Here is a 56,735-nt window from a genome sequence, read left to right on the forward strand (position 1 = left end):
GTCCGGCACGTCTCGCTACCCCGGTACGTACACGTTCTGTTGGTCGAAGGTGCCATGTGGTGCCACGTCGACACGTCCGCCGACATTGCCGCTCCTGCCCCGACATGGCGGGAAACCGGGGGTGGACAGGGGTCGTGATGCGGCTTACAGTGTGGAAACTCATACCAATGATAATCATCATTTTGGCTCGTGCTGGGAGTGTTCATGAAGGTGCGCAAGAGATGGTGGCGTACTGCTGCCTTTGCCGGTGCGGCGACGCTGGTGGTGGGTTTGGCCGGGTGTGGTGGCTCTTCCGGAGCGAGCAACGCCGGTGGTGGTCTGCCGGAGACCGTGAAGATCATGTCCATCAAGGAGATGACCGGGCCGGTTTCCTTCGCCGGGATCCATGCCACCAGGGGAATCAAGCTGGCTGTCGAGCAGATCAACCAGCAGGACTTCCTCGGTGAGACCGACCTGAAGATCGAGGTCAAGGACAGTGCCGCAAGCGCTCAGAAGGCGGCCAGTTTCACGACCCAGGCGATTGCGGACGAGTCCTACGCCGCCATCCTCGGGCCTGCCTCCAGTTCGCAGGCTGCTGCGATGTCTCCGATCGCGCAGAAGTCGCGGATGCCGGTGATCTACACCCAGGCGGGCAGCGAGGGTGTGCTGGTCGGCGACTACACATACCGACTTACACCACCTGCGAGTTCCTATTTCGGGGTGGCCGGCGACTACCTCGCGAGCAAGAACATCCGGACCGCTGCCGTGCTCTACAACAGCGGGAATCCGACGTTGTCCGAGCTGGGCAAGAAGACGGTTCCCGGTTTGGCCGAGGAGCACGGTTTCTCGATGCAAAGCTCCAACGGTGTTCCGCGTGACGCGCTGGACTTCACCGCCGTGGGATCGGAGATCGCCGAGGCGGCTCCGGGTGCGGTGTTCGTCTTGCTGGAAGGGCCGCAGAATCCCCGGGCGATCAGCCAGCTTCGGCGGAACGGCTATCAGGGCGAGATCGTGGGCATGACTTCCATGGGAGCAGGCAACCTGGAAACGGCAGGCGAGACCGCGGCGGGTGCGGTCTGGCCCGGCAACTTCAGCGCGCTGAGCAAGAAGCCGAGCGTGCAGAAATTCGTCGAGGCCTACAAAGCCGAGTACGACGGCGAGATCCCCAACAACTACGCGGCCGAGGGCTATGATGCCGCGTGGTTCCTGGCCCGGGGGATCGAGCAGGCAGGCAGTGTGTCGCGTACCGCGATCCAGGACGGGCTGGCCGGAGTTGCCAAGGCCGGGTTCAAAGGCGCCCAGGGCGAACTGAGATTCCAGGGCAACGACGTACGTGTCGAAGGTGTGCTGGCCGGCTGGAACGGCAGCAAGGAAGTCCTCGTGATGCCGAGCGGATCATGATCGTGCGATGAAGCGCCGACCACGATTGGTTCGGTTTGGGTGCGGAGTGTTCATGAAGGTGCGCAAGAGATGGTGGCGTGTCGTTGCCCTTGCTGGTGCGGCGACGCTTGTGGTGGGTTTGGCCGGGTGTGGTGGTTCTTCGAGAACGAGTGATGCCGGTGGTGGTCTGCCGGAGACCGTGAAGATCATGTCCATCAAGGAGATGACCGGGCCACTTGCCTATGCCGGGATTCATACCACGAAAGGGATCAAGCTGGCTGTCGAGCAGATCAACCAGCAGGACTTCCTCGGTGAGACCGACCTGAAGATCGAGGTCAAGGACAGTGGTACGAGCGCTCGGAAGGCGGCCAGTTTCACGACCCAGGCGATTGCGGACGAGTCCTACGCCGCCATCCTCGGGCCGGGCACGAGCTCGCAGGCTGCTGCGATGTCTCCGATCGCGCAGAAGTCGCGGATGCCGGTGATCTACACCCAGGCGGGCAGCGAGGGTGTGCTGGTCGGCGACTACACCTATCGGGTGACGCCGCCTGCGAGTTCCTATTTCGGGGTGGCCGGCGACTACCTCGCGAGCAAGAACATCCGGACCGCTGCCGTGCTCTACAACAGCGGTATCCCGACGTTGTCCGAGCTGGGCAAGAAGACGGTTCCCGGTTTGGCCGAGGAGCACGGTTTCTCGATACAAAGCTCCAACGGTGTTCCGCGTGACGCGCTGGACTTCACCGCCGTGGGATCGGAGATCGCCGAGGCGGCTCCGGGTGCGGTGTTCGTTCTGCTCACCGGACCGCAGAATCCCCGGGCGATCAGCCAGCTTCGGCGGAACGGCTATCAGGGCGAGATCGTGGGCATGTTGTCCATGGGAGCAGGCAACCTGGAGACGGCCGGTGAGGTCGCGGCGGGTGCGGTCTGGCCCGGCAACTTCAGCGCGCTGAGCAACAAACCGAGCACCAAGGCTTTCATCGAGGCCTACAAGGCCAAATATGGCGGCGAGATTCCCAACAATTTTGCGGCCGAGGGCTATGATGCCGCGTGGTTCCTGGCCCGGGGCATCGAGCAGGCAGGCAGTTCCTCGCGGAGTGCCATCCAGGACGGGCTGGCCGAAGTTGCCAAGGCCGGGTTCAAAGGCGCCCAGGGCGAACTGAGATTCCAGGGCAACGACGTACGTGTCGAAGGTGTGCTGGCCGGCTGGAACGGCAGCAAGGAAGTCCTCGTGATGCCGAGCGGATCATGACCGTACCGAAGTCGACTTCCATGGTGATGCAAGGGAGTGCGGACACGTGCTGAGCGTAAGGGGCAAGCCTGTGAGGCAGGGACCAGCGGCGAGGAAAGCAGGTGAGCCGAGATGGCGCAGATACTGATCAATGCGGTCACACTCGGATCGCTGTATCTGTTGTTCGCGCTCGGCATGAGCGTGGCGTGGGGAACGATCGGGATATTGAACTTCGCCCATGGCTCGTTTTTCATGTTCGCCGCATTGAGCGCCCACTTCATCGTCCAGAAGGTAGCTTTGCCCATGCCGATCATGGTCCTGCTCGGCATGGTGGTGGGAGCCGTGCTTTCGGTGCTGACTCAGATGCTGGTCTTCGACCCGATTCAGCGCCGCAGTACCGACCATCACAGAGCGGAGCTGCAAATCCTGGTCGGTGGAATCGGCATTTCCAGTATTCTGCTGGCGATTGCGCAGCATGTGACCAGGAGCGTTCCGTTCGGATTTTCGAATAGTACTTTTCACATCGAGGTATACGAGTTGGGGCCGCTACAGGTATCGAACATACAGTTCGTGATTCTGAGCGTGGCCGTCGGCATGTCGGCATTGACCGCATGGTGGTTGCGGTCGGCTCGTGCCGGTCTGGCACTGCGCGCTATCGGAGTCGATTCCGAGGTTGCCACGCTCATGGGGGTGGACCGCCGTAGGTTGGCTTTCGGCACGATGGCGGTTTCCGGAGGATTGGCCGGTATGGCAGGAATCCTGCTGACGTACTACTTGGGATCGATTGCTGCGGAAACCGGAGACAGTTTTCTGATCAAGGCGTTCGCGGCGATCATTCTCGGTGGCATCGGATCGGTCACGGGAGTGATCACCGGTGCGATGGTGCTCGCTCTGGCCGAGACCATCGTGCTGACCCAGATGTCGGGTATGTGGGCCAGCGCGGTCGCTTTCGGCCTCATTTTCGTGGTGCTTCTCCTCCGGCCTCGTGGTCTCTTCGGCCGTAAGGAGGTGCGGCGCACATGATCGAATGGTATGATGCCCACCTTGTTCTGATCCAGTCCACCTTTGTGAACCTTCTGCTCGTGCTGAGTATTCAGGTGCCCCTGCGGATGGGTGTTTTCTCGTTCGCCGGGGTGGGAAGTTACGGGCTCGGTGCCTATGTGTCGGCGATCCTGACCATCCGCTACGAGATTCCTGCCTATGTGGCGATCGGTGTCGGGATTCTGCTTGCCGCCTCGATCGGCTACTTGCTCGCGTTGGTGGTCTCGCGCTTGAAAGGGCTGTATCTCGCGATGGCCACGATCGCGTTCGTGCTGATCCTGTCGGTAATCGCCACGAACGGTGGTGAACTGACCGGCGGTGCGCAGGGACTGTACGGGGCCATCAGCGACCTGAACACCCTCGAGGTGATCATGGTCAGTGTCGTGGTGATCGTGCTTCTGGCACTGTCCGAACGCGGCGCCACCAAGCGCCGTATCGATGCGGTTCGCGAGGATCCGGAGCTCGCGATGTCCGTGGGCATTCCGGTGGTACGCCTGCAAAGGCTGTCCTTTGTGATCAGCGGCGCGCTCGGGGCGTGCGCCGGCGGGATGAACGCCTTGCTGCGCACTACGGTTTCTCCGCAGGCCCTCAGCTTTCACCTGGTCGTACTCGCGTTGACCATGATCATTGTCGGTGGGCTGAGGTCGTGGATCGGTGCGCTTATCGGTGCTGTGGTCTTCACCTGGCTGCCGAGCATGCTGCAGCTCGCGGGGGAATGGCAGAGCGTGGTTTACGGTCTGATCGTTGTGCTGGCCGCGATCTTCGTACCGACAGGGCTGCTCGGACTGGTGCAGGACACTTACCGGAAGCTGCGTCGACGAAGCAGTCGAGTGGTGGCACGGGATTCCGTGTCCGGAACCGATGACACCGATACCGAGCGCGCCCTGTTCGCATCGCTCGGTGGCGACAACAGGACCGGAGGTTCTCGATGAATGCATTCGATGCTGAACCGGCTGTCCTCGCCGCGGAGGATGTGGCGGTGCACTTCGGCGGGATCAAGGCCGTCGACGGCTTCGGCCTGAATCTCCCCGCAGGAAGGATCTGCGGCATCCTGGGGCCGAATGGCTCCGGTAAGAGCACATTTCTTGCGGCCGTGACGCGATTGGTGTCGCTCACCCGTGGTCGGCTGCTGCTCGACGGTGCGGAATACCAAAATGCTCCCCCGGAGACTCTCGCTCGCCGTGGCCTGTCTCGGACTTTTCAGACCGTGCGGCTACTGCCCGATCTGACCGTGCTGGAGAACGTCCGGCTCGGAGCGGACCTCCACGCGCGAGGAAGGGGCGTGCGGAGCTGGTTCCGGCCGGACACGACGCCGGAAGTGGTCGACGAGGCGATCGAACGGACCGGTCTGGGCACTGCCCGCTCCTGGCGGCCGGGGGAATTGTCCTACGGAATGGCACGGCGAGTGGAGATCGCCCGAGCACTGGCGGCCAAGCCGCGGGTGCTGCTGCTCGACGAGCCCACCGCCGGGATGAACCAGCGGGAGCGTGGAGAAATTTCCGAACTGCTGCGCACACTGCGTGGTGACGGCCTCGCTCAGCTTCTCGTCGAGCACGACGTGCAGATGATGGTCGACACCTGCGACCACCTCGTGGCGATGAACTTCGGCGCGCTCGCGGCCGAAGGCACCCCCGCCGACGTGGTCGTTCATCCAGCTGTGCAGGAGGCCTACTTGGGAAAGCGGGGGCGGTCCCATGCTTGAAATCCATGATTTGCACGTCAGTTACGGCAGGGTCGAGGCGGTGCGTGGGTTGAGTGCCTCGGTGGTTCCCGGGCGCGTCACTCTGGTGCTCGGAGCCAATGGAGCAGGCAAAAGCACGACACTGCGAGCAGCCACCGGTCTCGTTCCGGCCGACTCCGGTGAGGTGGTGCTCGATGGCCAACCGATCACAGGCATGGCCACGCACAAGATTGTGCGCAATGGGCTGGTGCTCGTTCCGGAGGGGCGACAGGTGTTCGCTCCCCTGACCGTGGAGGAGAACCTGGTCCTGGGGGGCTACGTCGCGAAGAAGGAACAATCCTCCAAGGAGCTGGATCGGGTTTACGAGATGTTCCCGGTGTTGCGTGAACGTCGGCGAGGTCCTGCCGGGTTGCTCAGCGGTGGGGAGCAGCAGATGCTCGCTTTCGGCCGGGCGCTGATGTCCGCACCGCGCGCGATGATGATGGACGAGCCGTCGATGGGGCTGGCCCCGGCGATGGTGGAGTCCGTACTCGGAACGGTTCGCGATATCGCCAATTCGGGGATCGCCTTGCTCGTGGTGGAGCAAAATGCGGACATGGGGCTTGAGATCGCTGACGATGTCGTGGTCGTGGCGCGCGGGGAAGTAGTGTTCAGCGGTCCGGCCGAGCAGGCTCGCTCGGACACCTCGGTGGTACGCGCATTCCTCGGCGAGGCCGCACTCGGAGCATGAAAAGGCAGTGGCGGCCGATGTGGTAATCAGCTTAATTTTCGGCCTCGTTGATAATAAGTTGAAATTACTGCACTGAGAACCGAGAGGGCTGTGCTTTGAATATTGGTAGTATACCCGCCAAGTGGGCGGCGCTCACTCCGAATGCCGATGCAATATTCGATGCTGAGAAGAACCGGCGCCTCACCTGGGCTCAACTCGACGAGCGAATTCGCCGGCTGGCGAACGGGCTCCGAGATGAGCTGGGACTGGGATACGGCGACCGTGTGAGTATCCTGGCCAAGAACAGTATCGAGTATCAGGAGCTGTATTATGCCGCCGGCCGAGCCGGCTTGGTCGTACAGCCACTCAACTGGCGGCAGGGGGTGGAAGAGCTCCGCAGGGTCGTACTGGATGCCGCCCCCAAAGCAATCATCATCTCCGATGAATGGCTCGAAGTCGGTGAGCAGCTGCAGTCGCTGCTGGATGTGGAACATTGGCTGCAGTACGGTCCGGGCGGTGACGGCTCCTATGAGGACTTGCTCGCCCGGGCGTCCGCCGACGAACCGCGGTGGTCGGAATCCGTAGGCGGCGACGACCCCTTCTTCATCCTGTACACCGGGGGAACGACCGGCGAGTCGAAGGGTGCGCTGCACTCGCATCGCAGCGTTGCCAACGGCATGCTGAATCAAACGGTCGCCGAACGGATCGTTCCGACCGACGTGTACCTGATGACCGGGCAGATGTACCACATCCCCGTGGTACTTGCCATGAACTACATGCGGCACGGGTGTCCCCTGGTGCTTACCACCTTCGACCCCAGAACCTCGCTGGAGCTCATCGAATCGGAGCGGGTGTCGGCGTTTCTCGGTATCACTACGATGCTGAACTGGATGATGGCCGTACCCGGATTCTCCTCCTACGACCTGTCGAGCCTGCGCAACATCCAGTACGGTGGGGGACCGATGCCCTCCAGCGTGGTCAAGGCGGCGCTGGACTCCTTCCCCTGCACGTTGATCCAGGGCTATGGCCAGACCGAAGGTTCGACGATGTGCTTCCTGTCGCAGGAGGACCACCTCGAAGCGATACGTGGCATCGATCCCGATCGGCTGAAGTCCTGCGGCCGGGAGGGGTTTGTGACGACGGTGCGGGTGGTCGACCCCGATGGTCGGCCGGTGCCCAAGGACGGCAGGACATTCGGACAGATCGTCGTTCGCTCCGGTGCGAACATGGTCGGTTATTGGAACCGTCCGGAGCTCACGGCGGAGACCATCCGCGATGGCTGGATGTGGACCGGGGATGTGGCTGTGTGGGACGCGAACAGTTACGTCTACATCGTCGACCGGGCAAAAGACATGATCATCAGTGGTGGGGAGAACATTTACTCCATCCAGGTGGAGGAGGCGATCAATCAGCATCCCGCGGTGCTCGAATGCGCCGTGGTGGGTGTTCCCGACGACCAGTGGGGCGAGTCGGTCAAGGCATTCGTGGTGCGGAAGCCATCGATGAAGGTGACTGAGCCCGACATCATCGACACGGCGAAAGTACACCTGGCCTCCTACCAGAAACCTCGCTCGGTGGAATTCGTTTCCGAACTTCCGAAGGCGCCGACCGGAAAGATCCTGAAGCGCGAGCTACGTGAGCCGCACTGGGCAGCGCAGGACCGCAGGGTGTGATCGATGAAGCGGGCGGGGCCGAAGTGGGGTTCCCGGCTTGTTGGAGGGGTTGGAGCGTTGGCTCACGAGCTGGTCGAAAAGTACTTCGAAGCGGTCAACACCGAGGACTGGGATCTGATGGGGCGACTCTGGCACCACGATGCGGAACTGATCGCGGTCGGCCAGGAACCCGTGCACGGAGTCAGCGCTATTTTGGACTATTTTCCGAGAATCCTCAGTGGGTACTCCGAGCACACTGACACGCCGACGCGACACCTGGTTTCGGACAGCTCGGTGGTGGTCGAGATCCGGTTCACCGGGTGTACGACCTCCGGGCGTGTCGTCACGTTCGACGCACTCGACGTGTTCGAGTTCCAGGACGGGCTCATCAGGCGACTGCAAACCTGGTACGACACCGCGAAGGTCGCCAAGCTGGTGCGGGGGCCCGAGCCTGGATATCGTGCGGACTGACGTGCTGATCAAGCGGAAAACAACCGTACCTCATGTGGGTACTCTCCGTGTGGATCCAGTTCCGAGGGAGGCAAACAGGTGGGCGAGGTAGGTATTGATGACCTGGAAGACTTGCACACACTCAATCTGGATCGGGCCGATCGCAACGAGCTCATCGAGACTCAAACCGAATGCACGTTCGTTTTCGGGAACTCATCCGGCTGGCCGAGTGGTGTGGTGATGAGTTTCCTGCATCACGAGGGAACCTTCTGGCTGACCGCCGTGGAGGATCGCGCGCATGCTCGCGCCGTGCTGGATGATCCCCGTGTGACCCTGGTGATCTCGAACGCGGGCACCGGCCTGCCCGGACGTCGTATGCTCGCGGTTCGGGGAGTGGCCACCGTACACCGGGACGAGGCCGTCAAGCAGTGGTTCTTCGAACGCTTCTGCCCCCGGTTCGCCCCCGCTGATTCCACGGCTTTCAAGAGACTCCTCGATAGTCCGAAGAGAGTGGTGTTCCAGGTTCGTCCGGTTGCGATCCCGGCAAGCCACGACTCGCGCAAGATCGGCGGAGACGGGCGCGGCGGTGGTCAAACGGTTCGAACGGACCGGTGAACTCACTCGGGGTCAGCACTTGTAGGAGTCCCATGTCGGCAACGCCTCGGGGAGGTCCGCTTCGGCGTACGGGGTCTCCGGCCAGCGAATTCGTTTGCTGTCGCCGAAGCTCGTCGGCATCTGTTCGATCGGCACCACGTACATGAACTTCAGGGTACGGGCGGCGAAAACCCAGCGGCCGTCCTGCCGTGCGTAGCGGTCGTCGTAGCGGTAGGCCGCCATCATGAGTGTGCCGTTCAACGACAGTTCGGCCTGTCCGGTCAGGATTCCCGTTGCCGTGTCGTCGTCGACCGTGATCACGTGGGAGTTCGGGATGTGCAGGGTCGTGACATAGCGATCCATCATGCCGATGTAGAAGTCTCGCAGGGCAGTGTGCCCCTGGACGGTGTGGCCGGCCCGGGTGAAGCTGCCGTCCTCGGCGAACATCGCGACGACGGTGTCGATGTCGTGGTCGTCGACAGCCATGGAATACAGGGCTCCGAGGTTGCGCAGGGCGCTCTCGTCGGCCAGGGACCGGAGTTGTCGGTAAGCCTCTTCCGGTGTCTGAGCCGGTGCCGTGGTGGTCGGTCTGCGGAAGTCCATCGTGTATCTCCAGCCGATGGTGATCAAATCAAGCACCATGAAGAATAATCTTTATCATCGATCTGCTCCAGGGTCGTCTGGTCGATCCTGGTGGGGGCCGCTGGGGAAGGCATGGTTGCCGTTGGGCGGCGTCCGGGAGCGGGCCAATGCTCCGAAGGCGCGTGGTCACTGTTCCGCACGAGCATGAATTCATGCTAATCCTTGACATGGATTGTTGATGACATCACACTCATGACGTGTGATCCACTTCTCGGTTGGTTGATCCCCGGTGGTTACTCCGACGAGGGATCCGAGCACGAAGCACTCCGGATCGTCCTGCTTTCCGTCCTTTATCGGAGGTGTTCGCCGGTCTCGCGCGCCCTCTTTTCGCGCCGTATCGACTCCGGGGGCTACTCGTCATGGCAGTTGTACGGAAGTCAGCCGGCCGGTTTCGAAGGATTGGTGGCGTGTAATGAGTGCGTTTGTCGAGAACGACTCCGTGATTCAGTCGGCCGACATCGCGGTGCGGATCGAGAGGATCGAAGCTCAAGAGGCGATCCGGCGCTTGGTGTACGAGTACAGCCACGGATTCGACAAGCGTGAGCCGGACCGTTTCGTTGCCGTGTGGACGGAGAACGCGTTTTGGTCGGCCGGGCCTGGACACGAAGCGTCCGGGCGCACGGCCATTCGTGAAGCGGCCGAGGCGATGTGGGAGCAGTTGGGGCCGACGCATCACTGGTCGTGCAATCCGGTGGTCGACATTCATGGCGCCGAGGCAACCGCCGTGACCAATGTCCACGCGGTGGCGCAGGGATCTGACGGAGCGTGGACGCAGACCGCGGCGACCTACCGGGATCGCTTCGAAAGGGTCGATGGCGTCTGGCTGCTCGCTCGCCGATCGACCGAGACCCACCACACGTTTTCCATCGCGGCAGTGCCGGCCTGAGTGCGGCGCTTGTCAGGAGAGGACCGAACGAACACATGAAGGACACTTCCGGCGAGTCGGAATATGATGTCGTCGTCCTGGGGACGGGAGCAGCGGGACTCACCGCCGCACTTGCCGCCGCGGATGCCGGAGCGAGCGTGGGACTGTTCGAAAAGGCGGATTTGGTCGGCGGGACGACTTGTTTGTCCAGCGGAGTGGCATGGCTTCCTGCCAACAGGTACGCCTCGGAAGCCGGAGAACAGGATTCGCGCGAGGAAGCTATCGCGTATCTGTCCTCCCTGTCCCACGGGATGATCATCCCGGAACTGGCGGAGGCGTTCGTCGACACGGTCCCCGAGCTCATCGACTGGTTGGGTACCTCGACTCCGCTGCGACTCTCGTTGGTGGAGGGCTTTCCGGACTACCATCCCGAGAACCCGGGAGGTAGACCGAAGGGAGGTCGATCCCTTGAGCCGCAGCTGTATTCCATGCACGGCATCGGGAGCTGGAGCGGGCAACTGGTGGGGCAGTCTCGCCGGTTGACGGTCGGCGAGACGCCCGTCGGTGGCGGATCCGGTGTCCTGAACCCGCAGGTCCAGCAGCAGCGAGAGACCGATGACCTCGAGGGCCTCGGCAGGGCGTTGATCGGTGCACTGCTGGAGGGGTGTCTGAGCCATGGAGTGACGCCACGGCCGGGTGAACGTGCGGTGCGGCTGCTCCGCGCGGGAGGCCGAGTCACGGGCGTGGCTCTGGATGGCCCGAACGGGCAACACGAGGTTCGGGCTCGCGGGGGAGTCGTTCTGGCCACCGGAGGATTCGAGTGGGATCAGGAGTTCCCACGTGAGTTTCTGCGCGGCCCGGTCGACCATCCGGCAACGGTTCCGTGGAACACCGGTGACGGACTGCGGATGGCCATGCGGGAGGGGGCCATGCTCGGGGCCATGCGCGAGGCCTGGTGGGCACCGGTTTGTGTGCTACCGGACAAGCAGACCTATGGTGCGCAGGCCGTCTACTTGGTCCACCGCGAACGCACGGCGCCGCACTCCATCATGGTGAACAGGAAGGGGCGGCGCTTCACCAACGAGGCGGCCAACTACAACGCCATGGGCGGTGCCTTTCACCAACTCGATCCCGGAAGCTTCGACTACAACAACCAGCCTTGCTGGCTGGTGTTCGATGACAACCATGTTCGTCGATACGGCTGCTTCGGCACACCACCCGGGGGTCCGGCACCGGACTGGGTCGTCCGTTCGGGGACGATCCGCGAGCTGGCGGAAACCATCGACATCCCGGCACGTGTACTCCAGCAGACCGTGCAGCGGTGGAACGAGCAGGTCGCCGAGGGGGCGGACCCAGACTTCCACCGCGGGGAGAGTTTGTACGACGGATATGTCGGTGACCGGTCCGGTTATCCGGGGCCGGCTTCCACGCTCGGGCCACTGAACTCCCCGCCCTACTACGCGGTCCGGTTGCACAGCAGCACGCTGGGGACGAAGGGCGGTCCGCGAACGAACAGCGACGCCGTCGTCCTGGATGTCGATGGCAACGAGATGTTCGGGCTCTACGCCGCGGGCAACGTCATGGCCGCTCCCACCGGGATGGTCTACGGCGGTGCGGGAGGAACTCTCGGGCCTGCACTGATCTTCGGGTATCGGGCGGGTCGGCATGCCGCTCGGATGGTCGGCGCCTGAGTACCCGGGGCAGGTCACCTGCGTCGACGAAGCAGGTCGGAGTGCCGACTGACGACTATAAGATTATCATCAATATAAGGAAAGGTATTGACTTTTCCAGGGCGTGCGGCCATGGTTGCTGTGGCGTTGGTCACCAGGTTGGTCTTGTGTGCGTGCGGTCGTCGCCGAGCGTGCGCGATGTGTCCGCCACGGGGGCGCGTCCTGACGGACTCCCCTGTCGGGATTGTGCTTGCTTCACGGTCCCGGCGAACTTCAACTCGAGCCGGTAATCAAAGGAGATCCCGTGACCGCAACAGCCAGTACGAGCGTCGGGCTCAAAAGTTACTCCCACCTGTTCATCGGAGGCCAGTGGGTGACTCCCGCCGGCGATCGACTGATGGAGGTCGTTTCCCCCAGTACCGAGGAAGTGCTGGCGACCATCCCGGAAACGAGCGAGGCCGATGTGGATGCAGCGGTCGCCGCCGCTCGCAAGGCGTTCGACGAAGGACCCTGGCCCAGGATGAGCCCCGCCGAACGAGGAGAGATCCTTGCGCGTGTGGGTCGTGAGGTCGAGGCTCGTTTCGAGGACATGGCGAAGGCTTTCACCGCCGAGATCGGGGCACCTTCGGCGGTCAGCGAGGCGTTCCACGACAACGCCCTGAAGATGTGGTCCGACGCCTCGACTTTGCACGAACGTTTCCGGTTCGAAGAGGAGCGCAGTTGGGCGGACGGCCACGGGCGCCTGGTGCGTGAACCCGTCGGTGTGGTGGCCACGGTCATCCCGTGGAACGGTCCGGTGGCCACGGCTTCGCTGAAGATCGGCCCCGCGCTCGCGGCCGGTTGCACCGTGGTGCTCAAGCCCGCTCCGGAAGGACCCATCAGCACCTTGCTGCTCGCGGAGGCCCTGGAAGCCGCCGGATTGCCGGAAGGCGTGGTCAGCGTCCTGCCCGCCGGACGTGAGGTCGGGGAGTGCCTGGTCGGTCATCGCGACGTCGACAAGGTCGCCTTCACCGGCAGCACCGCGGCGGGCAAGCGGATCATGAGCATCTGCGGTGAGCGCATCGCACGGGTGTCCCTGGAGCTCGGCGGCAAGTCGGCCGGGATCATCGCCGATGATATCCCGCTCGATGAAGTGCTGCCTTCGCTGGTCCCGGCCGGGATCGGTCACTCCGGGCAGGTGTGTGCGGCCATCACCCGCATCCTCGTGCCGCGCGCCCGTCAGGAGGAACTGATCGAAGCGATGGTTCCGGCGCTGGAGGGGCTGTCGGTCGGCGACCCCACGGAGGGGGGAACGGTGCTGGGGCCGCTGGCTGCCGAACGTCAGCGCGAGCGGGTCGAGTCCTATATCCGACTCGGGGTCGAAGAGGGGGCCCGGTTGGTCACCGGAGGACAGCGGCCGGCGGGGTTGGATCGCGGTTGGTACGTGCAGCCGACCCTGTTCGCCGACGTCAGTAACGATATGCGTATCGCCCGGGAGGAAATCTTCGGTCCGGTGCTGTGCGTCGTCCCGTTCGACGACCTCGACGAAGCAGTGGCGATTGCCAACGACTCCGACTACGGACTTTCGGGCGCGGTGTACGCCCGGGATCACGACCTGGCGGAGCGGATCGCGCGCCGCGTCCGTACCGGGCAGATCTCCATCAACAGTTGGGATATGTGCGTCGTCCAGCCCTTCGGAGGTTATAAGCAGTCCGGGCTCGGACGTGAGGGCAATGTCGAAGGCATGAGCGCCTATGTCGAAACCAAGTTGATCCAGTACACCTGATCCGACCGGTTCGGCACCGCCACGGGAAAATCCCCGCTCGTGCGCGACACCGGGCCTGTGTGGGTGCTCCGTCCGAGCCGTCTTCGGCTGCCCACAGCCAACAAAATCCATGCCTTCGAACTCGAAAAATCCATGACGGATCGTCACCGGAATTCAAGCCGATGAACAGGTCGGCCAGTAGTTGATGAGGAGTCGATAATGAAGACCGAGGGTGCGTTGCTCTGGAACCCGGGAACGAATTCCGGTTGGAGTGTCGAAGAGATCGAATTGGATCCGCCGAAGGAGCGGGAAATCCTGATCAAACTGGCCGCGTCCGGTATTTGCCACAGCGATGATCATGTCGACACCGGTGACATTCCGCTGGACTGGGCACCGATCATCGGCGGACACGAAGGCGCGGGTGTCGTGGAGGAGGTCGGTCCCGGTGTGACCTCGCTGGAGCCGGGCGACCACGTGGTGTTGTCGTTCATGCCGTCCTGCGGGCACTGCAGGATGTGCGTGCTGGGCAAGGCCAACATGTGTGAGCTGGGTGCCGGGGTGCTCTCCGGATTTGCTCCGGACGGCACCAAGCGGATCCACGCCCGCGGGCAGGGTGTCGGTGCGTTCTCCTATCTGGGAACCTTCAGTCCCTACGTGGTGGTCCCACTGGATGCCGCGGTGAAGATCGACAAGGAGATCCCGCTGGACAAGGCCGCCTTGATCGGATGCGGTGTACCCACGGGCTGGGGTTCGTCGGTGTACGCGGCCGACATGCAGCTCGGCGACACCGTGGTCGTCATCGGTGTTGGTGGCGTGGGCATGAACGCGGTGCAGGGCGCGGTGCTGAAGGGCGCCAAGAACATCGTCGCCGTGGACCCGGTCGCGTTCAAGCGTGAGAAGGCCGTCGAGTTCGGGGCCACGCACACGGCCTCCGACTTCGCAGAGGCCACGTCGATCGTCGAGGAGCTCACCAATGGCCAGATGGCCGAGCGGGTCATCTTCACCGTGGGGGTGGCACACGGTGAACTGCTCAATCCCGCCCAGGTGCTCACCCGGAGGGGTGGCGTGCTCGTGCTGACCTCGGCGGCCCCGGTTCTGCAGAGTTCGGTCGACTTCGACCTGTTCTCCTTCGCGATGTCGGGCAAGCGACTGCAAGGGTCGCTGTACGGGACCACAAACGCCCAAGTCGACATTCCTTACATCGCCGATCTGTACCACCGCGGCCACATGAAGCTCGACGAGCTGGTCACCAAGACCTACGACCTGCACGACATCAACCAGGCGTTCCAGGACATGCGTGAGGGAAAGAACATTCGCGGCGTGATCATGTACGACTGATCGACGACGGAGTTCTCATCACGGAGCCAAGGAAAGGAGCAGCTGATGGCCACTCGCGTCACCGACAGTGCGACGGCGGTGCAGGAGATCATCAACGTCACTCATCGGTATGCGCTCGGGCTCGATCGATCGGATCCGGACGAGGCGATCAACGCGTTCACCGATGATGCCTACTGGGATGCGACCGCTGTCGGCCTGGAAAGGTTCGAGGGTCGCGAGCAAATTCTCGAGTTCTTCCGCCGCGACGCCGCCGCGATGGCCGAGCAGTACCACGCCATCACCAACCACATCGTCGAGTTCGATGGCCAGGACACCGCGCACGGCACCAATTACGTGCTCGCCGAGGGGCGGACGAAATCCGGTGGGTCGATCAAGGCCGCAGCGATCAACGAGGACACCTACCGGGATACTCCCGACGGTTGGCGCATTTCCGGTCGGACGATCACGCCGTTGACCACTCCGCAGATGGAGGAATTCGACGCATGAGCACCGGAACCCCAGCCGACACGGTTCAGCACCGCCTCGGCGCGGTCGGCGCCGGCGCTGGTGTGGGATTCCGGGACACCTTGCCGCAACAGCCACATTTCGGCCTTTTCTCCGTGGTGGACCGACCGTCCGCTTCGCTGAGTTTTTCGATCCGTTCATCTTTGTGAGTGTCCCGGCATCCCGGCGAAAGGGCCGGGCATTCGAGTTCGGATCCGAAAATTTTCCTCGTTCCATCGGTGATTGGTGACAGTCATGGCAAATTCGCACTTTGCTCAATCGGATGTCGGGCAGCAGGGCGATTTCTTCGATGCCGTCATCGTCGGCGCCGGATTCTCCGGTCTGTACATGCTCTACAAACTCCGTAACCAGGGATTGTCGGTCCGGCTGTTCGAGGCAGGGTCCGATGTTGGCGGCACCTGGTACTGGAATCGCTACCCAGGAGCCCGCTGCGATGTCGAGAGCGTCGACTACTCGTATTCCTTCTCCGAGGAACTGCAACAGGAGTGGAGTTGGCAGGAGCGCTATCCGGCACAGCCGGAGATCCTCAGCTACCTGCGGCACGTTGCCGATCGGTTCGATCTCCGGCGCGACATCGTGCTCGACACCAAGGTGACGGCCACCACCTACGATGACTCTTCGAATGCGTGGACGGTTCACCCGGACAACGGAGTTCCGGTTACCAGCAGGTTCTGCATCATGGCAACGGGATGCCTGTCCATCCCGAAGACACCCGATGTTCCGGGACTGCAGAATTTTCGGGGAAAGGTCTATCACACGGCGGACTGGCCGGAATATGAAGTGAGTTTCGCAGAAGAACGAGTGGGTGTGATCGGTACTGGTTCTTCCGGTGTTCAGACCATCCCGGTTCTTGCTGAGCGAGCACGGCATCTGACGGTCTTCCAACGCACAGCCGCCTACTCGGTGCCCGCACGGAACCGCCCGCTGGATGCCGAGACCGAGCGTGCGGTCAAGGCGAACTACACGGAACGCCGCCGTACAGCCAGAGCGATGCCAGCCGGTCTGGACGTCGACCCCAACCCGCAATCAGCGCTCGAGGTCGATGCCGAGCAGCGTGAACGTGAGTATTCCAGGCGATGGGATCGGGGCGGATTTGTCGTGCTGGGAGCCTACTCGGACCTCATGACCGATCAGCGCGCCAATGACACGATCTCGGAGTTTATCCGGAACAAGATCCGGGATACGGTGACAGATCGGGAAACTGCCGAGAAACTCCTTCCCAGCGGGTTCCCGTTCGGTGCCAAGCGCCCCTGCTACGACACCGGCTACTACGAGACATTCAACCGGGAAGACGTCACGCTGGTCGATCTCAAGCAGTCTCCATTGGAGACCATCACTCCCACCGGGGTGCAGACTTCCGGCGAGCACCACGAGTTGGACAGCATCGTCCTCGCGACCGGGTTCGACGCGATGACCGGCGCACTCAGCAGGATCGACATCCTGGGCAGGAACGGAACGGCCCTCGCCGACAAGTGGACGGACGGTCCGCGGACCTACCTCGGCCTCGGGAGCGAGGGATTCCCCAACCTGTTCTTCCTGGCAGGCCCCGGCAGCCCCTCGGTGCTCACGAACATGGTGACCGCGATCGAGCAACACGTGGAGTGGATCGCACGATGCATCGAACACGTCCGGGTCAACGAATACCGCAGCATCGAACCCACCGCAGAGGCCGAGGACCAGTGGGTCGATCATGTCAACTACGTCGCCGACCAGACCTTGTACCCTCAAGCCAACTCCTGGTATTTGGGGGCCAATGTTCCGGGTAAGCCCCGCATCTTCATGCCCTATCCCGGAGGCATGAATGCTTATGAGGACAAGTGCAACGAGGTGGCCGAGCAAGGATACAGCGGCTTCGCGCTCAAGTGACCGGTAGAGCTGTCAATTTCGATCGAGAAGGGATGTTCCCATGGCTCTGGACAAGGCCACAATCGATCTCCTGGCCGACATGGCCGAAAACGGCGGGAAGCCGCTGCACGAGATGACCCCGGACGAGGCGCGGTCGCAAACCGCGGGCCTGAAGGAGATGTACGGTCCCGGACCCGAGATGTCGCAGGTGCGGGAAACCCACACCTCGGCCGAGGACGGATTCTCCGTGCCGATCCGCGTGCTCGTACCGCACGACCAGCCGCGCGGACTGATCCTCTACTTCCACGGCGGGGGCTGGGTCATCGGTGCTATCGACGAATTCGACACCCTCGGCCGCCGGCTCGCCCAGCGCACCGGCTGCGCCGTCGCACTCGTCGACTACCGCCTGGCTCCCGAACACAGGTATCCCACCGCAGTGAGGGACGCATGGGCCTCGGTGCAGTGGGCGGACGAGCACCTCGAACAACTCGCCGGTTCCCGGTTGCCGTTGATCGTGTCCGGAGACAGCTCAGGCGGCAACCTGGCGGCGGTTGTCGCGCATCGTGCGCACGAGCAGGGCGGCCCCGACATCTCGCTGCAGGTGCTCGTCTACCCGGTCACCGACCACGATATGACCACGAGTTCCTACACCGATCCCGAAAATCAGCTCATGCTCGAGCGCGACACGATGGCCATGTTCTGGGATCACTACGTCCCGGATGTCGCGGCGAGGAACAATCCCGATGCCTCACCGCTGCGGGCGGGCAACTTCTCCGGGCTGCCCCCGGCAGTGGTTCTCACCGCGGAGCACGACGTGCTTCGCGATGAGGGCGAGGCGTACGCCGAGCGGTTGCGGGACGCAGGCGTCGCGGTCGAGCAGCAGCGATTCGACGGTCAGATGCACGGCTTCTTCACGATGGTCAACCTGCTTCCCGGGAGTGCTGCGGGTATCGACTACGTCGTGACCCGGATCGACAAGCATCTCGCTGCTGCCGGGTAACGGCGATATCGCGGCATCAAACCGACTTCCGGAAACTCTGACGAACAAGGTGAAACATGTATCGATTGGTCGCCTCGTACCACCACCCGAAGGACCCGGAGCACTTCCTCGACCACTATCGCAACGTTCATGCCAAGATCGCCTCGCAGATGCCGAACTGCCGAGCCTTCACCTGGGGTGTGTGCGAGACGCTCGACGGTTCCAAGCCGCCACACTTTCTGATCGCGACGCTCGAATGGGACTCGAAGGAAGACGCTCTTGCGGCGCTGAGTTCCCCCATCGGGCAAGAGGGCGCCGAGGACGTCGCCAACTTCGCCGACGCGGGCGTGGAGATGAACGCTTTCGAGACCAACGGTGAAATCTGAACGGCACTGTTCGAGGCTCGTCCAGCAACGTCCACATGTAGGACTTCACCGGCGACGACTTGATCGACGTGGTCAGCAGTACGGTCTCGGTGCTGCCGAACCTGGGCGACGGCAGGATCGGCCCGGCGCGGAGGATCGCGCTCGGTTGTTCCTCGAACTCGGTGACACCGGTCTTCTGAAGTTGCCTATCAGCAAGAAAAGAACGCCTCTGTAATCAGCACAGGAACGTAGTGGAGCTGGCCGTGGCAAGGTTGCAGAACAGAATTGCTCTGGTGACGGGCGCGGCGAGCGGAATCGGGGAAGCTGCCTCGATGCGTCTCGCGGAGGAAGGTGCCTCGGTACTCGTCAGCGACATTCGGAAGGAAGCCGGTGAGGAGGTGGCCGCCCGGATCCGCGGCAAGGGTGGTCAGGCGGTGTTCGCTCGGCACGACGTCGCAGACGAGGCGTCGTGGGAGGCAGTGGTGGGGAGGGTAATCGAGGAGTTCGGCGGGCTCGACATCCTGGTGAACAACGCCGGGGTCGGCGACATGGCCACCATCGAGGAGACCACCAAGGAACAGTACGACCACGTCGTGGCCGTGACCCAGACCAGCGTCTTCCTGGGTATGCGGGCCTCGGCGGACCTCCTCAAGGCATCCGCGCGTGCCGCTGTCGTCAACATCAGCTCCATCTTCGGCGCCATCGGCGGTTTCGGTACCTCTCCCAGCTACCACGCGGCCAAGGGTGCGGTGCGCATTCTCACCAAGAACATCGCGTTGAACTGGACCGACAGCGGAGTGCGGGTGAACTCGGTGCATCCCGGCTTCGTCGATACGCCCAGCCTCGAGTCGGTGAAGGGCACGGAGTTGGAAGCCGGCATGACCCAGCTGACTCCGATGGGGCGACTCGGCAAGCCGTTCGAGGTCGCCGCGGCGGTTGCCTTCCTCGCCAGTGACGACGCCTCGTTCATCACCGGCTCCGAACTGTACGTCGACGGTGGGTACATGGCTCGCTGAGTTCGCGGCATCGGCAAGCGCCGATTTCGAGGCAGCACAGGTGACTGGTACAGCATGGCGCGGGTTTCGGGATCAGGTGATCTCGTGCACCGCCTGATTTCTGTCAGGACGGAATTGTATGGTTCATGCTCATGTGAGTGGTGATCGGACGGACGAACGCCCCCTTGCGATCGGGGAGTGGCTCCACGGCGCCGCGCAGCGTGCTGCCGAGGAGGCGTTCCTCCTCATCGCCGGGGAGCGAATCGGCTACCGGGAGTTGGACGTCACCTCCGACAGGGTCGCGGCGGGTTCTTCGGAGCTCGGCCTTCGGTCCGGTGACCACGTCTGTCTGATGATGCGCAGCAGTGTCGCCGCGCTGCAGGTGTGGTTCGGCCTGGCCAAGGCCGGGCTGGTGGAGGTGCCGATCAACGTTGCCAGTGGCTCGTACCTGCTGAGGTACTTCCTCGAGCACTCCGGTGCCACAGTGGTGGTGTGCGACGCCGAGTTCGAGCAGCTCGTCCGGGAATGCGCGGCCGACGTCCCCGGTATCGGCCACATCGTCGTTTCCGGCGACGAACCGGAGCACGACACCGCGCCGCCGGCCAACGGGGCGGCCCGTCATCGCCTGACGGATCTGCTCGCGCATCCGAGTGCTGCGTTACCCACCGTAGATCCGTCCGACGCTGCGGTCATTCTCTACACGTCCGGGACCACAGGACCACCCAAGGGGGCCCTGCTCAGCCATCGTGCCAATGTCAACCTGGCCCGCCACACCGTGGATCTGCTCGGCTACACCCCCGCGGACCGTCTCTACAGCGTCTTCCCGCTGTTCCACAGCAATGCTCGGTACTGCAGCGTCATGGCCGCGATGGAGGCCGGCGCCGACCTCGTGATGGACCACAGGTTCTCCGCGAGCCAGTTCTGGGACATTTGCCGTCGGCACGGCATCACCGCGTTCAACTACCAGGGTGCGATGATGAGCATCCTGTATAAGCAGCCGCCTCGTCCCGATGATGCCGACAATCCGGTCCGCCTGGCGTTCGGGGCACCGTGCCCCCCGGAGATCTTCGAGGCATTCGAACACCGCTTCGGCGTCCAGCTCACCGAGATCTACGGCAGCACGGAGACCTCGATCATCACGGATATGCCGCCGTGGGACCGCAAGATCGGCACCGCAGGCCACGAATCGGCCAACTACGAGGTCGCCGTCGTCGACGAGCACGACGAGCCCGTACCGCCGGGGGTGGCCGGGGAGATCGTGGCGCGTCCCAAGAAACCGGGCTGGATGTTCGACGGCTACCACGCCATGTCGGAGACAACCGTGGAAAGCTGGCGCAACCTGTGGTTTCACACGGGTGATCGGGGCCTGCTCGACGAGGACGGTTACCTGGTTTTCCTCGACCGGCTCAAGGACACGATCCGGCGGCGTGGTGAGAACATCTCCTCCTGGGAGATCGAGCGCGTCGTGTCGGCGCACCCGGCGGTGGCTCAGGCCGCAGCCTACGGGGTTCCCTCGGAGCTTTCCGAGGAGGAGGTCATGGTAGCGATCGTGGTGGCTCCCGGAACGGGACTGAACCCTGCAGAGCTGACCGAGCACTGTGCGGGTTCACTGACCGCCTTCGCAGTCCCGAGATACGTGCGCGTGATCGATGCGTTGCCGATGACTCCGAGCCAGCGAGTGGAAAAGTACAAGCTCCGCGCGGACGGTGTCACTCCGGACGCCTGGGATCGGGAGGCGGTTCAACAGTGACGGGCGACCTTGTGCGGTTCACGCACACACAGCCAAGGCCCGGTGTCCTGATGCTGACCATGTCACGGCCCGAGAAGCTCAACGCGATGGACCAGACGTGGTTTCGTCAGCTGCGCGAGGTGATGGAGACAATCGGTAACGACGGCGATGTGCGAGCCGTCGTGCTCACAGGGGAAGGGCGAGCCTTTTCCGCCGGTGGCGACATCGACATGTTCCACGACCTTGCCGGCGATGTCGGTCGCGTGCGGCCGCACCTGCGGCTGGTCTACGACGCTTTCCACGCGGTCGAGCGATGCGCCGTCCCGGTGATCGCAGCCGTCAACGGGATCGCGTTCGGCGGCGGAACCGAATTGGCACTGGCATGCGATATCGTCCTGGCGGCGGAATCGGCGCGTTTCGCCTTCAAGGAGCCCACCGTAGGCCTCACCCCCGGCTACGGCATTGTGCGAGGCCCCGAGGTTATGGGTCGGCACTGGACTCGCTATCTGGCGCTCACCGGCCGGGACATCGACGCGGTACGAGCCGAACGTGCAGGCTTGGTGCAGGAGGTGCACTCCGATGATGTCCTGCTCGACCGGGCTTTGTCGCTGGCCGCGGAGATAGCCGCCAATCCATCGCTTGCCGTGCAGGTCGGCAAATCCTTCGTCAATCGTGACACCGGAGACGGGTTCAACGAGTCCGTCGAGGCGACAGCCTTGCTGTTCGGAACCGACGAGCACAGCAACGCGGTGACGGCCTTCCGCGCTGCCAGGGGAGACGAACCCAGCAGCCGAGCGTCCGCAACAGAATGATCAGCACTGTCCGGAGTGAACGACGTGCTCCTGGACCGGATGTCCACAGTGCTGTTGCAAGCAGAACGAGGGTGTCGGTGAACTCGCTACCGGTTCACCGACACCCTCGTGGATCGCCTTGGAAGATGTTCTCGCGTCAGCGGTGCACGAGACCGGTGAATTCTCGTTCGGGCCACAGCAGGCTCAGTCGGATGCGGGCGAACTTCCAGGCGTTGCCGACCTTGCGGTACTGATCCTCGTAGATTCCGAGGAAAAGCAGCGGATTCTCGTGGCCGCCGAGCGTGGTCATCTCGCCGGACCCTGCCTTCTGACGGGTCAACCAGTCGGTGAGGTACCAGCGACCGTGCGCGGCTTCCGATCCGGTGATGGTGATCCACGGATTCGTCACGACATGGAGCGAGTCGAACGGCTCACCGAGCGCCGGCATGATGTCGGCGAAGTTGGCCCGGATCGTCTCCGCTCCCACCCAATCGCCTCCGAAGGCCGCCGGGAACTCGCACACTGCGTCCTCGCAGAACAGCGCGGCGAGATCGTCGATGGCCTGACTGTCGAAGTAGGCCGAGTAGGCCTGCCGCAGTTGCTTGATCTCCTCGATCGTCAACAGTTCGTCCACCGTCATCGGGAACTCCCATCTGGTTTGTCCGGCTCGGGTCATCCGACGGGTTCGCCGGTCCGGTCCAGTGACTGCAGGACCTCGGCGATCCGGGGTGGGATGTCCGTCTTCTCGTTGTTCAGGGTTCGGCAGACGAAGGTCATCTTCCCCAGGGTCACCAGTTCGGTGTCACGCCTGAATTCGAACCCGAGGGTGTAGGAGGAGGAGCCCAGGCGGTCCAGCATCACCTCGCAGGTGAGGTCGTCGAAGACGTGGGCAGGCTGGAGGTAGGTGGCTTCCGAGTGCACTCCCACCGTGATGATGTCGAATTCATCGGCGAGTTCCCCGCTGCGGATGCCGTTGTCGTACATCCAGGAACTGTAGGTACGCTCCATCCAGGGGTAGTAGGTGGCGAAGTAAGCGATTCCGACGGTGTCGCAGTCTCCGTAGGAGAGTCGGAAGTTCTGCTTGTGGCTCATCACGACGAAATCAGTCTCCGATCCGTACTGCTGCGGTTCCGGACAGCACCCTGCTGCCTTCCACCACATCGAGGTGCACATCGCAATCGGCCACCGTGACTCCGTCCTCCGCACGGATGGCGGTCACGGTGCCGCAGGCACGCAGCGTGTCCTCGGCGAACACATTGCCCAGGTAACGCAGACGGATCGCCCGCACACGGGCGACTCCGCCGGCCCAGTGGCCGAGCATGGACACCACGTAGGCCTGGTTGAGTGGACCTTGGTTGACGACGCGGTCGCCCAGGTTCAGCGCACGGACAGCCTCGGCGTCATAGTGGATGGGATTGGCATCGCGCATCAGGGCCGACATCGTCTTCATCTTCTCCGCGCTCACCGAAGTCACCTCGTAGGCAGGCAACTCGTCGCCGACACGGATTCCCGTCACAGCCCCCTCCTCGGGAAGATGATCGAGTTGGTGCACGATGCCGCGAGTCGACCGTCGACGTCGTGCAGCTCCAGTCGATAACCGACAATGTCGAAGACGCCGGTGCGGTTTCCCCGTTTACGTTCGGCGGACACGATCCGACCGCGCACGGCGTATGTGGCGCCGATTCGAAGCGGCGAGTACACCTCGGTCGCCGTTTCCCCGGCCATGGGGCCATCGGATTCCCGGGCACCGAACATGGCCCACATCTGTTCCCAGGACATGCCCATCGCGGCGGTTCCGGCGAGGAAGACGAACACCGGGCTGCTCACCTCGTCGGTGGGGGATGCGAGTGAGCAGTCGTTGACCAGCCGTACCCACCAGGATTCGAAGGTGAACTCGCCCCCCGGAAACTCGGTCCCGATGAGCTCGGCCAGTCCTGCTTCGTCCGGAACCTCCGCCACTGCCACACCGGCAGCTCTCCGGCTTGCCTCGATCATTCGCGTACCTTCAGTAGGGCAGATCGAGTGCGATATGCCGCTTGGACAGCTTCCATCCGCCCTCGGTTCGGACCAGTTCGTCCTCGTACTTGCCCGTCGACAGCGCCGTGAGCGTTCCGTTCTGAGCCGAGAAGATCGTCAGGTAGGACATGCTGGTGGCTCGGTCGTCATCGGCGTCGATGATGATGTTGCTGGTGACATGGCGGCGCTGGTCGTTCTGCGAGTGTGCGGCGTCCCGCATCATGGTCAGAATCGCGTCCCGGCCTTCGAATGGGCCGATGAGATCACCGCCGGCGACTCGAAGCGACAGTACCGCCTCCGGTGTGAACGTGTCTTTCACCATGGCCAGGTCGCCGTCGTCGTAGCCGAGGGCATAGCGGTTGAGCGTGTTCTCGATCTCGGTTCGAGTCGAAGCAGGAGTCATTCTCTCTCCTTCGGAGCTGGGGGCGCATCAGGACGGGGAAAAGTGATCACTTCACGGCTGCGCCGGCATCCACCGGGAAAGTCGCTCCCGTGACATATCGGGCCTCGTCGCTGGCCAGGAAGAGAACCGCGTTGCTGATGTCGATCGAGTCGACCCAGGGCACCGGCAGTGCGTTCAGCGACATGAACCCGGGGATGGCCTTGTCCTGACTCGGCTCCGGGTCGCCGGGAGTGAACAATCCGTACGTGCCGGGATTCTGGATCATCGTCGTGTCGACGTTGGTCGGATGTACCGTGTTGACCCGGATGTTGTAGGGGGCGAGCTCGTTGGCCAGGGTGCGCATCAGCCCGACGATGCCGTGCTTGGCGGAGACATAGTGCGCTACGTTTTGAACTCCCTTGAAACCGCCGATCGAGCTGGTGAACAGAATCGATCCGCCGTTGCCCGCTTCGATCAAGCGCGGAATCGCGGTCTTGGCCGTATGGAACACGCCGGTCAGGTTGATATCGATCATGTCCTGCCACTGTTGCGAACTGAGCTCCCAGGAGCGCGCGAAGCTCGCGATTCCGGCGTTGGCCACGACCGTGTCGATACGACCGAGTTCCGCCACTCCCGCATCGAAAGCCGATTGCAGCGCGGTCAGGTCTCGGACATCGGCCTTGTGGGTCACGATCCGACGCCCCAGCTTCTCGACCTGGCGAGCCGTTTCCATGAGGTCGTCTTCGGTGGCCAGATTGAAAAACGGGGTGACGGTGTCGATGTCGGCACAGATATCGATGGCGATGATATCCGCACCTTCCTCGGCCAATCGCACGGCGTGGCTGCGACCTTGCCCCCGCGCTGCGCCGGTGATGAAGGCGACCTTGCCTTGCATGCGTTCTGACATGAATCGCTCGCTTTCCTGCTTGCCGATGGGAGGAACCAGTGCTCGGGACGTAGCGCGACGCGATGCAGCTCGCATCGCCGATCAGCATGCTCACTCGAACGAGCTGTCTGTGATGATGGTTATACTGGTTTGAAATGTCAAGGCTTCTCCGTCCCGGAGTGGCGGTCATATCCGGGATGCCGGTCGAACAGGACTTGCGGCTGCTGTCACCCGATGGCGAACCCGCTCGCGAGGTGGCGCATGGCGGTGTCGATGGCGTCGCACAGCTCGACCTCCGGCTGGTGGAGCCATTGCTCGTAGGCGGCCAGTGCCGCACCGAGGCAGGCGTAGGCGACCGTCTGCGGTACCAACGCATCCGTGGAAGCGCCGAGTCGGCGTGCGACGAATTCGACGACGATGGCGCGCCACTCGGCGTAACGCAGCGTCGAGTGTGCTTGCAGCGCGGGTACCTGCAGGATCAGCTCCAGGCGGCGCCGATGCCGTGCCGCTTCGGCGGGGTCGTCGACCCTGTTGAACTCGACGACGACGGTGCGCAGTGCCTCCATCAGCGGCTGGTCGTCCGGGCAGGCGAGGAACTTCTCGCGCATGAGGACGAGTTGCTCGGTGAAGCTACCCCAGACCACATCGTTTTTGGAGTCGAAGTACCGGAAGAACGTTCGCCGCCCGACCCCGGCAGTACGAGCGATCGCATCGACGGTGGTGGCTTCGAACCCGTGGCGATCGAAGAGTTCGAACGCGGCTCTTTCGAGTTCATGGCGACTTGTCGTGGGACGCCGACCAGGGCCGTTCGTTGCTCCGGACGGGTGCTCCGAAGATGGTTCTGCCATAACCTCTTCCATTTTGACACGGGATGCCATTAATGTTGTGCGCGCCATCACATGGCGCAATGCAGAGGAGTTGAGCATCCCATGAGCGAATCCGATCACGTCGAGACAGCACCGAACGAGGAGATTGTTGAGGAGGACTTGCTCGTCGAAGAGGTCTCGATCGACGGGATGTGCGGTGTCTACTGAATATCGTCACTCCGATGTGGAGAGTTCCTCGCCGGGTGAGCGGGAGAGCCCGTTCGACCCGGACCGGGGATATCGGTTGAGTCCGAACGTGTCGCTGCGTCCCGAAGATTTCGGAGCGCTGGCCTATCACTTCGGTAATCGCAAGTTGTCTTTCCTCAAGTCTCCTCGGCTGGTCGCGATCGTGCGGAGTCTGGCCGATCACGCCTCCGCGCGTGCGGCTGTCGAGGCCGGCGACGTGCCCGAAGGAGAACGTGCCGGCTACGTGCGGGCGCTTGCCTCGCTCGCCCGCACGGACATGATCGTGCCCGCTTGACCGGTCATCACTACGTTCGACGAAAGGCCGACCTCATGACCAGTGCTGCCGAAAGGACCGCGTTCCCGGCGGCTTCGGAGTCGCCGATGAGCACGGAGCCGACTGTCCTGCCGCTTGTCGAGCAGTTCAAGTACGGTCTGGACGCACCGATCTGCCTGACGTGGGAGTGGACGTACGCCTGCAACCTCTCGTGCGCGCACTGCCTGTCCTCGTCGGGGCGGCGCGATCCCGACGAGTTGAGCACGGAAGAGATCAAGACCGTGCTCGACGAGCTCGAGCGAATGCAGGTCTTCTACGTCAATATCGGCGGAGGTGAGCCCACCGTTCGGGACGACTTCTGGGAACTGGTCGACTACGCCGTGGCCCACCATGTGGGGATCAAGTTCTCCACCAACGGATTCCGGATCACTCCGGAGCGCGCTCGCAGGCTGGCCGCCACCGACTACGTCGACGTGCAGATCTCGTTGGACGGTGCCACGCCCGAGATCAACGACGCTGTACGCGGGCCGGGATCCTATGACACGGCGATGCGTGCGATGGAGAACCTGGCTGCCGCAGGCATGCGCGGATTCAAGATCTCGGTGGTGATGACCAGCCAGAACGTCGACCAGCTCGACGAGTTCCAGCGCATTGCCGACTCGTTCGATGCCCAGTTGCGCATCACCAGGCTGCGCCCGTCCGGTCGTGGCGCCGATGTCTGGGACGAGTTGCATCCCAGTGCCGAACAGCAGTTGCAGATCTACCACTGGCTGCTGGAGCACGGGGACAACGTGCTGACCGGAGACTCCTTCTTCCATCTCAATGCGCTCGGGTCGACACCGCTGCCGGGACTGAATCTGTGCGGGGCGGGGCGAGTCGTGTGCCTGATCGACCCGGTCGGCGATGTCTACGCCTGCCCGTTCGCCATTCATGATGCATTCTGGGCGGGCAACATCCGCGACGCCGGATTCGGCCCGGTCTGGCGGGATTCCGAACTGTTCCAGGACCTGCGCAGCCCGCAGACCGGCGGGGCGTGTCTGTCGTGCTCGGCCTACGACGCCTGCCAGGGCGGGTGCATGGCGGCGAAGTTCTTCACCGGGCTACCGCTGGACGGGCCGGACCCGGAATGCGTCAAGGGACACGGCGCGACCGCACTGGCCACTGTGGATGGTCGCGATGCGCCCCGCCCCGCCCAGGACCATTCCCGGCCCAGCGCGGCACGTCAGCAGGTCATGTTGGGGCTGCCCTCGGTACGCGCGGCCGGCTCGGTCCCGGACCGTGCCTGCGATACGAGTCCGCTGGCGGGATTGACGTGACCTTCGAGGAGCTTGCTGTCGTGAAAAGGAGACCACTGTATGGGTAGCGGCTGGTTCGAGACCGTGGCCGAGGCGCAACGGCGTGCGAAGAAGCGTTTGCCGTGGTCGGTGTACGGAGCGCTGATCGCCGGGTCGGAGAGGGGAGCGACACTGCGGGACAACCAGGCGGCCTTTGCCGAGTTGGGATTCGCACCGCATGTGGCCGGCTTGTCGCACGAACGGGAGCTTGCCACGACGGTGATGGGCCAGCCGGTGTCGCTGCCGGTGATCATGTCTCCGACCGGTGTGCAGGCTGTTCATCCGGATGGCGAGGTGGCTGTGGCCCGCGCCGCCGCAGCGCGGGGAACGGCCATGGGACTGAGCGGCTTCGCCAGTAAACCGATCGAGGAGGTCGTACAGGTCAATCCGCAGACGTTCTTCCAGACCTACTGGGTGGGAAGCCGGGACGAGATCCTGCAGCGCATGCAGCGGGCCCGGGACGCCGGTGCCGTCGGGATGATCGTGACCACGGACTGGTCGTTCTCGCACGGCAGGGACTGGGGAAGCCCCGCGATTCCCGAGCGGATGAATCTGTCCACAATGCTCAAGTATGCGCCCCAGGCGCTGGGGCATCCTCGGTGGCTGACCGAGTTCGTCAAGCGGCGCCGGATTCCCGACCTGACGGTGCCGAACGTGCGGGGACGCAGGAACGAATCCGCTCCGACGTTCTTCGGGGCTTACGGGGAATGGATGCAGACCCCGCCGCCGAGCTGGGACGACATCGCCTGGATGCGCGAGCAGTGGGACGGGCCCTTCATGCTCAAGGGGGTTACCCGGCGCGACGATGCCAAGCGCGCCGTGGACGCGGGTGTCTCGGCGATTTCGGTGTCCAACCACGGCGGCAACAACCTGGACGGAACGCCCGCCAGTCTCCGGGCACTGCCTGCGATCGCCGACGAGGTCGGCGACCAGGTCGAGGTGATGCTCGATGGTGGGGTGCGTCGCGGCAGCGACGTGGTCAAGGCCCTGGCCCTGGGCGCGAAGGCCGTCATGATCGGCCGGGCGTACCTGTGGGGACTGGCAGCCAACGGCCAGGCCGGTGTGGAAAACGTCCTGGACATCCTGCGCGGCGGCATCGACTCCGCGCTGCTCGGGCTCGGACGCTCCTCCATTCACCAGCTCGACCGTTCCGATGTGCTCATTCCTCCCGGGTTCGACAGCGCACTCGGAGACGTCGAAACCACCGCAATCGGCTAACCCGAACCGCTACCGGATTCGGCGCACACCGGGAGTCCTCGTTGGAGACCGCGATGGTGCTCATATCCGAGGGCTCCTCGGGTGCTGGTCCCGATCTTGCCGAGAAAGGAATGAGGGAGTGGTCGGCGGGTGAGTAGCGCGAGAGTGGCGTTGGTGACGGGTGCGGCACGCGGAATCGGCGCCGCGGTGGTGCGGCGACTGGCCCGGGCGGGCTGGCGTGTCGTGGCCGTGGACCGGTGCGCCGACGATCCGCGAGTCGAGTACCCGTTGGCAACGCGGGAGCAGCTCGCCGACCTCGCTGGGGAGTACCCCGGCGCGGTGGTCGACGTCGTCGCCGATGTGCAGGACCTCGAAGCTCTCCGAGAAGCGGTCGCGCTGGCAGAGGAGCGATTCGGCGGGCTCGACGCGGCGGTCGGCGCGGCCGCGCTGATGGCGGGCGGTACGCCGTTCTGGGAAGCCGACGGATCGGAGTGGGATGCCCTGTTCTCGGTCGGTGTCGTGGGTGTGGCGAACCTGGCACGCACCGCGGTGCCCGCGCTGCTGCGGCGCCCGGAACCGCGGACGGGCCGATTCGTGGCGCTGGCCTCGGCCGCCGCGCACCGCGGACTGTGGCGACTGACCTCGTACAACGCTGCCAAGCACGCCGTGACCGGACTGGTCCGCGGTCTGGCCACGGATCTACGCGGTACCGGGGTCTGCGCGACAGCCGTCTCTCCCGGCTCCACGCGTACGGACATGCTCGACGCCACGGCCGACCTCTACCAACTGCCCGATGTCGACGAGTTCGCCCGGCATCAGCTGACCGAACGTCTGCTCGAGCCCGACGAGGTGGCCGCAGCGGTGTGCTTTCTGTGCTCACCGGATGCCTCCGCGATCACGGGCACCGTCGTGCACGCCGATGGCGGGTTCACCGCATGAGCGCTCAGGTAGCTTCCGATGATCGGTCCGGTACCGGCGAACCGCTTCTGCTCGGGGCACGGCTGATCCCGGACCAATCGGTGCGCCGGTTGGCGCACGGTCGAGTGCTGCTCGGCGGGTCGCCGCTGCGTCTGCTCCGGCTCGGAGCCGACGGTGCGCGTCTGTTCGATCACTGGGTACGGGGCGAACCGGTCGGCACGAGCGCGCAGGAACACCGGTTGGCGCGTCGCTTGATCAGTACCGGATTGGTCCACCCCGAACCATCCGCAGCCGCGTTCGGCCCCGTCGACGTCACCCTGGTGACGCCGGTCAAGGACAATCCCACCGGAGTGCATCGCCTGCTGGCCGCTACCGGAGAGCTCGCCGACCGCATCGTCGTCGACGACGGATCGGCCGAACCGGTGCCGGGAGCCGCGCTGCGTCACGAAGAACCGGCCGGACCCGCAGTTGCCCGTAACTCCGGCTGGCGGCTCGCCCACACCGAGTTCGTCGCATTTCTGGACTCCGACGCCGTACCGGAGCCAGGATGGCTGGAGAGGATATTGCCGCAGTTCGCCGACCCGGCAGTGGCGGCCGTCGCCCCCAGGATTCGCAGCATTCCCGGCACCACTGCCGTAGCACGCTACGAAGCAGAACGGTCCAGTTTGGACCTCGGTTCCCGTCCCGCAGTGGTTCGGCCCATGAGCCGCATCAGCTACGTGCCCAGTGCCGCACTGGTGGTGCGCCGCAGCGCTCTGTCCGGTATGGATGGGTTCGACGCGAATTTGCGCTTCGGTGAGGACGTCGACCTCGTGTGGCGGCTCATCGAACGTGGCGGCACGGTGCGCTACCAGCCGGATGCGGTGGTCCGGCACGATCCGCGCCCGAACCTGCCCTCCTGGCTGCGGCAACGTTTCGACTACGGCAGCTCGGCGGCGCCGCTGTCCGTACGGCATCCCCGCTTGCTCAGCTGCGCGAGGATGTCCCGCTGGAGCGCGGCCACGTGGGCACTTCTCGTCTCCGGTCGCCCTGCGCCCGCCTTGGCGGTGGCCACGGTGACCGCGGCCCTGCTGCCGCGCAAACTCCGTGACCGGGGTGTCCCGGCCACGGAAGCGCTACGGTTGGCCGGGACGGGCCACCTGGGTGCCGGACGACTCCTCGCCGAAGCCACCCGGCGCGCCTGGTGGCCACTCGTGCTCGCTGCCTGTCTGTTCAGCAGGCGAGCACGTATGATGGCGACGGCCGCGCTGCTGCCCTGTGTCCTCGACGCCGCAGGCAAGGGCGGCGGTTGGCTTGCTCTCCGGATTCTCGATGACCTGGCCTACGGAGCCGGAGTGTGGGCAGGATGCGCACGCGAACGCACGATCACCCCGCTCCAGCCACAGCTCACGGGGAGTTCGCTACGGTGAACCATCGGCTCGATGCCCTGCGGTGGCCACAGGTCGACCAGCGAGTGGCTTTGCTGGCGATCCCTCTCGGGGCCACCGAGCAGCACGGCCTGCACCTGCCGCTGGGCACCGATACAGCGATTGCCACCGCGCTGTGCGATCGGCTCGCCGACGAGGTCGGCGATGTCCTGGTCGCGCCCGCCGTGCCCTACGGATCCAGTGGTGAACATGCGGAGTTTCCCGGCACGCTGTCCCTCGGGCAGGAGGCGCTGGAACTGTTGCTGGTCGAACTGGTGCGTTCCGCCGACCACTTCGCCGGGGTGGTTCTGGTCAATGGGCACGGCGGTAACCGGGGACCGTTGATCCGGGCGGTCCGCCTGCTCCGTTCCGAGGGACGGCACATACTGGCGTGGTCCCCGTCCGGACCGTCGAACGACAGTCACGCCGGAGGCACCGAAACCTCGGCCATGCTGCAACTACGCCCCGGTGACGTGGATGTGAAGCAGGCAGAAAGAGGTAACACGGCACCGCTTCCCGACCTGATCGAGCCGCTGCGAACCGGCGGCGTCCGAAGTGTCAGCGCCAACGGCGTCCTCGGTGATCCCACCCACGCCAGTGCAGCAGAAGGCCGACGCATCCTGAACGACTGGGCGGCCTCGTTGATCGATGCCGTTCTCACCTGGGAAACGACACTCTCCAGGCGCTCGACACCGTCTTGATCAAGCTGCACCTGCGGCAGGGATCGCTGTGCTGTCGAGCTGACGTTCGCGGTATGCGGCATTTCGGATTCCCCGCTTGGTCGGCACACCGAGTTCTGCAGAGCAGAACGACGAACATTTGGTAGACACCTGTCTAGTATTCGTGGCAAGCTCGAATCAACCGACTTGCGATGGTCGTTGACGACCGTCGACACGCTCGACGAGGAGCTCGCATGCAGTTTCAGGACAAGATTGCCTTCGTGACGGGTGCGGCATCCGGTATGGGACTGGCCACCGCCCGGCGACTCGCCGAACAGGGCGCCACCGTCTACGGCGCCGACCTCTCCGGCGAGGCACTGGCACAGGAGTTCGCCCGGTTACCGCATGCCCATCCCGTCCCCCTCGACATCGCCGACGCCGATGCCGTGCGTGCGGCGTTCGCCGAGATCGAAGCCCGGCAGGACCGGCTTGACGTGCTCGTCAACGCCGCTGGTGTCAACGCGCCCGATCAGGCCGCGTTGGAGGAACTCAACACCGCCAACTACGAGGGCTTCCTCGCTGCTCAGCGCGGCGAGTCCTACCACCCGGAGTTTTTCGAGAAGATCTCCGACGAGGACTTCGACCGCACCATGCGGATCAACCTCTATGGTTCCTTCCACACGATCCGCTCCGCCGTGCCGCTGCTGAAGAAAACCGGTGGCGGGGCTATCGTCAACTTCTCCAGTGCCGCGGCCCTGATGTCGGTGGCGATGCCCGCCTACTATCCGGCCTCCAAGGCGGCGATCCTCGGGCTGACGCGGGAAGCCGCCACCGAACTGGCCCCCTTCAACATCCGGGTGAACGCCCTGGCGCCCGGGGCGGTCGACACTCCGCTGTTCCGCCAGAACGATCCGGAATTCAGCGAGTTCCTGGTGGGTATGCAGCCCATCAAGCGTCCCGCCACCCCTGAGGAGGTCGCGAGCACGGTGACGTTCCTGGCCGGCGACGAGGGTGCCTACTACACGGGCCAGACCTTCTCGCCCTCCGGCGGTTTGGTCATGCAGTAGGCCCGCGCCGATCGAGCGCACCCGTTTCCCGACCACCGGAGAGGACAGTCATGGCAGCAGACGTCGACCGGAAGGCCCTGGCACGGCTCACCGCCGAAATCGGCGGTGACATCGAGCGCGGCGACTACGACGGGGTCACCATCATCCTGGCCAGGCACGGCGAGGTCGTCCTGCGGGAAACGCTCGGCTACGCCGAGCGCGCGACGCAGCGCCCGCTACAGCCCGACGACATCTTCCGCGTGCTGTCGCTGAGCAAGGCGTTCACCAACGCGCTGGTCCACCAAGCGCTCGGGGAGGGCGAGCTGGCGCTGTCGACCCGCGTGGTCGAGCTTATCCCGGAATTCCTCGGCGAGGATCCCTTTCGGACACTGCGCAAGGACCGGATCAATGTCGGACACCTGCTCACGCACCGCTCCGGGATGCCCGCCACCCCGACCCCGGGGTTGCCGCCGGAGAAGTTCGGCAACCTCGCCGACGTCATCGCCGCCCTCGGCGGTATCGACGTCGTCAACGAGCCGGGCACGAACCTCAACTACAGCCCATCCATCAACCACGCCCTGCTCGGCGAGATGGTGCGCCGCGTCTACGGCTACGACTCCTTCCGCAACCTGGCCCACGACCGCCTGTTCGGCCCCCTGGGCATGGCCGACACGCGTTTCGGCGCCCCGAGCGCGTGGGCCGACAAACTCGTGCCGCTCAAGGCCTATCTGCAGCAGGGTGGATTCCTGGGACCGGAGGACATCGAGTGCCTCAACACCTGCATCACCGAGGACGCCGAACTGCCGTGGGTGGGCTCGGTCAGCACCGCCGATGATGTGTTCACCTTCGCCGAGATGCTCCGCCGTCGTGGCGAGCACGACGGCGAACAGCTCATCGCCCCGGCCGTGCTCGACGTGGCCACCACCGTGCAGACCGGGGACATGCCCAACGATCTCTACGCCTCGATCGCGGCGATGCGCGGCTGGGAAACCCCGCCCGGCAACTTCGGCCTGGGCTTCTCCCTGAGCGGCACCGGCACGCATCCGTCCTTCTTCGGTCCGTTCACCAGCCCCCGCACGTACGGCAACTACGGGGCGGGATCCTCGCTGTTCTGGGTCGATCCCGAGCGGGACATGACACTGGTGTTCGTGTCCGCGGGCGTGCTGGACGAGGGCGACAACGTCGCCCGGTTCCAGAAGATCTCCACCATGGCCGTCGCGGCCGCGCTTTGAGCGACGGCCCCACCAGCAGGAGGTGACGATGACATCGCAGCCGAGCACCGGCCGCTGCCCCGTCGCGCACGGTTTCGACGCCATGAGCGACGACTACTACCACGATCCGGCCCGGCACCTTGCGAAGGCCCGCGAGGAGCACCCGGTTTTCTCCTACCATTACCTGGGCGCCTGGATCGTCACCCGTCGCGAGGACGCCGAGACGGTACTCGGGGACTGGCAGGCCTTTTCCAGTGCGGCCAACAGCGCCACCATCGACGTGCCGGAGCGCTACCGCGAGATCATGCCCCCCGAGCTCATCTCGCAGATGTTGGTCGGTTCCGACCCGCCCACCCATACGGCGCACCGGTCGGTGGCTCAGCGGGGCTTCACCAAGGACCGGATGCAGGCCCTGCAGCCGGAGATCGAAGCGCGCGCCCACCGCATCATCGACAAGTTCGAAACCCGCGGCACAGGCGAGCTCGTGCAGGACTTCTGCCTTGAGCTCACCACGCAGACGATCATGGCGCATCTCGGGTTGAGCTATCAGGACGACCCCATGATGCGCCAACTGCGCGACGACTTCTTCCGCGTGCTCGCCAGCGCGCAGGAACCACTCGAAGAACCCGAGCGCAGCGAGGTCTGGGACCGATTCATCGAGGCCAACCTCCATCTGCGCGCCATCGTCGACGAGCGCCGGGACAACCCGGGTGAAGACCTCATCTCCGACATGGCTTCGGTCCGCGACAAGGACGGCACCCCCACGCTGAGCACCGCGCAGATCACCCTGCACCTGGCGGAGTTCGCCGCGGCGGGCACGGACACCACCGCGCAGGCGATGGCCAATGCCGTGCTCTTTCTCGACGCCAACCCCGACACGCTCGCCGAGGCCATCGCCGATCCGCAACTGTGGCCGCGGGTGTTCGAGGAAACCGTGCGCCGCAGGCCGTCGTCGACGTTCGCCTCCCGCCAGGCACAGTGCGACGTGGAACTCGGCGGGGTGCACATCCAACGAGGCGAGATGATCTGGATCGCCCTGGCGAGCGCCAACACCGACCCCACCTGGGCCGACCGCCCGTTCGAATTCGATATCCACCGCCCCGACCCGGAAGGGCACCTGGCCTTCACCCAGGGGCGGCACACCTGCCTGGGGCAGTCCCTGGCCCGGGTGCAGGGCTCCACCGGGTTGCAGGTGCTCTTCGATCGGTTGCCCTCGCTGCGTCCCGAGCCGGATTTCGAACTGGACTTCGTGCGCATGGCCCTGCTGCCGGTGCGGCGCAGCCTGCCGGTGATCTGGGATCCGGCCGATGTCGAGCGGCAACGCAACCGCGTGATGCGTCAGCGGGAGCTCGAGATCGTCGAGCGCCGCACCGAGTCCGGCGATGTCGTGTCCCTGACGCTGGCCCATCCCGACGGAGATCCGCTTCCACAATGGGCACCCGGCGCGCACATCGATGTGCACACCCCGGAAGGGCCGGTACGGCAGTACTCGCTGTGTTCCTCACCGGAACGCACGGATCGCTGGCGCATCGGTGTGCTGGCCGAACGCGACAGTCGCGGTGGCTCCCGATCCCTGCACGAATCCGCCACCGAGGGATCGACACTCACGATCGGGTGGCCGCGCAACAACTTCCCGCTGCGCGAATCCCCCCGCTACCTGTTCGTCGCCGGCGGCATCGGCATCACCCCGATCCTGCCCATGATCGAACAGGCTGAGACACAGGGCGCCGACTGGCAGTTGCTCTACGGTGGGCGTTCCCGCTCCTCGATGGCGTTTCTCGGTGAACTCGCCCGATACGGCGATCGCGTCACGGTGCGCCCGGAGGACGAATACGGGCTGCTCGACCTGGACGGGTGGTTCGGTGCACCGGCCGAGAGCACGCTCCTGTACTGCTGCGGCCCGGAACCGCTGTTGCAGGCCGCCGAACGTGCCTCGGCGCACTGGCCCGCGGGCGCGCTGCACGTCGAGCGTTTCTCCCCGAAGACGATCGTGCGCACCGAACCGGACGAGGAATTCGAGGTCGAATTCACCGAGTCCGGCATCACCGCCACGGTCCCGGCGGGGCGCACGATCCTCGAGGTGGCCGAGGAAGCAGGGGTGACCGCTCTGTCGTCCTGCAAGGAGGGAACCTGCGGCACCTGCGAGACACCGATCCGGGCCGGGCGCGCCGACCACCGCGACTCGATCCTGACCGGAACCGAGCAGGGGGCCAACACCTCGATGATGATCTGCGTGTCCCGCGCGGAGAAAGGATGCCCGAAGCTGAAGCTCGAACGGTGACGGCTCGGCTCGCTCTGCTCAGCGCTGCTCCGGTGGGGCGTTGAGCAGAGCGAGCCAGTTCTCCGCCAGCGCGCGCTGCACCTCGCCGTAGAACTCGTCGTGCCCGCGCAGCAGCAGGAAGTAGTAGGTTCGGTCAAGGGCCATCATCGTGATCAGCACGTGGGCCAGTGCCCGACTGCGTTCCTCCCCGAACCGCGCCCGGACGTTGTCCATCGCCTTCGCGGCCCGCCGCAGCATCCCGAACCACTCGTCGGCCACCGCGGGTTCGTGGGCCAGGGCCTGCTGGATGGCCGCGAAGTCCACGCTGTAGGCACGCCAGAACTCGGCGTGCTCCTCGAGCCAGGCGACGACGTCGTCGACATCGGCACCGACCAGCTCGTCGAGCGTGCGGTACGCGGCGATGATCTCCGGCTCGATGGTGTGCATGATGTCGGTGACGAGCTCGGCCTTGGAACGGAAGTGCAGGTAGAACGTCGCGCGGCTCACCCCGGCGGCACGGGCGATGGCCTCGGTGCCGGTCCCCGGATACCCCTGCTCGGCGAACAACGTGCGAGCCGAGGTCACGAGGCGCTCCCGCGTCTCCTGCCGCCTGCGCTCGTGCGCCGTGCCCTGCCGCCCCAAGGGACCTCCTCGCCTCGATGTCCACCGGACAACCTACCGAAACCGCATCGGCGCGGGCCGACATCCCCGCAGGCGCCGAGATCGTCGGTCCTGGCTGCGGTGGGGGAGGCGCAGCATGCTCACGATGCTGCCGCTCGCTGCTGCAGCGGCCTCGTACACAGCAACTCCTGCAGGACCGCCGGCCCGTCGAGGGTGAGTACGGATTCCGGATGGAACCGTACCCCCGCGGTGGTGGGTCCACGCAGGGCGAGCACGTCACCGGAGTTCATGCGCACGTGCGCTTCGGGGCCGGCCCCCACGAGAGTGCGTCCGGTGTGGCCGTTCGAGGAACCGGTGTGGACCACAAATGTCCAGTAGGCACCGCGTTCGCCGGTGAGCAGTTGTCGGAACAACGCCAGCGCGGTGGCCGGTGTGTGCTCGTCCAGCCGGGCCGTGTAGTCACGGCGGATCACGAAGTTGGCGCCCTCGCCCGAGGCGATCTCGTCGTGCACGATCTGCTCGATGATCGACTCGTAGGTGTCGTCGTCGAGGTCGAAGCCACCGTCGTGCAGTGCCACTGCCCGTTGCGGCAGAGCTGTGAGCAGCTCTTCGCGTGGCACCCGATAGCTTTCGGTGACGCGCAGCACCCGGAGTTCGGTCGCGTCGTCGTGGCAGTCGAACCCGCGTTCGCGGATCTGGCGGAACAGTACGAGGGAGAGCGCGTCGTGTCCTGCCCGGCGACCTTGCCAACCTCGGCCAGCGCTGCCACGCCATCGCCGCCGCCGGGGCACGGATCGAGCAGCCTTCCTCCGCCTTGCGAGGCATCACCTGGCCACCTGCTCCCCGAGATATCCAACGCCCTACTGCCGGAGCCTCTTCCAACAGGCTCACAGGGACCGGAAACCGGCCATCGCGATACGGCTCGGGTCCGAGCCCGCGTCCAGGTCCCAGACCTGGTGGTCCGGCACGGTCGTTTCCGGCGTTTCCGTGGCCAGGATCGCGACTCCGGGGTAGTTCGCCAACAGTTGCAGGAGCATCGCGCGGCCGTCGGTGTCGAGTTGGTCGTCGATGTGGTCGAGGACCAGCAGCGGAGGTTCCTCGTAGAGCGCTCGGGCCAGTTGCAGGCGCGCAATGTCGGGGAGTGACAGGGGTTCACCGCCTCGCCGTAGTTTCGTCCGTTCGCTATCGGGCAAGGTAGCCACGCGCTGGTCGAGTCCGACGGCGCGCAGTACGGGCTCGATCGGGCGTTTCGAATTGGGGTTGCGGTAGCGCACTGCTCTGGCGATGGTGCCGCGTTCGAGGGCGAGCCCGCGGGCGGCGTAACCGACCTGGCGCCGTCGCTTCGCCGGGGGCTGGTCGGCCAGCTCGCGTCCTGTGACCCGCACCCACGCCTTGGCTTGGGCGTCGACCCCGGCCAGGAGCCCGACCACGGCATCGATGCGTTCCGGGTGACGGCTGTGCAGGAGCACTCTGGCGCCCGGAGCGGCGACCAGCCCGGGCGCATCGACGTGCCCGATGTGGAGGTCGGAGACATGGACCTCGGTACCCGACGCCCGGCTTTTGACGTGGTCGGTACGTGCTGACTTCGTGCGCTGCCGCCGGTGCTGCGCGGCTTCGGCACCTTGTGTGAGGGCGGGCGCGAGGATGCGCCGTGCCGCCAGGTACGACTGGCGGTACTCCATGACCCGACCGAGGTCGTGGATCGGCGTGGACATCATTCCCACGATGGTGATCGCGGTGGCGATCGTCGCGGGATCGACGGCGAACCAGGAACCAGCGGTGACCACGCAGAGGGTCGAGACCGCCGCGGTGGCCGCGGCGGTGCCGCGCAAGTACCCGGCGATCCGCGCATGGTGGACCGCAGCCGAGCAGACGCGCATGCTGAGCTGGTCGATCTTCTTGAGTTCACGGTGGACGCCGCCACCAGCACGGATCGACGAGCCCGCCGCAACGGTGTCACTGACGTGGGAGGCCAGCCGACCGCGTTGCTTGCGTACTCTTCGAGCCCGCGTGAGCGCCGGTCGGGCAAGGAGCGCGAGAACAGCGCAGAGGACGAGGATCGGACAGAGCACCACCAGCGCCAGAGTTCGGTGCAGAACAGCCAGCACCACAAGTACGCCGACGAGCAACGGGACACCCCCGGCCATGGGGGCGATGCCCCAGGCTATCCAGTTCCGGATGGCCGAGAGGTCGTTGGTAGTGCGGGCGATGGTGGTTCCGAGGGACGGCCCGCGCGCCCCGGCGAGACTGGAGGCGATGAGCCCAGCCCGCATCTCGTGCACGTAGTCCTGCCCGAGCTTTTCGGCGAGAACCCGTTCCAAGATGCGGACCAGCCCCATACCCAGCGCAGCAGGCAGCAGGATGCCGAGAGCCGTCCATCGGTGGTGGCTGCTCCCTGCTTGCATCAAGTGCGGCATGGTCACCGCAGTGACCCCGGCCAGCGCTGCCTGTGCCACACCGGTGGAGACGAGCACGGCGAGCAGGGCGCGTCGGTTGCCGGAGAGGAGTCTCGGCATCGACTCCGAGGTCGTGCGATCCGTACGGCTCACAGCACTGCTCGCAGAGTTTCGGGGTCGGCGAGTTCGAAGGTGTTGATCACGGGGACGTCCAACACCTCCTGCGCTTCTCGCGTGGCCAGCGGTGCCGAGGTGAGGGTGCCGCTGACGGCTGAGACGGGGAGGCCGTGGTTTCGCAGCAGTGCCACTCCAGCGGTGGCGCCGAGCGCCCCGGAGGCTGCGAACACGATCTGATCGACGGACTGCGAGAAGACCGGATCGGCCAGCAAACGGTCGGTTTCGGTCTGGTACAGACCGTCGGCGATCTCGATGACGATCACATCGGGTTCCGGGGTCGACAGCTCCTCGATGAGAGATACGAGGATCGACCGCACCTCATCGGAGCCGAGGCGAAAGGTGGAGGGAAAACCGAAGTCGGTGAAGTCGAGGACCTTCGCGGCCCCGGCATCGGTGAAACCGTGCGGATCGCCTCCGGCGCCGGTACCGGTCGCTTTGCCGGCCGAAACCCGCAGACCGGATTGTCCCAGCCCACGGACAAGGGAGTTGACCGTTGCCGACTTGCCCGCGTTCATCGAGGTGCCGAGCACTCCGATGACCTTGGGCCGACCTTGCGGAACGGACCCTGTCACTTTCTCGGGACTTCTGGGCCGGGGGTGGCGCGGTGCCAACCGCCGGAGGGTGACGACGCCGTGCGTGTCCGCGAGCAAGCCCATCGGGTGTACGACCGTCGGATCCTTGATGTTTTCGTGCTTCGTGACCACGAGCCCGGACAGTCCGCCGGCGGCGATGAGGTGAACGGGACGCAGGTCGCTGGGTACTTCAGCCTCGAACTGGTCGGGCGCGTAGCGGTGTCCGTAGGCGAGCAGCACTTCGTCGCCCGCGAACAGGGTCTGGCGACGACCCGCCGGGCTTTCCAGTTTGGTGTGCATCCCGATCTCGTCGATGAGCGCGAGCACGACGTCGCCCGGTTGCGGAACCACACTCGGCCCGCTGAGCAGCTTGTAGCCGGAAGGGTCAATGTCGAGGCGGGTGGCGAGATGGCGGGTGGTGTATGCCTTCTTCGCGCTGCGCAACCGATGGGGAACGAGGTCTTCACGATGTGTCAGTGCATCGATCTCGTGGATCGTGTTCGGTGTGGTGGTTTCGTCCCGGCCTGCTGAGGTGAGCATCGTGGCGCTTCTCTTTCCGTTGAACGATTCGCGGCGAAGCCGGCGGCGACGTCCGCATGTCCTACGGGAGAGAAGTTAGTGAGCCCTCATGATGTGATCATGGGAGTCGGATGAATGGATCTTCAGCTTGTTTGACCTGGGGGTACCTGGTGGGTCTTGTCGTGTCTCAGGGGAACAGCTCGCCCAGCGACTTCCGGGCGAGCCGGACCCCCGAACCGGCCCGGGAGCAGGAACGTACGCGCCGTGTCACTGCTGCAGCGCCACGCCCTGGTTTCCGTCGGTGCTCGGTTCTGTCGCGGGATTCGTCCGGGTGTTCCGGTATGCGGTCAATCCCCCGTCGACGCGCAGGTCGGTCCCGTTGACCCACCTGGCTTCGTCCCGGGTCAGGAAGACGAGGACGCGGGCGATGTCCTCCGACTCGCCGAACCGCCCCAGAAGCTCGCCCGCCCCTTCGACCTTGTCCGCCCCGTGATCGCGCTTGAAGTCATCGAGGATCGGCGTGGCCACGGGCCCCGGACTCACCGAGTTGACCCGAATGCGGCGAGGCAGCCCTTCTGCGGCGAAGTGTTCCGTGAGCAGCCGTACGCATTCCTTGGAGAAGCGGTAGGAGTCGTCGATGGCCTCTTCGCCGGAGGCGATCGTGTCCAGGGCTGCTTCGGGATCGTCGGCCAGGGCGAACTGCCGCAGCGCGTCGATGTTGCGCTGCCATCCGTCGGCAACGACGGAGGAGAGGTTGATGATGACCCCGCTCTCGGTGATGAGCGGCATCAGCGTGCGGGTGATTTCCCGGAGACCGACGACATTGACACCGAGAACCGTGCGCCAAGGGGCCGTTCCGGGAACACCGGCAATGTTGGCCAGACCGGAGATGCCTTCGGGCGCGGCGTCGTGTACTCGGGCGGCAGCGGTACGGGCCCCCTCCGGTGTGGCGAGGTCCGCCTGGATGAAGGTCCCGGGGAAGGAGGTCGCCACCGTGCGGTCGACACCGATCAGCCGGTGCCCGGACTCGGTGAGCAATCGGCAGGTGGCCGCGCCGATGCCGGAAGCCGCCCCCGTCACCACCATGGGAAGGTTCTTGTCGATCGTCACTGTTCTGGCCGCTTTCCCTTCGTATCCGGCCTTTCGTGCCCGGTCCCGGCCTGGGTGAGGTGGCCGGTTGCGTTCCCGCTCGCCGACCATGCCAAGCCGACCTCCATGGTCCATTCGGAAGTGAGCGGAAGGCAGCAGGGTTTCCAATGGCTGGAAAGAGCGTGCGTGGTCTGCGCCTGCTTCCCCGATGCTGGTTGAGTACGTGCTGCGCGGATCGCTCCGTATCACCTTGAAGGGGGATGGATGACCCAGGACACCTACGAGGTGCACGATCCGGCCACTCTCGAGGTGGTCGGTCGAGCACCTGTCCATGGTGAGCAGGATGTGCGGGAGGCCATCGCCGCGGCGCAGGGAGCTGCCCGCGCATGGGCCGCGGATCGGGAGGCCCGCCGAGACGCTCTCCGTGAGTGTGCCGCGCTCGTCCGGGAGAACGAGACCGAGCTCGGGCGCCTGATGTCCCGGGAACAGGGAAAGGTACTTGCCGAAGCCGTGGCGGAGTTCCGGGTCGGGGCCGGACTCATGGACTACTTCGCGGATCTGGCCTGGGACGAGGTGGAAAAGCTTCCCGATCGTGCCGACCGGGCGCTGGAGGTTCATTACCGTCCGGTCGGTGTCGTCGGCGCCATCATCCCGTGGAACTTTCCGATCTCCCTGCTGTGCGTCAAGCTGGCCCCCGCGCTCACGGCCGGCTGCACTGTCATCGCGAAACCGTCTCCGTCGACACCGCTGTCCACCATCGCGCTGATCGACCTCATGAACCGGGTGCTGCCCGCGGGAGTGTTGCAGTACCGGACAGGACCCGGGCGCGAGGTCAATGTCGCCCTGAGCGCGCTTCCCGGTGTCCGCAAGATCTCGTTCACCGGGTCCACGGAAGTCGGCACCTCGATCGCTGCCCAGGCGGCCGCCACCGTCAAGCGGGTCACTCTGGAATTGGGCGGCAACGACCCGGCCCTGGTGCTCGACGATGCCGATATCGGTACCGTCGCCCACGGCATTGCCGCCTCTGCGTTCCGCAACGCCGGGCAGGTCTGCATGGCCGTCAAGCAGGTCTTCGTTCCCCGGCACAGGCAGTCCGAGCTGGTCGAAGCGCTCTCCGAGGCCGTCTCGCAGCATGTGCTCGGCCACGGTGTCGAGTTCGGCACCACGATGGGTCCGTTGCACAACGAGGCACAGCGCAACCTCGTTCAGGGGCTCGTCGATCAGGCTGTCGCGGCGGGGGCGCGCATCGCCGCGGGCGGAGGCCGGGGATGCGAATTACCGGGCCACTTCATGGAACCCACGGTCGTCGCCGACGCCCGGATCGGTATGGATCTCGTCGACCGGGAACAGTTCGGCAATGCGCTGCCGATCGTCGCCTACGACTCTCTCGAGGACACGATCGACGGTCTCAACGTCCAGGAATTCGGGCTCGGTGCCTCCGTCTGGTCCGCCGACCTGGAGCGGGCGCACACAGTGGCGGCGAGCATCGAAGCAGGCACTGTCTGGATCAACCAGCACACCCAGGTGGAGCCCGATGCTCCCTTCGGTGGCTGGAAGTCTTCCGGCCTCGGTCGCGAACGTGGCCGCTGGGGGCTGGAGGAATACCTCGAATTGCGCACCGTCAACACTCGCCCACACATCCGAAACGCCTAGACCCGCCTGCTTGTGCGCCATCGTTGACTCGAGAGGACGGAATTGTTGACCGGACACACCGCCACCCGTGGTGGCATGGAACTGATCACGCTGGGAGTTGCCGCCGGTCCTGCCATTCGTGGCCGGGAGAACGGGATCAGCAGCGCCGTCGTCGTCGACGACGTTTTCTACATCGTCGATTTCGGCCTGGGATGCACCCGCGCCGCTTACGAGGCGAGCCTCGAAGGTAGGCAGTTCCGTGCGGGCTTCATCACGCACCTGCACTCGGACCACATCACGGAGCTTCCCGGATTCCTGCTGTGGAATTGGGGGGAACCGGTGAACGGTTTCACCGAGAGGGTCCGCATCCTCGGCCCCGGCCAGGACCCGGACGATGTCGCGGCCGGGCGGAAACTGGCGGGAACCGCCGGGCTGGTCTCCGCCACCTTCGAGGCATTCTCCTACGACACCGCTATCCGGGTGACCGATGAGGCCCGCCCGCCGCTGGAGGAGATCGTCCACGTCACCGAGCTCGACGAGCCTGCCAAGGGCTCTGCGGCCGCGGGTGAACCGTTCGACGTCTACGAGGACGACAGGATCACGGTATCGGCGATCCTGGTTGACCATCCCCCGGTGTATCCCGCATTGGCCTACCGGGTCACCTCCGACTACGGCTCCATCACCTTCTCCGGCGATACGGCCGAATGCGGCAATCTGGTGAAGCTCGCGCGCGGCACCGATGTCCTGGTTCACGAGGCGGTGAACTTGGACTTCTACCGAGGTAAGGGATTCGATCCCACCTTCATCGCACACCAGGCCTGCTCGCACACCACACCTGCGGGAGCGGGACGGGTTGCTGCGGCTGCGGGAGCGGGACGTCTCGTCCTGTCCCACCTGGCAGGTGCCGCGGAGGCGGACTACTGGTCCTCCCGGGCACGCACGGAGTTCGACGGGCCCGTCGACGTCGCCTCGAGCGGGGCACGGTTCACGCTCTCCCGGCAGGCCGTCCCCGCCGTGCCGGAATGACGGCTCTCAGCGGCCGGTCTCCGTTCGCTCGTGGTCGAAACCGGAAGCGAACCGCACTTGCCGAGCAATACCCCGCGCGGCGGTCTGCAGGACGGGCACGATGGCGTTCGGTTTGGGTTGGGCGTCCACGATCACAACGCCGAGTGCTGCGATGACGTGCCCGTCGGTGCTGGTGACCGGCACCGCGACCCCGCTTGTTCTCTCGGCGGATTCTTCGGCCGTCGTCGCGAAACCGGACTCCCGTACCTGTGCGAGTTCTCGGAGAACCTGCGCGCGGTCGGTGACCGTGCGGGAAGTGAACCGTTCCGGGTTTTCCAGAGCACGAACGATCGTCTGTTGCGGTGCATGGGTGAGCAGGACCTTGCCCGCGGCACTGGCGTGCAAGCCCATCCGGTCGCCTACGCGGTGGACTGCCGGGCCCGGGCGGGTTCCGGAGATTCGCTCCAGCAGCAGGGCCTTGGTCCCGTCGAGCACGAACAGATTGACGACGTGGTGGGTGAGGAACAGGACGTCGTGCATGAACGGAGCTGCGACCTCCGCCAGGTCCTGACGCACCGGTGACAGCCGTCCCAGGGACCACAGCTTGTGCCCGATCCGGTACCGCCCGTCGATCCGCACCAGCGCTCCCCAGGTCACCAGCTCCTTGATCAGCCGGTGGCAGGTGGCGAACGGAAGCCCCGAACGGCGGGCGATGTCGCTGAGCGAGAGAGCGTAGTGCTCGGTATCGAAAGCCTCGAGGACGCTCAGGACACGAGCAGCGACGGACTTCGGGTGTGCCCCGGTGCCGTCCGCGTCGGAGCGGGCGAGACCGGGGCTTGTCTCGCCGGTCATGAATCCTGCACCCGTACCATGCGACAAGTATGACAACCGAGCCGGGAAATCCTGCGACGTCGATGCCGTGAATCACAGGTGACCAGGTTCCCGGGTGGGACCACGAGCACGGTAACGGGATCAGCCTGCGTCGAGACCCAGCCGGGCCCGGTCTCGCTGCTGGTTGATGAACAGCATCGACAGCACCCCCACGGCCAGCAGAAGCAGAGCCGTGATCAGGAAGGCGTTGGCGAAGCCCTGCGCCTCGGTCACGGCCGAGCCGATCAGGAACCCGGCGACCGCGGGAGCGAACAGGCCGCCGCTGGTGAACAGGGCGTTGGTCACCTGCAGCAGCGCACCGCGCTGCGCGATCGAGGTCATCTCGGCCGCCACCAGGTAGGTCGCGGCGAACAGCGCCGGGGCCGTGCCGAACCCGAGGGCGAAGGCGATGGTGCGCAGGGTCTCGTTCGTCACGAGCACACCGAGCAGCAAGAACGCGCCGGCGAACACGGTGGCCGAGGACAGGACGATTCCCCGGGAGATGCGTGTCCGCACCCCTCGTTTGTCGAGGTACTGGGTGATCCAGCTCAGCCCCACGGTGGCGATCGTCCCCCAAATGGCCGGTAGCGCGATCACGGAACCGGCTTGCTGCGTGCTGTAGCCCATCACTTCCTCGTAGTAGGCGGGCAGCCACGACGTAGCGATGGCGAAGGTCCAGTAACCCATGAACGAGCACAACATGGCCAACACCCAGGAGGGAGTGAGGATGGAGCGAAGGTAGGGCACCTTCCGATCCACGGCAGCGGCCGGAACCTCTGCAGGCGGTGCCGTGCCCTCGATGTCGTGCTCGACCTGCATCGAGGTGTAGGGGCCTTCTTTGGCCAGCACCAGCCAGAACCCGGCCCACACGACTCCGATCAGCGCGAGGAAGATGAAGGTCGCCTGCCAGCCGAACTCCGCGGCCACCCAGGCCAGGACGGGGGCGAACACGACGATGCCCAGTGTCACCCCGGAGGCACCGACCGCCGCCGGGGTCGCAGACCTGTGGCGGGGAAACCACTTGTAGATGGAATGCATCAGGATGGGCGCCAGCGGGCCTTCGCCTGCCCCCAGCAGGATGCGGCTGAACCACAGGGCAGGCAGCGAGGCGAAAACGAAGATCGGTACCTGGGCCACCGACCAGATCAGGCACAGGGCCAGCAGAATCCACTTGGAGCTGACCCGGTTCGCGATCGGGGCGGCCACGAACTGGGCGACGCCGAAGAGCAGGAAGACCGCACTACTGACCAGTCCGAACTGCTCGGGTGTGATCTGCAGATCCCGCATCAGGGGAGCGGCGACGATGCCGAGAATGGCTTTGTCGGCCCAGTTGATCATCATCAGGAACAGCAGCATGATCGCCATCAGCCACCCGTAGGCATTGCGCTTCTTGGGTGCCCAATAGCGGGGATTCGCCCGGTCCGGTACCGGTGGTGCCGGTGCGGCGGAGAGCTGTTTCGTCACTGAATCCTCCAGAGCGAGGAACGAGCCGGGGCGTGAACTGCCACGGTGGTGGGGAAAGGGCCGGAATCGGTGGGCGACCGAAGGCGTGCGAAGGCTCAGTGGACCCGGCCTGCCGGGTGTGCGGCGCGCTCGGGTGAAGGCGAGCGCGCCGGATTGACGTACCGCGGTGCGGAAGCGAGGAAGCTCCGGTCAGGAGCGGGGTACGACCTTGACCGGGATGGACTCGAATCCCCGAAGCGAGTTGTGCACGATCGGCACCGGTTCACCCGCGGGTTCGATCCGCTCCACACGTGTTGCCAGCGCCTTCAGCACCAACTCCATCTCGAGGCGGGCGATGGGCTGCCCGACGCACTGGTGCAGCCCCATCCCGAACGCGACGTGCCCGGAGGCTCGGCGCTCGATGTCGTAGTCATCGGCGTTGTCGTGCCACTGACGCGGATCGCGGTTGGCGGCACCGGTGAGCAGGAGGATCTTCGAGTTCGCCGGGATGTCGACACCGCCGAGTGTGCCGGCCGCCGTGGTGGTCCGGTGGAACTTCTGGAAGGGGGATTCCAGGCGGAGGGCCTCGTCGACGGCGAACTTGGCCAGTGCCGGGTTGTCGCGCAGCGTCGCCCACGCCTGCGGAGACTGCGAGAGGCATTTGAGTGTGTTGCCGATACCGAAGACCGTCGTGTCCACGCCGGCGGACAGCAGGGCCCGGACGAGCAACGTGGCCTGCTCGGGAGTGAGCATCCCGTCGTGAACTCGGTCCCAGATGCGAGCCCCGAAGCCGGTGCTGTCGAGGTTTTCCCGGGCGCAGTTCTGCATGATCGCCGCGCTGTGCTCGTCGGCGTTGGCGAAAGCTCGATCGAGGATCTCGTTTTTCGGGCCGAAGGCATTGAACACCATGTTCCCGTAGGGCAGGAGGTGCTCGCGGCCGTCTTCCGGAATCCCCACGGCGTCGGGAAAGACCCGCAGCGGGTACTTCTCGGCCAGGTCCTTGACGACGTCGAACTCCCCACGGGTCACGAGTTCGTCGGCGAGCTCCTCGGCCGGGGGCGTGAACGGTTCCCGCAGGGCCCGCACCGTGGAGGGATTGATGACCCCGGTGAGAGCACGTCGCATGACGGTATGGGTGGGCGGGTCCGACTCGAGGATGCTCGGCGGGCGCCACCCCTCGTCCTCGCGGATGTCGTGGGGCCCGAGCCCGCCGGAGGAGCAGTAGGTCTCGAAGTCGGTGAGGACCTCGTAGACCTCCTCGAATCCCGCGACGGCGTAGACGCCGTACTTCTCCAGCCAGGTCACGGGCCCGTTCTCCCGGAGCCGCGTCAGCATCGGATACGGGTCCGTGATGTTGGCGACCGAGAACGGGTCATCCGGTAGCGAGGTGACGTCCGCAGTGGGGGAGGGGGTCATGTGAACAGACTCCTTGTGCTCTCGATCCGTCAGAGGTCCAGGGCGAGTCGCCGGCATCCCGCGGCGGCACGGGAGACGCAGATCATCATCATGTCGCCGCTGTCGCGGTCCTGTTGAGGAAGGACAGCGTCACGGTGCTCCGGGTCCCCGGACACGACGGTGGTCTCGCAGGTGCCGCACAGACCGTGCCTGCAGGAGGACAGGACCCGGACGCCGACATCCTCCACCGCCTCGAGGATCGTGCGGTCGGTGGGGACCCGGACGGTTTTTCCGCTGCGGACCAGATCGACGTCGAACGGTTCCGCCGCGGATGCCGTTCCCAGCGCGGTCGCCGCGAACTTCTCCGTGTGCAGTGCTCCCGGGGGCCACCCCATGCACAGGTCCTCGACCGTGCGCAGCATGCCGGTCGGGCCGCACGCGTAGACGAGCATGTGCGCCCGGGGCAGCCCCAGGATGGCCTGCAGGTCCATCCGCCCCGATTCGTCCTCCGGCACGAGTCGCACCCGATCGCCGTACTCGTCGCGCAACCGGTCGCCGAAAGCCATGCTGTCCCGGGAGCGACCGCCGTAGACCAACTGCCATTCCTTGCCTGCCGCGTGCGCCCATTCGATCATCGGGATGATCGGGGTGATGCCGATGCCGCCTGCCAGGAAGAGGTACTTCCGGGAATCCTTGATCGGGAAGTTGTTGCGCGGTTCGGAGATCGGCACGGTATCGCGGGGGCGGATGTTCTCGTGCACCCATCTGGACCCGCCGCGGGAGTCGGGAACGTTCAACACGGCGATGCGCAGATGAGAGAGATCGGTGGGTGACGAACACAGCGAGTACTGGCGGACGTGCTCCTCGCCCAGGTGGAGATCCACGTGGGATCCGGGTTCCCAGGCGGGGAACGGCGACCCATCCGGGTTTACCAGGACCAGTGATACGACGTCCTCGGCAACACGCTCCACACGATCCACGACGACTTCGCGAGTGCGTGCCCTCAGTACGCTCATGTGACGTGCGCTCCCTTACGTGATCTTCCCCGGTCAAGTGACGTTGTATTACGTCGGTCACGGCATACTATGGAGTGTTCCTCCCCACGCATCGCCCGTTTTCCACACAGTGAAAAGCCCGGCAGTACTCGCGAGCGCATGGAGCGGACCGTTGTCGGCCGAGCTGCGGGAAGGCTGCGTACGGGCTGCTGTCATCGTCGCGGCGGCAGTCGGTGCAGAACGACCTCGCCGAGGTGGCCGCCGGAGATTTCGGCTGTCATGTAGGTGCAGTACGGCTGCCGTCGGCGATCGGTGGGTGAACCGGGGTTGAGCAGGCGCAGGCCACCCGGCGTGACGGTGTCCCAGAGGATGTGGCTGTGCCCGAACACGAGCACGTCGGTGTCCGGAAACCATCGCCGACAACGGTTCTCCCGCCCGTTGGCCGTTCCGGTCTCGTGGATCACCGACAGCCGGAGTCCCTCGAGTTCGGCCCGCGCGATCTCGGGAAGTCGTTCGCGCAGCGGCGGCCCGTCGTTGTTGCCGACGACACCGATGAGCCGGGCGCTGTGGGCCTGGAGCTGATCGAGCAGCTCGACGTCCACCCAGTCCCCGGCGTGGACGACGACATCGGCGGACCCCGCCGCGCGCCACACCTCGTCCGGCAACGCCTTGGCGCGTTTCGGCAGGTGCGTGTCGGCGAGCAGCAGCAACCGCATGCTGCTGATGATGGCTGAGAGGCTCCGGCAGTTTCTACTGCCGGAGCCTCTTACTCGGGCGAATGTCGTGAGTTGGTGGTGCAATCGGTAGTTGGTCGGCAGCCGCAGCTGTGCCGGATGACCAAGGCGGCGTCTGGGACCGATGGTGGAGTGGTGGTGCCCAGCAGCTGGTCGACGGCGTGTTCTGCCATGGCTTGTAGGGGTTGCCGGGTCACCGTCAAGGCCGGGGCGGTGTAGGCGCTGTCGGGAGTTCCGTCGAGACTGATCAGCGCGAGGTGGTCGGGAACGGAAAGTCCTCGGGTCCGGGCTCCGGCGAGGATTCCGATGGCCTGTTCGTCGGTGGCGGTGATCAGGGCACGTGGCATGGCACCGTCGGTGATGCGGCGCTCGGCCGAGGTGGCTGCTGCGGCACGGGAGTAATCGCAGCGCAGGAGTTCGGCATCGGCGACAGCGGTGTGCCAGTTCTGTCGTCGCAGGCCCACGGGTCCGATGTCGTGGGGACCGGCCAAAAACGCGATTCGCTCGTGCCCGTGCCAGCGCAGATGCGCCACCGCCTCGTGTACTGCGGTGCGGTTGTCGGCGGCGACCACGGGGGCATGTGCCCTGGTGGGCTGGTTGTGCACGTACACCGCGGGCACACCGGCCGCTTCGGCGCCGGCCGCCACGTCGGTGCCCCCGTCCGCGGAGACGATGACGAGTCCGTCGACCTGGGCGGCCAGGAATCGCTCGACGAGATTCCGCTGGCGTTCTGCGGCGTATCCGGCGTTGCCGATCAGCGTGAGTTTGCCGTGCTCGTCCAGAGCCTGTTCGATGCAGCGGGCCAACGCGGCGAAGTACGGGTTCGACGCATCGGCCAGCACCAGGCCCACCACGCCGGTTGTGCGAGACCGCAGCGCGCGGGCGACACGGTTGGGTCGGTAGCCCAGTTCGGCCGCCGCGGCGAGCACCCGCTCGCGGGTCTCAGCCGCTACCGGACGGGGACCGTCGTTGATCACATAGCTGACCACTGCGGTCGAGGTGCCCGCCCTGCGGGCCACGTCCGCCAGTGTCACCGCCCGGTCTGCCACAACCCGCCCCTTGCATTTCGGTATCTAATCGTTTAGACATGAAAAGTGTACGCGCTATCTCCGGGACACGTCATGGCGATCGGGTCGGTGAACACGAGCGGTCCGCGCCGAGAACGGCTCGGTGGTGGCCCCCGAACAGTGGAAGACGGCGATGACTTCGGACACCGCACCAACACCCGTGCCGCGCTACGACCTGCACTGCCATCTCGACGGATCGGTACGCCCCAGCACGATCGACGACCTGGCCCGAGAGCAGGGAATCGCCCTGACCGCGCCCGTCGAGCACCTGGTGACCGCGCCGGTGGACTGCGGCAGCCTGACCCGGTTCCTGCCCTACTTCGACCTGCCACTTCAGGTGCTGCAGACCCCGGAAGCGCTGCGCCGGGCAGCCCGCGAACTGGTCGAGGACTTCCACACCGACGGCGTGGTCTACGGTGAAGTGCGCTTCGCGCCCCAGCTGCACGGCGAACGCGGCATGACCCAGGACGAGGCGGTGTCCTCCGTCGCCGAAGGCCTGGCCGCAGGGCGGGACGCCACCGAGGTAGCCACCGGGTTGCTGCTGTGCTGCCTGCGACACCAGACACCGCAGGAGAGCCTGGCGGTCGCCGAGACCGCGCTGCGCCACCAGAACGCGGTGGCCGGACTCGACCTGGCCGGCGATGAACAGTGTTACCCTGCGACCCCGCACCGCGGCGCTTTCGAACTCGCCCATGCCGCGGGACTTGCGTGCACGGTGCACGCCGGTGAGGCGGCCGGCCCAGCAAGCATGTGGGAAGCCATCGACGTGCTCGGCGCCCGTCGAATCGGTCACGGTGTCCGCTGCGTCAGCGACCGTGCCCTGCTCGACCGGCTGCGGCGCGAGGGCATCGCACTGGAGATGTGTCCGACCAGCAATGTCCAGACCGGGGCCGTGGCCGGCTTGCTCGAGCATCCCGCCGCAGGCCTTCTCGGCGAGGGACTCCCGGTCACCATCAACACCGACGCCCGCACCACCTCAGCCACCACCCTGGGCCACGAGTTCAGCATGCTGCGCGACAGCACACAGTGGACAACCGAGTACGAGGAACTGGCCCAGTCCCACGCCGCCCACGCAGCCTTCAACCCGCCCACCGCAGCCGAACCGCCCCGAACTTGTCAGCAGCAACAATGACCTCGAGGACACCATCGTTGCCGCATAACCTCATTTTCGACGCCGACGACACCTTGTGGGAGAACAACGTCCTGTTCGAACGTGCCATCGAACTGTTCATCAACCACATCGCAGGATCCAACCCGTCCCGCGAGCAGGTCCGGGCCCGTTTGGACGAGATCGAGAAGGTCAACAGCCACCGGTACGGCTACGGTGTCGACGTCTTCGAGCGCAGCCTCGGCGACTGCATGGCCGAGTTCCGAGGCCAACTCTGCGACACCGACCGCCAGGTGCTCCGGGTCGCGTGCGCGCCGATCCGCGCGCAGGAAGTGGAACTGATCGACGGAGTGCTCGACACGGTGCGCGCGCTGTCCCATCGGCACCGGCTCTTCCTGCTCACCAAGGGAGATCACACCGAGCAAACCGGCAAGATCGAGGCCTCGGGGCTGGCCGGGTTCTTCACCGACATTGCCATCGTCCGGGAGAAGGAGACCACGGTCTACCGGGACTTCGTCGAGCAGCGCGGACTCTCCGCAGCGAATACCTGGATGATCGGGAACTCGCCGCGTTCGGACATTTGGCCCGCGCTGGAAGCCGGGCTCGGCGCAATCCTGGTTCCACACTCGATGACGTGGTCACTGGAAAGCCGTGACTTGCCCGACGGGCACGCGAAGTTCCGCACCGTCAGCCCATTCACCCGGTTGGGACGGCACTTCTGAACAGGACTCGGATAACCCCACAGGCAGTGAAGCTCCTGGCGGCCACAGCGAGTGACATTCCCGCGAGCCTTGAGTGGAAGTACGGGCCGTGGAGGGGACGTCGGCGCAGTGGCTGCCGGTGGTGCGGGCCGGCACCGGCCAGTACTCCACCCAGCGTCGCAGCGGCGACAGGTTCGCTGCCTGTGGCGCGGCCGTCCTCGACACCACCGGGATCGAACCCTACGGTCGGCAGGTAGGCTTCTGCCATTGTGAACACCAGCCAGCAGCGCAGCATCGTGGTGATCGCGCACAATCTGCGGTCGGTGCACAACGTCGGCTCACTGCTACGCACCGGCGAGGTCTTCGCCGTGGACAGAGTGTATGTCACCGGATTCACTCCTTACCCCACGCACCCCGGTGACGAGCGCGACGCCAAGCTGCAGGATCGGCAGACCCGCCAGATGGCCAAGGCCGCTGCGGGGGCGGAGCGCACGATGCCCTTCGAGCGCCACGCGGATGTGTCCACGCTGCTGGAATCGCTGCGCGATGCGGGATACACGGTGGCCGGACTGGAGATCGATCCGCACGCGGTCGCTCTCGCCGACTACCCGCCGGCACAGAAGGTGGCGCTGGTGCTCGGCGACGAGGTCGTCGGGATCGATCCCGTCCTGCGCGACAGCTGCGACCTGCTGCTGCAGATTCCCATCTACGGCCACAAGTACTCGCTGAACGTCAGCGTGGCGGCCGGGATCGCGCTCTACGCCCTCCGCACGGCCTGAGTTCCGGCAGTGGAAAGAACGGTTCTTCAAGGCGGCGAACGTGCGCCTGCACGGTTTCGGCCGATGGCGGATGGCACTGTACTCGCGCGGTCGGGTCGACGTTGGTCCCACGATGGAGCTTCTCGGTGCTGTGGTGGCTCATCTGGACTGCCGCACGGTGATGCCCGGAGTTCCGCTCGGGAGCACGTACTTGGCAGCCAGCAGGGTGGTGCTTTCCAGGGAGACGACCTGGGTGACGAGAACGACCGGCGTGTCCGGTGATCGCTCGAACGTTGCTCCCCGCCGCCGCCCGAGCACGGTCGCGGTGACGGTGCTCGCGCCGCTCAGTGGCAGGTGGGAATCGACGGAGACCAGGGTGTGCAGCATCGTGTGCGGCCGGGCGATCGCATCGTCCAGAATCTGCGGCAACGCGGGATCGACCGCCGCCAGCGCCTCGTCATGCACGGACCACTCCTCGGCCAGGCAGGCAGGCACACCATCGACGTCGACGGCGCTCTCCCAGAAGCGGACTTCGCAGTTCGCAGGCACCGGCAGATGCTGCATCACCAGGTCCGTCGGTTCCTCGGCCGTCCGCGTCAGCGGCCGGGTCCTGGCGCTGTCCTCACCCAGCAGGCTCTCGATCGGCTGCAACCGCTCGAAACCGCGCCGCGCAGGACGTTCGCTGACCGTCCGTCCCACACCCCGCCGCACAGTGATCATGCCGTCTTCCTGCAGCAGCAACAGCGCTTCCCGCAGCGCGGGTCTGCTCACGCCGAGCGCGGCGGCCAGTGCCGGTTCGGACGGCAGTGTCGAGCCCGGTGGATAGGCGCCTTCACGGATGGCGTCGACGATCCGCTCGTAGAGCTCCACGACCGGACGCCGCTGCGGTCGGTTGCCCGCCACGGTGCACTCCCTGGATACGCTGATGTCAGACAAGTTAGAAAGAAATCCTGCGTCTCGTCAACCCTCCGGAGCAGACCACCGGGTAATTACTTGACTTCGTCCGGAGGTGCCCGGTAAACCCTTCACTCAATATGTACTACCTGTCAGACAAGTAATCGGTCACATCCGCACGCACCGGTCTTCCCTGCCGTCTGCCCACCCGCAGCGGCGACCTTCCCCGCCCGGCCTCCGACGAGAGGTGAAGGTTGCCATGGCGGTGGTCAGGACCAGTCGTCGGCCGCGGAGCCCCGGCACACCATGCCGGACTGCTGGTGGCTCTGTGGTCCTCCGCGGGTTTCGTGGTGCTCGCCCCGATCAGTGCACCACTCACCAAACCCGCCCCGAAATTCCTCGAGAAACCCAGCGAGTAGGAGGTATCCGTCGTGCACCACGTGCCGACCATCGACAACATCCAGCGAGCCCCCAAGGTGCTACTCCACGACCACCTCGACGGCGGACTGCGCCCCCAAACGGTGGTGGAACTGGCCGAGCAGACCGGCTACGAGGCGCTGCCCACCTTCGACGTCGACGAGATCACCCAGTGGTTCGCCGCGGCGACCGAAGCCGGATCACTGGAGGAGTACCTGGAACGCTTCGCCCACACCGTCGGGGTCATGCAGACCACACCGGCGATCAGCCGGGTGGCCGCGGAATGCGCCGAAGACCTCGCCGCCGACGGCGTCGTCTATGCCGAGGTACGCTACGCACCCGAGCTGAGCACTCAGAAAGGTCTCACGCTCGACGAGGTCGTCGAAGCGATCCTCGACGGCTTCCGCCAAGGTGCGGCACGCGCAACCCAGGCAGGGCACCGCATCCGCATCGGCGTACTGCTGTGCGCGATGCGCCAGGAATCACGTGCCACGGAGATCGCCGAACTCGCCGTGAAGTACCGAGATTCCGGAGTCGTGGGCTTCGACATCGCCGGCCCCGAAGCCGGCTTTCCGCCCACTCGGTCCCTCGATGCGTTCGAGTACCTACGTCGGGAAAACTGCCACTTCACCATCCACGCCGGGGAAGGCTTCGGGTTGCCCTCGATCTGGGAAGCCATCCAGTGGTGCGGCGCCGCGCGCCTGGGACACGGTGTGCGCATCGTCGACGACATCGACATCGACGAAGACGGCAACGCCACGCTCGGACGGCTGGCCTCCTTCGTCCGGGACCGACGCATCCCCCTGGAGATGTGCCCCCGTTCGAACGTCCACACAGGAACCGTGCCCTCCATCGAGCAGCATCCGCTCGCCCTGCTGCGACGGCTGAATTTCCGGGTCACGGTCAACACCGACAACCGGCTGATGAGTCAGACCTCGATGACCCACGAGTTCGACACGCTGGTGCAGCAGTTCGGCTACACGCTCGACGATCTGCAGTGGTTGACGGTCAATGCCATGAAGTCCGCCTTCCTTCCGTTCGACCAGCGACTCGCGCTGATCAACGAGGTCGTCAAACCCGGCTACGCCGCCCTGCGATCCGAGTCGCTGTTCGGCACAGTCGCCGATCACACCACATCGCTCATCTCCAGGGCTTGACCCCGGAGCGGGGTGGCCGCCCGCCGACGAAGTCGACGAACGGCCACCCCGCTCCGCAGCCTGCCACCACCACTTCTTCCGGATCGGGTGCTTCGGCAGGTTGCGGGCCGTGGACACGCTCATTCCGTCGATGCCGAGAGCGGTCACCGCTATCTCGCAACCTCCTCGGAGGTGCTCGGTGCGGGCACCGGTTTGCGTGGCTCGTCGGCGAGGCTTGCACGGTGGCTCTCGCTCGCGGTGAGGACGCAGACCACCGTCACCAGACAGCAGGCCGCGATCAGCGCGGAGATGGCCAGGGTGTCCGAACCTCCGGTGGCGCTGAGCATGCCGGCGAAGACCACCGGGGCGATCCCGGCTCCGGTG

General features: G+C 65.3%; 58 protein-coding genes (1 of these 58 cut by a window edge). 37 read left to right on the forward strand and 21 right to left on the reverse strand.

Going from position 1 to position 56,735, the window contains the following annotated elements; all coding sequences use genetic code 11:
- The first annotated feature begins 204 nt into the window (after positions 1–204).
- From JOF55_RS20495 to JOF55_RS20535, 9 genes are all read left to right on the forward strand, one after another.
- Entirely contained in the window at positions 205–1,380 is a 1,176-nt protein-coding gene (locus JOF55_RS20495) for an ABC transporter substrate-binding protein (protein WP_310276869.1), read from the forward strand.
- A 187-nt stretch (positions 1,381–1,567) separates the two neighbouring features.
- On the forward strand, positions 1,568–2,608 hold the full coding sequence (locus JOF55_RS20500; RefSeq protein WP_310276872.1) for an ABC transporter substrate-binding protein: 1,041 nt from the start codon (positions 1,568–1,570) through the stop codon (positions 2,606–2,608).
- A 111-nt stretch (positions 2,609–2,719) separates the two neighbouring features.
- Positions 2,720–3,610 (forward strand): branched-chain amino acid ABC transporter permease, encoded by an 891-nt coding sequence (locus JOF55_RS20505; protein WP_310276875.1) that lies wholly within the window; start codon positions 2,720–2,722, stop codon positions 3,608–3,610.
- Positions 3,607–4,560, forward strand: a complete 954-nt coding sequence (locus JOF55_RS20510; RefSeq protein WP_310276878.1) for a branched-chain amino acid ABC transporter permease — start codon at positions 3,607–3,609, stop codon at positions 4,558–4,560. Before JOF55_RS20505 ends, JOF55_RS20510 begins: the two co-directional genes overlap by 4 nt.
- Complete coding sequence (locus JOF55_RS20515) at positions 4,557–5,330, forward strand: ABC transporter ATP-binding protein (protein WP_310276881.1); 774 nt, start codon at positions 4,557–4,559, stop codon at positions 5,328–5,330. Before JOF55_RS20510 ends, JOF55_RS20515 begins: the two co-directional genes overlap by 4 nt.
- The gene (locus JOF55_RS20520; protein WP_310276884.1) at positions 5,323–6,039 is read left to right on the forward strand and encodes an ABC transporter ATP-binding protein; all 717 of its coding nucleotides are present in this window, start codon (positions 5,323–5,325) and stop codon (positions 6,037–6,039) included. Before JOF55_RS20515 ends, JOF55_RS20520 begins: the two co-directional genes overlap by 8 nt.
- Positions 6,040–6,134: 95 nt before the next feature.
- The gene (locus JOF55_RS20525; RefSeq protein WP_310276887.1) at positions 6,135–7,691 is read left to right on the forward strand and encodes a class I adenylate-forming enzyme family protein; all 1,557 of its coding nucleotides are present in this window, start codon (positions 6,135–6,137) and stop codon (positions 7,689–7,691) included.
- 57 nt (positions 7,692–7,748) lie between these two features.
- A complete protein-coding gene (locus JOF55_RS20530) occupies positions 7,749–8,141 on the forward strand; it encodes a nuclear transport factor 2 family protein (protein WP_310276890.1) in 393 nt (130 codons plus the stop codon).
- A gap of 78 nt (positions 8,142–8,219) precedes the next feature.
- A complete protein-coding gene (locus tag JOF55_RS20535) occupies positions 8,220–8,735 on the forward strand; it encodes a pyridoxamine 5'-phosphate oxidase family protein (protein ID WP_310276893.1) in 516 nt (171 codons plus the stop codon).
- Positions 8,736–8,747: 12 nt separating this feature from the next.
- Here the strand turns inward: JOF55_RS20535 and JOF55_RS20540 are convergent, their stop codons facing one another.
- Positions 8,748–9,356, reverse strand: a complete 609-nt coding sequence (locus JOF55_RS20540) for a nuclear transport factor 2 family protein (RefSeq protein WP_310276896.1) — start codon at positions 9,354–9,356, stop codon at positions 8,748–8,750.
- Between the two features lie 412 nt (positions 9,357–9,768).
- Here JOF55_RS20540 and JOF55_RS20545 point away from each other — a divergent pair, with 412 nt between their 5' ends.
- From JOF55_RS20545 to JOF55_RS20600, 12 genes are all read left to right on the forward strand, one after another.
- Positions 9,769–10,242: a nuclear transport factor 2 family protein gene (locus tag JOF55_RS20545; RefSeq protein WP_310276899.1), complete on the forward strand. Its 474-nt coding sequence runs from the start codon at positions 9,769–9,771 to the stop codon at positions 10,240–10,242.
- 35 nt (positions 10,243–10,277) lie between these two features.
- Entirely contained in the window at positions 10,278–11,912 is a 1,635-nt protein-coding gene (locus JOF55_RS20550) for an FAD-dependent oxidoreductase (protein WP_310276903.1), read from the forward strand.
- Between the two features lie 283 nt (positions 11,913–12,195).
- On the forward strand, positions 12,196–13,656 hold the full coding sequence (locus JOF55_RS20555) for an aldehyde dehydrogenase (RefSeq protein ID WP_310276907.1): 1,461 nt from the start codon (positions 12,196–12,198) through the stop codon (positions 13,654–13,656).
- A 198-nt stretch (positions 13,657–13,854) separates the two neighbouring features.
- The gene (locus JOF55_RS20560; RefSeq protein ID WP_310276910.1) at positions 13,855–14,973 is read left to right on the forward strand and encodes an NDMA-dependent alcohol dehydrogenase; all 1,119 of its coding nucleotides are present in this window, start codon (positions 13,855–13,857) and stop codon (positions 14,971–14,973) included.
- Between the two features lie 45 nt (positions 14,974–15,018).
- The gene (locus JOF55_RS20565; protein WP_310276913.1) at positions 15,019–15,459 is read left to right on the forward strand and encodes a nuclear transport factor 2 family protein; all 441 of its coding nucleotides are present in this window, start codon (positions 15,019–15,021) and stop codon (positions 15,457–15,459) included.
- Complete coding sequence (locus JOF55_RS20570; RefSeq protein WP_310276915.1) at positions 15,456–15,626, forward strand: hypothetical protein; 171 nt, start codon at positions 15,456–15,458, stop codon at positions 15,624–15,626. The genes JOF55_RS20565 and JOF55_RS20570 overlap by 4 nt, the downstream gene beginning before the upstream one ends.
- 85 nt (positions 15,627–15,711) lie before the next feature.
- Positions 15,712–17,343, forward strand: a complete 1,632-nt coding sequence (locus tag JOF55_RS20575) for a flavin-containing monooxygenase (RefSeq protein WP_310276918.1) — start codon at positions 15,712–15,714, stop codon at positions 17,341–17,343.
- A gap of 40 nt (positions 17,344–17,383) precedes the next feature.
- Positions 17,384–18,322: an alpha/beta hydrolase gene (locus JOF55_RS20580; protein ID WP_310276921.1), complete on the forward strand. Its 939-nt coding sequence runs from the start codon at positions 17,384–17,386 to the stop codon at positions 18,320–18,322.
- A 56-nt stretch (positions 18,323–18,378) separates the two neighbouring features.
- Positions 18,379–18,687: an EthD family reductase gene (locus JOF55_RS20585; protein WP_310276922.1), complete on the forward strand. Its 309-nt coding sequence runs from the start codon at positions 18,379–18,381 to the stop codon at positions 18,685–18,687.
- Between the two features lie 242 nt (positions 18,688–18,929).
- Entirely contained in the window at positions 18,930–19,682 is a 753-nt protein-coding gene (locus JOF55_RS20590) for an SDR family NAD(P)-dependent oxidoreductase (protein WP_310276925.1), read from the forward strand.
- 118 nt (positions 19,683–19,800) lie between these two features.
- Positions 19,801–21,411 (forward strand): AMP-binding protein, encoded by a 1,611-nt coding sequence (locus JOF55_RS20595; RefSeq protein ID WP_310276928.1) that lies wholly within the window; start codon positions 19,801–19,803, stop codon positions 21,409–21,411.
- Between the two features lie 50 nt (positions 21,412–21,461).
- Positions 21,462–22,202 carry an enoyl-CoA hydratase/isomerase family protein gene (locus JOF55_RS20600; RefSeq protein ID WP_310276930.1) on the forward strand — a complete coding sequence of 247 codons (741 nt, stop codon included), beginning with the start codon at positions 21,462–21,464 and terminating at the stop codon, positions 22,200–22,202.
- A 136-nt stretch (positions 22,203–22,338) separates the two neighbouring features.
- Here JOF55_RS20600 and JOF55_RS20605 read toward each other — a convergent pair whose 3' ends face one another.
- The 7 genes from JOF55_RS20605 to mftR all read right to left on the reverse strand — a co-directional run bounded on the left by JOF55_RS20605 (position 22,339) and on the right by mftR (position 26,313).
- Positions 22,339–22,821 (reverse strand): nuclear transport factor 2 family protein, encoded by a 483-nt coding sequence (locus JOF55_RS20605; protein ID WP_310276932.1) that lies wholly within the window; start codon positions 22,819–22,821, stop codon positions 22,339–22,341.
- Positions 22,822–22,853: 32 nt separating this feature from the next.
- Positions 22,854–23,273 (reverse strand): acyl-CoA thioesterase, encoded by a 420-nt coding sequence (locus JOF55_RS20610; RefSeq protein WP_310276934.1) that lies wholly within the window; start codon positions 23,271–23,273, stop codon positions 22,854–22,856.
- Between the two features lie 10 nt (positions 23,274–23,283).
- Complete coding sequence (locus JOF55_RS20615) at positions 23,284–23,697, reverse strand: MaoC family dehydratase (RefSeq protein ID WP_310276938.1); 414 nt, start codon at positions 23,695–23,697, stop codon at positions 23,284–23,286.
- Positions 23,694–24,176: a hypothetical protein gene (locus tag JOF55_RS20620; RefSeq protein ID WP_310276941.1), complete on the reverse strand. Its 483-nt coding sequence runs from the start codon at positions 24,174–24,176 to the stop codon at positions 23,694–23,696. Before JOF55_RS20620 ends, JOF55_RS20615 begins: the two co-directional genes overlap by 4 nt.
- Before the next feature lie 10 nt (positions 24,177–24,186).
- Positions 24,187–24,600 carry a nuclear transport factor 2 family protein gene (locus tag JOF55_RS20625; RefSeq protein WP_310276944.1) on the reverse strand — a complete coding sequence of 138 codons (414 nt, stop codon included), beginning with the start codon at positions 24,598–24,600 and terminating at the stop codon, positions 24,187–24,189.
- A 46-nt stretch (positions 24,601–24,646) separates the two neighbouring features.
- Positions 24,647–25,486, reverse strand: coding sequence for a mycofactocin-coupled SDR family oxidoreductase (locus tag JOF55_RS20630; protein WP_310276947.1), 840 nt, complete (start codon positions 25,484–25,486; stop codon positions 24,647–24,649).
- Positions 25,487–25,692: 206 nt separating this feature from the next.
- Positions 25,693–26,313 (reverse strand): mycofactocin system transcriptional regulator MftR, encoded by a 621-nt coding sequence (gene mftR / locus JOF55_RS20635; protein ID WP_310276951.1) that lies wholly within the window; start codon positions 26,311–26,313, stop codon positions 25,693–25,695.
- A gap of 81 nt (positions 26,314–26,394) precedes the next feature.
- Between mftR and mftA the strand changes: the two genes are divergently transcribed.
- The 10 genes from mftA to JOF55_RS20685 all read left to right on the forward strand — a co-directional run bounded on the left by mftA (position 26,395) and on the right by JOF55_RS20685 (position 36,843).
- Positions 26,395–26,499 carry a mycofactocin precursor MftA gene (gene mftA / locus JOF55_RS20640; protein ID WP_310276954.1) on the forward strand — a complete coding sequence of 35 codons (105 nt, stop codon included), beginning with the start codon at positions 26,395–26,397 and terminating at the stop codon, positions 26,497–26,499.
- Positions 26,500–26,515: 16 nt separating this feature from the next.
- Positions 26,516–26,812, forward strand: coding sequence for a mycofactocin biosynthesis chaperone MftB (mftB, locus tag JOF55_RS20645; protein WP_374727569.1), 297 nt, complete (start codon positions 26,516–26,518; stop codon positions 26,810–26,812).
- Positions 26,813–26,898: 86 nt separating this feature from the next.
- Entirely contained in the window at positions 26,899–28,107 is a 1,209-nt protein-coding gene (mftC, locus tag JOF55_RS20650) for a mycofactocin radical SAM maturase (RefSeq protein WP_310276960.1), read from the forward strand.
- 39 nt (positions 28,108–28,146) lie between these two features.
- Complete coding sequence (gene mftD, locus JOF55_RS20655) at positions 28,147–29,343, forward strand: pre-mycofactocin synthase MftD (RefSeq protein ID WP_310276963.1); 1,197 nt, start codon at positions 28,147–28,149, stop codon at positions 29,341–29,343.
- A gap of 129 nt (positions 29,344–29,472) precedes the next feature.
- The gene (locus tag JOF55_RS20660) at positions 29,473–30,261 is read left to right on the forward strand and encodes a mycofactocin-coupled SDR family oxidoreductase (RefSeq protein ID WP_310276966.1); all 789 of its coding nucleotides are present in this window, start codon (positions 29,473–29,475) and stop codon (positions 30,259–30,261) included.
- The gene (gene mftF, locus JOF55_RS20665) at positions 30,258–31,649 is read left to right on the forward strand and encodes a mycofactocin biosynthesis glycosyltransferase MftF (protein ID WP_310276969.1); all 1,392 of its coding nucleotides are present in this window, start codon (positions 30,258–30,260) and stop codon (positions 31,647–31,649) included. Before JOF55_RS20660 ends, mftF begins: the two co-directional genes overlap by 4 nt.
- Complete coding sequence (mftE, locus tag JOF55_RS20670; RefSeq protein ID WP_310276972.1) at positions 31,646–32,347, forward strand: mycofactocin biosynthesis peptidyl-dipeptidase MftE; 702 nt, start codon at positions 31,646–31,648, stop codon at positions 32,345–32,347. Before mftF ends, mftE begins: the two co-directional genes overlap by 4 nt.
- 212 nt (positions 32,348–32,559) lie before the next feature.
- A complete protein-coding gene (locus JOF55_RS20675) occupies positions 32,560–33,372 on the forward strand; it encodes an SDR family NAD(P)-dependent oxidoreductase (protein ID WP_310276974.1) in 813 nt (270 codons plus the stop codon).
- A 50-nt stretch (positions 33,373–33,422) separates the two neighbouring features.
- Positions 33,423–34,583 (forward strand): serine hydrolase domain-containing protein, encoded by a 1,161-nt coding sequence (locus JOF55_RS20680; protein WP_310276976.1) that lies wholly within the window; start codon positions 33,423–33,425, stop codon positions 34,581–34,583.
- A gap of 28 nt (positions 34,584–34,611) precedes the next feature.
- Complete coding sequence (locus JOF55_RS20685; RefSeq protein WP_310276979.1) at positions 34,612–36,843, forward strand: cytochrome P450; 2,232 nt, start codon at positions 34,612–34,614, stop codon at positions 36,841–36,843.
- 18 nt (positions 36,844–36,861) lie between these two features.
- On the opposite strand, the gene JOF55_RS20690 is transcribed toward JOF55_RS20685, so the two are convergent.
- The 5 genes from JOF55_RS20690 to JOF55_RS20710 all read right to left on the reverse strand — a co-directional run bounded on the left by JOF55_RS20690 (position 36,862) and on the right by JOF55_RS20710 (position 42,217).
- Positions 36,862–37,464 carry a TetR/AcrR family transcriptional regulator gene (locus JOF55_RS20690; RefSeq protein ID WP_310276983.1) on the reverse strand — a complete coding sequence of 201 codons (603 nt, stop codon included), beginning with the start codon at positions 37,462–37,464 and terminating at the stop codon, positions 36,862–36,864.
- A 119-nt stretch (positions 37,465–37,583) separates the two neighbouring features.
- Positions 37,584–38,234, reverse strand: coding sequence for a hypothetical protein (locus JOF55_RS20695; RefSeq protein ID WP_310276986.1), 651 nt, complete (start codon positions 38,232–38,234; stop codon positions 37,584–37,586).
- A 96-nt stretch (positions 38,235–38,330) separates the two neighbouring features.
- Positions 38,331–39,992, reverse strand: a complete 1,662-nt coding sequence (locus JOF55_RS20700; RefSeq protein ID WP_310276988.1) for an ABC transporter transmembrane domain-containing protein — start codon at positions 39,990–39,992, stop codon at positions 38,331–38,333.
- Complete coding sequence (locus tag JOF55_RS20705; RefSeq protein ID WP_310276991.1) at positions 39,989–41,128, reverse strand: hypothetical protein; 1,140 nt, start codon at positions 41,126–41,128, stop codon at positions 39,989–39,991. The genes JOF55_RS20700 and JOF55_RS20705 overlap by 4 nt, the downstream gene beginning before the upstream one ends.
- Positions 41,129–41,374: 246 nt before the next feature.
- Positions 41,375–42,217, reverse strand: coding sequence for an SDR family oxidoreductase (locus tag JOF55_RS20710; RefSeq protein ID WP_310276994.1), 843 nt, complete (start codon positions 42,215–42,217; stop codon positions 41,375–41,377).
- A 243-nt stretch (positions 42,218–42,460) separates the two neighbouring features.
- Here JOF55_RS20710 and JOF55_RS20715 point away from each other — a divergent pair, with 243 nt between their 5' ends.
- Complete coding sequence (locus tag JOF55_RS20715; RefSeq protein ID WP_310276996.1) at positions 42,461–43,849, forward strand: aldehyde dehydrogenase family protein; 1,389 nt, start codon at positions 42,461–42,463, stop codon at positions 43,847–43,849.
- Between the two features lie 45 nt (positions 43,850–43,894).
- Positions 43,895–44,854 carry an MBL fold metallo-hydrolase gene (locus JOF55_RS20720; protein ID WP_310276999.1) on the forward strand — a complete coding sequence of 320 codons (960 nt, stop codon included), beginning with the start codon at positions 43,895–43,897 and terminating at the stop codon, positions 44,852–44,854.
- A 6-nt stretch (positions 44,855–44,860) separates the two neighbouring features.
- Here the strand turns inward: JOF55_RS20720 and JOF55_RS20725 are convergent, their stop codons facing one another.
- From JOF55_RS20725 to JOF55_RS20750, 6 genes are all read right to left on the reverse strand, one after another.
- Complete coding sequence (locus tag JOF55_RS20725) at positions 44,861–45,685, reverse strand: IclR family transcriptional regulator (RefSeq protein WP_310277002.1); 825 nt, start codon at positions 45,683–45,685, stop codon at positions 44,861–44,863.
- Between the two features lie 120 nt (positions 45,686–45,805).
- Positions 45,806–47,167 carry an MFS transporter gene (locus JOF55_RS20730; protein ID WP_310277005.1) on the reverse strand — a complete coding sequence of 454 codons (1,362 nt, stop codon included), beginning with the start codon at positions 47,165–47,167 and terminating at the stop codon, positions 45,806–45,808.
- Positions 47,168–47,356: 189 nt separating this feature from the next.
- Positions 47,357–48,562, reverse strand: coding sequence for a cytochrome P450 (locus JOF55_RS20735; protein ID WP_310277007.1), 1,206 nt, complete (start codon positions 48,560–48,562; stop codon positions 47,357–47,359).
- 29 nt (positions 48,563–48,591) lie between these two features.
- A complete protein-coding gene (locus JOF55_RS20740; protein ID WP_310277010.1) occupies positions 48,592–49,557 on the reverse strand; it encodes a PDR/VanB family oxidoreductase in 966 nt (321 codons plus the stop codon).
- 191 nt (positions 49,558–49,748) lie between these two features.
- On the reverse strand, positions 49,749–50,252 hold the full coding sequence (locus JOF55_RS20745) for a metallophosphoesterase family protein (protein ID WP_310277013.1): 504 nt from the start codon (positions 50,250–50,252) through the stop codon (positions 49,749–49,751).
- Between the two features lie 50 nt (positions 50,253–50,302).
- Positions 50,303–51,319, reverse strand: a complete 1,017-nt coding sequence (locus JOF55_RS20750; RefSeq protein ID WP_310277016.1) for a LacI family DNA-binding transcriptional regulator — start codon at positions 51,317–51,319, stop codon at positions 50,303–50,305.
- A 151-nt stretch (positions 51,320–51,470) separates the two neighbouring features.
- On the opposite strand from JOF55_RS20750, the gene add reads away from it, so the two are divergent.
- The 3 genes from add (at position 51,471) to JOF55_RS20765 (ending at position 53,925) form a co-directional block, all read left to right on the forward strand.
- A complete protein-coding gene (gene add, locus JOF55_RS20755) occupies positions 51,471–52,469 on the forward strand; it encodes an adenosine deaminase (protein ID WP_310277019.1) in 999 nt (332 codons plus the stop codon).
- 17 nt (positions 52,470–52,486) lie between these two features.
- Positions 52,487–53,167: an HAD family hydrolase gene (locus JOF55_RS20760; protein ID WP_310277021.1), complete on the forward strand. Its 681-nt coding sequence runs from the start codon at positions 52,487–52,489 to the stop codon at positions 53,165–53,167.
- A 248-nt stretch (positions 53,168–53,415) separates the two neighbouring features.
- On the forward strand, positions 53,416–53,925 hold the full coding sequence (locus JOF55_RS20765; RefSeq protein WP_310277024.1) for a TrmH family RNA methyltransferase: 510 nt from the start codon (positions 53,416–53,418) through the stop codon (positions 53,923–53,925).
- Positions 53,926–54,063: 138 nt separating this feature from the next.
- Here JOF55_RS20765 and JOF55_RS20770 read toward each other — a convergent pair whose 3' ends face one another.
- Positions 54,064–54,807, reverse strand: coding sequence for a GntR family transcriptional regulator (locus JOF55_RS20770; protein ID WP_310277028.1), 744 nt, complete (start codon positions 54,805–54,807; stop codon positions 54,064–54,066).
- Positions 54,808–55,229: 422 nt separating this feature from the next.
- Between JOF55_RS20770 and JOF55_RS20775 the strand changes: the two genes are divergently transcribed.
- A complete protein-coding gene (locus JOF55_RS20775) occupies positions 55,230–56,372 on the forward strand; it encodes an adenosine deaminase (protein ID WP_310277030.1) in 1,143 nt (380 codons plus the stop codon).
- A 149-nt stretch (positions 56,373–56,521) separates the two neighbouring features.
- Here JOF55_RS20775 and JOF55_RS20780 read toward each other — a convergent pair whose 3' ends face one another.
- A protein-coding gene (locus tag JOF55_RS20780; RefSeq protein ID WP_310277033.1) for an MFS transporter crosses the window boundary here: on the reverse strand, positions 56,522–56,735 show its 3' portion. Its footprint extends 1,133 nt past the window's final position; only the last 214 of its 1,347 coding nucleotides appear in the window; its start codon lies beyond the right edge, outside the window — the gene reads right to left on this strand; its stop codon occupies positions 56,522–56,524.

This window comes from Haloactinomyces albus (genome assembly GCF_031458135.1).
GTDB lineage: Bacteria > Actinomycetota > Actinomycetes > Mycobacteriales > Pseudonocardiaceae > Haloactinomyces > Haloactinomyces albus.

Excerpts from the sequence above, each read along its gene's own strand:
- JOF55_RS20595 (WP_310276928.1), top strand. The coding sequence starts at position 19,801 with ATGGTTCATGCTCATGTGAGTGGTGATCGGACGGACGAACGCCCCCTT.
- JOF55_RS20560 (WP_310276910.1), top strand. The coding sequence starts at position 13,855 with ATGAAGACCGAGGGTGCGTTGCTCTGGAACCCGGGAACGAATTCCGGT.
- mftR (WP_310276951.1), bottom strand. The coding sequence starts at position 26,313 with ATGGCAGAACCATCTTCGGAGCACCCGTCCGGAGCAACGAACGGCCCT.
- JOF55_RS20515 (WP_310276881.1), top strand. The coding sequence starts at position 4,557 with ATGAATGCATTCGATGCTGAACCGGCTGTCCTCGCCGCGGAGGATGTG.
- JOF55_RS20580 (WP_310276921.1), top strand. The coding sequence starts at position 17,384 with ATGGCTCTGGACAAGGCCACAATCGATCTCCTGGCCGACATGGCCGAA.
- JOF55_RS20540 (WP_310276896.1), bottom strand. The coding sequence starts at position 9,356 with ATGGTGCTTGATTTGATCACCATCGGCTGGAGATACACGATGGACTTC.
- JOF55_RS20510 (WP_310276878.1), top strand. The coding sequence starts at position 3,607 with ATGATCGAATGGTATGATGCCCACCTTGTTCTGATCCAGTCCACCTTT.
- JOF55_RS20545 (WP_310276899.1), top strand. The coding sequence starts at position 9,769 with ATGAGTGCGTTTGTCGAGAACGACTCCGTGATTCAGTCGGCCGACATC.
- JOF55_RS20675 (WP_310276974.1), top strand. The coding sequence starts at position 32,560 with ATGCAGTTTCAGGACAAGATTGCCTTCGTGACGGGTGCGGCATCCGGT.
- JOF55_RS20565 (WP_310276913.1), top strand. The coding sequence starts at position 15,019 with ATGGCCACTCGCGTCACCGACAGTGCGACGGCGGTGCAGGAGATCATC.
- JOF55_RS20725 (WP_310277002.1), bottom strand. The coding sequence starts at position 45,685 with ATGACCGGCGAGACAAGCCCCGGTCTCGCCCGCTCCGACGCGGACGGC.
- JOF55_RS20715 (WP_310276996.1), top strand. The coding sequence starts at position 42,461 with ATGACCCAGGACACCTACGAGGTGCACGATCCGGCCACTCTCGAGGTG.
- JOF55_RS20705 (WP_310276991.1), bottom strand. The coding sequence starts at position 41,128 with ATGCTCACCTCAGCAGGCCGGGACGAAACCACCACACCGAACACGATC.
- JOF55_RS20605 (WP_310276932.1), bottom strand. The coding sequence starts at position 22,821 with ATGACGGTGGACGAACTGTTGACGATCGAGGAGATCAAGCAACTGCGG.
- JOF55_RS20505 (WP_310276875.1), top strand. The coding sequence starts at position 2,720 with ATGGCGCAGATACTGATCAATGCGGTCACACTCGGATCGCTGTATCTG.
- JOF55_RS20680 (WP_310276976.1), top strand. The coding sequence starts at position 33,423 with ATGGCAGCAGACGTCGACCGGAAGGCCCTGGCACGGCTCACCGCCGAA.
- JOF55_RS20500 (WP_310276872.1), top strand. The coding sequence starts at position 1,568 with ATGTCCATCAAGGAGATGACCGGGCCACTTGCCTATGCCGGGATTCAT.
- JOF55_RS20740 (WP_310277010.1), bottom strand. The coding sequence starts at position 49,557 with ATGAGCGTACTGAGGGCACGCACTCGCGAAGTCGTCGTGGATCGTGTG.
- JOF55_RS20600 (WP_310276930.1), top strand. The coding sequence starts at position 21,462 with ATGCTGACCATGTCACGGCCCGAGAAGCTCAACGCGATGGACCAGACG.
- JOF55_RS20550 (WP_310276903.1), top strand. The coding sequence starts at position 10,278 with ATGAAGGACACTTCCGGCGAGTCGGAATATGATGTCGTCGTCCTGGGG.
- JOF55_RS20685 (WP_310276979.1), top strand. The coding sequence starts at position 34,612 with ATGACATCGCAGCCGAGCACCGGCCGCTGCCCCGTCGCGCACGGTTTC.
- JOF55_RS20625 (WP_310276944.1), bottom strand. The coding sequence starts at position 24,600 with ATGACTCCTGCTTCGACTCGAACCGAGATCGAGAACACGCTCAACCGC.
- JOF55_RS20520 (WP_310276884.1), top strand. The coding sequence starts at position 5,323 with ATGCTTGAAATCCATGATTTGCACGTCAGTTACGGCAGGGTCGAGGCG.
- JOF55_RS20745 (WP_310277013.1), bottom strand. The coding sequence starts at position 50,252 with ATGCGGTTGCTGCTGCTCGCCGACACGCACCTGCCGAAACGCGCCAAG.
- JOF55_RS20570 (WP_310276915.1), top strand. The coding sequence starts at position 15,456 with ATGAGCACCGGAACCCCAGCCGACACGGTTCAGCACCGCCTCGGCGCG.
- JOF55_RS20735 (WP_310277007.1), bottom strand. The coding sequence starts at position 48,562 with ATGACCCCCTCCCCCACTGCGGACGTCACCTCGCTACCGGATGACCCG.
- JOF55_RS20620 (WP_310276941.1), bottom strand. The coding sequence starts at position 24,176 with ATGATCGAGGCAAGCCGGAGAGCTGCCGGTGTGGCAGTGGCGGAGGTT.
- mftF (WP_310276969.1), top strand. The coding sequence starts at position 30,258 with ATGAGCGCTCAGGTAGCTTCCGATGATCGGTCCGGTACCGGCGAACCG.
- mftC (WP_310276960.1), top strand. The coding sequence starts at position 26,899 with ATGAGCACGGAGCCGACTGTCCTGCCGCTTGTCGAGCAGTTCAAGTAC.
- JOF55_RS20610 (WP_310276934.1), bottom strand. The coding sequence starts at position 23,273 with ATGAGCCACAAGCAGAACTTCCGACTCTCCTACGGAGACTGCGACACC.
- JOF55_RS20575 (WP_310276918.1), top strand. The coding sequence starts at position 15,712 with ATGGCAAATTCGCACTTTGCTCAATCGGATGTCGGGCAGCAGGGCGAT.
- mftA (WP_310276954.1), top strand. The coding sequence starts at position 26,395 with ATGAGCGAATCCGATCACGTCGAGACAGCACCGAACGAGGAGATTGTT.
- add (WP_310277019.1), top strand. The coding sequence starts at position 51,471 with ATGACTTCGGACACCGCACCAACACCCGTGCCGCGCTACGACCTGCAC.
- JOF55_RS20630 (WP_310276947.1), bottom strand. The coding sequence starts at position 25,486 with ATGTCAGAACGCATGCAAGGCAAGGTCGCCTTCATCACCGGCGCAGCG.
- JOF55_RS20585 (WP_310276922.1), top strand. The coding sequence starts at position 18,379 with ATGTATCGATTGGTCGCCTCGTACCACCACCCGAAGGACCCGGAGCAC.
- mftD (WP_310276963.1), top strand. The coding sequence starts at position 28,147 with ATGGGTAGCGGCTGGTTCGAGACCGTGGCCGAGGCGCAACGGCGTGCG.
- JOF55_RS20495 (WP_310276869.1), top strand. The coding sequence starts at position 205 with ATGAAGGTGCGCAAGAGATGGTGGCGTACTGCTGCCTTTGCCGGTGCG.